This window comes from Marinobacter similis (genome assembly GCF_000830985.1).
GTDB classification, from domain to species: domain Bacteria; phylum Pseudomonadota; class Gammaproteobacteria; order Pseudomonadales; family Oleiphilaceae; genus Marinobacter; species Marinobacter similis.
Genome location: NZ_CP007151.1, coordinates 2,986,350 through 3,044,020 on the forward strand (window position 1 = coordinate 2,986,350; position 57,671 = coordinate 3,044,020).

At 57.8% G+C, this 57,671-nt stretch carries 41 protein-coding genes, 4 tRNA genes and 14 pseudogenes (2 of these 59 cut by a window edge); 19 read left to right on the plus strand and 40 right to left on the minus strand.

Going from position 1 to position 57,671, the window contains the following annotated elements:
• Positions 1-432 carry the final stretch of a sigma-54-dependent Fis family transcriptional regulator gene (locus AU14_RS13860; protein ID WP_041341730.1) on the plus strand. The gene continues 1,500 nt to the left of window position 1, outside the view, so the window shows 432 of its 1,932 coding nt (coding positions 1,501-1,932); its start codon lies off the left edge, out of view; its stop codon occupies positions 430-432.
• Between the two features lies 1 nt (position 433).
• On the opposite strand, the gene glpK is transcribed toward AU14_RS13860, so the two are convergent.
• The gene (gene glpK / locus AU14_RS13865; protein ID WP_041341733.1) at positions 434-1,906 is read right to left on the minus strand and encodes a glycerol kinase GlpK; all 1,473 of its coding nucleotides are present in this window, start codon (positions 1,904-1,906) and stop codon (positions 434-436) included.
• Positions 1,907-2,142: 236 nt separating this feature from the next.
• Between glpK and AU14_RS13870 the strand changes: the two genes are divergently transcribed.
• Together AU14_RS13870 and glpD are read left to right on the plus strand one after the other, a co-directional pair.
• Positions 2,143-2,901: a DeoR/GlpR family transcriptional regulator gene (locus tag AU14_RS13870; RefSeq protein ID WP_041341736.1), complete on the plus strand. Its 759-nt coding sequence runs from the start codon at positions 2,143-2,145 to the stop codon at positions 2,899-2,901.
• Positions 2,902-3,099: 198 nt separating this feature from the next.
• Positions 3,100-4,628 (plus strand): annotated as a pseudogene (glpD, locus tag AU14_RS13875) (glycerol-3-phosphate dehydrogenase).
• Between the two features lie 61 nt (positions 4,629-4,689).
• On the opposite strand, the gene AU14_RS13880 reads toward glpD, so the two are convergent.
• On the minus strand, positions 4,690-5,295 hold the full coding sequence (locus AU14_RS13880) for a uracil-DNA glycosylase family protein (RefSeq protein ID WP_236744087.1): 606 nt from the start codon (positions 5,293-5,295) through the stop codon (positions 4,690-4,692).
• Positions 5,296-5,369: 74 nt separating this feature from the next.
• Here AU14_RS13880 and AU14_RS13885 point away from each other — a divergent pair, with 74 nt between their 5' ends.
• Complete coding sequence (locus AU14_RS13885; RefSeq protein WP_236744088.1) at positions 5,370-6,122, plus strand: nitroreductase family protein; 753 nt, start codon at positions 5,370-5,372, stop codon at positions 6,120-6,122.
• Positions 6,123-6,164: 42 nt separating this feature from the next.
• Here the strand turns inward: AU14_RS13885 and AU14_RS13890 are convergent, their stop codons facing one another.
• On the minus strand, positions 6,165-7,130 hold the full coding sequence (locus AU14_RS13890; RefSeq protein ID WP_041341739.1) for a glucokinase: 966 nt from the start codon (positions 7,128-7,130) through the stop codon (positions 6,165-6,167).
• A pseudogene (gene edd / locus AU14_RS13895) lies at positions 7,127-8,945 on the minus strand (phosphogluconate dehydratase). The gene AU14_RS13890 and the pseudogene edd overlap by 4 nt, the downstream one beginning before the upstream one ends.
• A gap of 167 nt (positions 8,946-9,112) precedes the next feature.
• Between edd and gap the strand changes: the two are divergent.
• Together gap and pyk are read left to right on the plus strand one after the other, a co-directional pair.
• Complete coding sequence (gap, locus tag AU14_RS13900) at positions 9,113-10,117, plus strand: type I glyceraldehyde-3-phosphate dehydrogenase (RefSeq protein ID WP_041341741.1); 1,005 nt, start codon at positions 9,113-9,115, stop codon at positions 10,115-10,117.
• Positions 10,118-10,185: 68 nt separating this feature from the next.
• Positions 10,186-11,631: pseudogene (gene pyk / locus AU14_RS13905) on the plus strand (pyruvate kinase).
• 119 nt (positions 11,632-11,750) lie between these two features.
• Here pyk and AU14_RS13910 read toward each other — a convergent pair.
• The 3 genes and pseudogenes from AU14_RS13910 to zwf all read right to left on the minus strand — a co-directional run bounded on the left by AU14_RS13910 (position 11,751) and on the right by zwf (position 14,613).
• Complete coding sequence (locus tag AU14_RS13910) at positions 11,751-12,398, minus strand: bifunctional 4-hydroxy-2-oxoglutarate aldolase/2-dehydro-3-deoxy-phosphogluconate aldolase (protein WP_041341744.1); 648 nt, start codon at positions 12,396-12,398, stop codon at positions 11,751-11,753.
• Positions 12,399-12,432: 34 nt separating this feature from the next.
• Positions 12,433-13,152: a 6-phosphogluconolactonase gene (gene pgl, locus AU14_RS13915; protein ID WP_041341746.1), complete on the minus strand. Its 720-nt coding sequence runs from the start codon at positions 13,150-13,152 to the stop codon at positions 12,433-12,435.
• Positions 13,139-14,613: pseudogene (zwf, locus tag AU14_RS13920) on the minus strand (glucose-6-phosphate dehydrogenase). Before zwf ends, pgl begins: the two are co-directional and overlap by 14 nt.
• A 226-nt stretch (positions 14,614-14,839) precedes the next feature.
• Here zwf and AU14_RS13925 point away from each other — a divergent pair.
• The 5 genes from AU14_RS13925 to AU14_RS19890 all read left to right on the plus strand — a co-directional run bounded on the left by AU14_RS13925 (position 14,840) and on the right by AU14_RS19890 (position 20,683).
• Positions 14,840-15,712: a MurR/RpiR family transcriptional regulator gene (locus tag AU14_RS13925; RefSeq protein ID WP_041341749.1), complete on the plus strand. Its 873-nt coding sequence runs from the start codon at positions 14,840-14,842 to the stop codon at positions 15,710-15,712.
• Positions 15,713-15,992: 280 nt separating this feature from the next.
• Entirely contained in the window at positions 15,993-17,318 is a 1,326-nt protein-coding gene (lamB, locus tag AU14_RS13930; RefSeq protein WP_236744089.1) for a maltoporin LamB, read from the plus strand.
• Between the two features lie 226 nt (positions 17,319-17,544).
• Positions 17,545-18,075: a pullulanase-associated domain-containing protein gene (locus AU14_RS19880; RefSeq protein WP_201773477.1), complete on the plus strand. Its 531-nt coding sequence runs from the start codon at positions 17,545-17,547 to the stop codon at positions 18,073-18,075.
• Complete coding sequence (locus AU14_RS19885) at positions 18,033-19,427, plus strand: hypothetical protein (RefSeq protein WP_201773478.1); 1,395 nt, start codon at positions 18,033-18,035, stop codon at positions 19,425-19,427. Before AU14_RS19880 ends, AU14_RS19885 begins: the two co-directional genes overlap by 43 nt.
• Before the next feature lie 11 nt (positions 19,428-19,438).
• A complete protein-coding gene (locus tag AU14_RS19890; RefSeq protein WP_201773479.1) occupies positions 19,439-20,683 on the plus strand; it encodes an alpha-1,6-glucosidase domain-containing protein in 1,245 nt (414 codons plus the stop codon).
• A gap of 124 nt (positions 20,684-20,807) precedes the next feature.
• Here AU14_RS19890 and AU14_RS21885 read toward each other — a convergent pair whose 3' ends face one another.
• The 11 genes and pseudogenes from AU14_RS21885 to AU14_RS13985 all read right to left on the minus strand — a co-directional run bounded on the left by AU14_RS21885 (position 20,808) and on the right by AU14_RS13985 (position 30,252).
• Positions 20,808-21,572 carry a peptidyl-prolyl isomerase family protein gene (locus AU14_RS21885; RefSeq protein WP_236744090.1) on the minus strand — a complete coding sequence of 255 codons (765 nt, stop codon included), beginning with the start codon at positions 21,570-21,572 and terminating at the stop codon, positions 20,808-20,810.
• A gap of 80 nt (positions 21,573-21,652) precedes the next feature.
• Entirely contained in the window at positions 21,653-22,660 is a 1,008-nt protein-coding gene (locus AU14_RS21890; protein WP_236744091.1) for a SurA N-terminal domain-containing protein, read from the minus strand.
• A gap of 154 nt (positions 22,661-22,814) precedes the next feature.
• Positions 22,815-23,087 (minus strand): HU family DNA-binding protein, encoded by a 273-nt coding sequence (locus tag AU14_RS13945; protein ID WP_041344017.1) that lies wholly within the window; start codon positions 23,085-23,087, stop codon positions 22,815-22,817.
• 238 nt (positions 23,088-23,325) lie between these two features.
• Positions 23,326-25,743, minus strand: a complete 2,418-nt coding sequence (gene lon / locus AU14_RS13950; RefSeq protein WP_041341754.1) for an endopeptidase La — start codon at positions 25,741-25,743, stop codon at positions 23,326-23,328.
• A 166-nt stretch (positions 25,744-25,909) separates the two neighbouring features.
• A pseudogene (gene clpX / locus AU14_RS13955) lies at positions 25,910-27,192 on the minus strand (ATP-dependent Clp protease ATP-binding subunit ClpX).
• Between the two features lie 76 nt (positions 27,193-27,268).
• Positions 27,269-27,904 carry an ATP-dependent Clp endopeptidase proteolytic subunit ClpP gene (clpP, locus tag AU14_RS13960; protein WP_041341765.1) on the minus strand — a complete coding sequence of 212 codons (636 nt, stop codon included), beginning with the start codon at positions 27,902-27,904 and terminating at the stop codon, positions 27,269-27,271.
• Between the two features lie 175 nt (positions 27,905-28,079).
• A pseudogene (gene tig, locus AU14_RS13965) lies at positions 28,080-29,383 on the minus strand (trigger factor).
• Positions 29,384-29,691: 308 nt separating this feature from the next.
• Positions 29,692-29,776, minus strand: a tRNA-Leu gene (locus tag AU14_RS13970).
• 129 nt (positions 29,777-29,905) lie between these two features.
• Positions 29,906-29,981 (minus strand) — tRNA-His (locus AU14_RS13975).
• 85 nt (positions 29,982-30,066) lie between these two features.
• Positions 30,067-30,143 (minus strand) — tRNA-Arg (locus tag AU14_RS13980).
• Positions 30,144-30,175: 32 nt separating this feature from the next.
• Positions 30,176-30,252, minus strand: a tRNA-Pro gene (locus tag AU14_RS13985).
• Between the two features lie 231 nt (positions 30,253-30,483).
• On the opposite strand from AU14_RS13985, the pseudogene folD reads away from it, so the two are divergent.
• Positions 30,484-31,340, plus strand: a pseudogene (gene folD / locus AU14_RS13990) (bifunctional methylenetetrahydrofolate dehydrogenase/methenyltetrahydrofolate cyclohydrolase FolD).
• A 92-nt stretch (positions 31,341-31,432) separates the two neighbouring features.
• On the opposite strand, the pseudogene AU14_RS13995 reads toward folD, so the two are convergent.
• The 3 pseudogenes from AU14_RS13995 to AU14_RS14005 all read right to left on the minus strand — a co-directional run bounded on the left by AU14_RS13995 (position 31,433) and on the right by AU14_RS14005 (position 36,819).
• Positions 31,433-33,612, minus strand: a pseudogene (locus AU14_RS13995) (malate synthase G).
• A 144-nt stretch (positions 33,613-33,756) separates the two neighbouring features.
• Positions 33,757-35,144: pseudogene (gene cysS, locus AU14_RS14000) on the minus strand (cysteine--tRNA ligase).
• Positions 35,141-36,819: pseudogene (locus AU14_RS14005) on the minus strand (glutamine--tRNA ligase/YqeY domain fusion protein). The pseudogenes cysS and AU14_RS14005 overlap by 4 nt, the downstream one beginning before the upstream one ends.
• A gap of 136 nt (positions 36,820-36,955) precedes the next feature.
• Between AU14_RS14005 and AU14_RS14010 the strand changes: the two are divergent.
• Both AU14_RS14010 and lpxH read left to right on the plus strand, forming a co-directional pair.
• Complete coding sequence (locus AU14_RS14010; RefSeq protein WP_041341768.1) at positions 36,956-37,465, plus strand: peptidylprolyl isomerase; 510 nt, start codon at positions 36,956-36,958, stop codon at positions 37,463-37,465.
• Entirely contained in the window at positions 37,462-38,187 is a 726-nt protein-coding gene (lpxH, locus tag AU14_RS14015; RefSeq protein WP_041341770.1) for a UDP-2,3-diacylglucosamine diphosphatase, read from the plus strand. Before AU14_RS14010 ends, lpxH begins: the two co-directional genes overlap by 4 nt.
• A 49-nt stretch (positions 38,188-38,236) precedes the next feature.
• Here lpxH and AU14_RS14020 read toward each other — a convergent pair whose 3' ends face one another.
• The 6 genes and pseudogenes from AU14_RS14020 to AU14_RS14040 form a co-directional block, all read right to left on the minus strand.
• Complete coding sequence (locus tag AU14_RS14020; protein ID WP_094191294.1) at positions 38,237-38,947, minus strand: amino acid ABC transporter ATP-binding protein; 711 nt, start codon at positions 38,945-38,947, stop codon at positions 38,237-38,239.
• 98 nt (positions 38,948-39,045) lie between these two features.
• A complete protein-coding gene (locus AU14_RS14025) occupies positions 39,046-40,131 on the minus strand; it encodes an amino acid ABC transporter permease (RefSeq protein ID WP_041341773.1) in 1,086 nt (361 codons plus the stop codon).
• A pseudogene (locus AU14_RS14030) lies at positions 40,131-41,316 on the minus strand (amino acid ABC transporter permease). Before AU14_RS14030 ends, AU14_RS14025 begins: the two are co-directional and overlap by 1 nt.
• An 89-nt stretch (positions 41,317-41,405) precedes the next feature.
• A complete protein-coding gene (locus tag AU14_RS14035; RefSeq protein WP_041341776.1) occupies positions 41,406-42,431 on the minus strand; it encodes an amino acid ABC transporter substrate-binding protein in 1,026 nt (341 codons plus the stop codon).
• A gap of 263 nt (positions 42,432-42,694) precedes the next feature.
• On the minus strand, positions 42,695-42,964 hold the full coding sequence (locus AU14_RS23480) for a hypothetical protein (RefSeq protein WP_330217908.1): 270 nt from the start codon (positions 42,962-42,964) through the stop codon (positions 42,695-42,697).
• Positions 42,964-43,578, minus strand: coding sequence for a hypothetical protein (locus tag AU14_RS14040; protein ID WP_330217909.1), 615 nt, complete (start codon positions 43,576-43,578; stop codon positions 42,964-42,966). The genes AU14_RS23480 and AU14_RS14040 overlap by 1 nt, the downstream gene beginning before the upstream one ends.
• A gap of 197 nt (positions 43,579-43,775) precedes the next feature.
• Between AU14_RS14040 and AU14_RS21895 the strand changes: the two genes are divergently transcribed.
• From AU14_RS21895 to AU14_RS22940, 3 genes and pseudogenes are all read left to right on the plus strand, one after another.
• Positions 43,776-44,195, plus strand: coding sequence for a 2-dehydropantoate 2-reductase N-terminal domain-containing protein (locus tag AU14_RS21895; RefSeq protein WP_236744092.1), 420 nt, complete (start codon positions 43,776-43,778; stop codon positions 44,193-44,195).
• Positions 44,196-44,350: 155 nt separating this feature from the next.
• A pseudogene (locus tag AU14_RS21900) lies at positions 44,351-44,691 on the plus strand (ketopantoate reductase C-terminal domain-containing protein); the annotation flags it as partial.
• Positions 44,692-44,700: 9 nt separating this feature from the next.
• Complete coding sequence (locus tag AU14_RS22940) at positions 44,701-44,826, plus strand: hypothetical protein (protein ID WP_269079155.1); 126 nt, start codon at positions 44,701-44,703, stop codon at positions 44,824-44,826.
• 26 nt (positions 44,827-44,852) lie between these two features.
• Here AU14_RS22940 and AU14_RS21905 read toward each other — a convergent pair whose 3' ends face one another.
• From AU14_RS21905 to AU14_RS14060, 3 genes are all read right to left on the minus strand, one after another.
• A complete protein-coding gene (locus AU14_RS21905) occupies positions 44,853-45,809 on the minus strand; it encodes a PQQ-dependent sugar dehydrogenase (RefSeq protein ID WP_236744093.1) in 957 nt (318 codons plus the stop codon).
• Complete coding sequence (locus tag AU14_RS21910) at positions 45,806-46,432, minus strand: PQQ-dependent sugar dehydrogenase (protein WP_236744094.1); 627 nt, start codon at positions 46,430-46,432, stop codon at positions 45,806-45,808. The genes AU14_RS21905 and AU14_RS21910 overlap by 4 nt, the downstream gene beginning before the upstream one ends.
• A gap of 129 nt (positions 46,433-46,561) precedes the next feature.
• Positions 46,562-47,332 (minus strand): ferredoxin--NADP reductase, encoded by a 771-nt coding sequence (locus AU14_RS14060; RefSeq protein ID WP_041341778.1) that lies wholly within the window; start codon positions 47,330-47,332, stop codon positions 46,562-46,564.
• 140 nt (positions 47,333-47,472) lie between these two features.
• Here AU14_RS14060 and AU14_RS14065 point away from each other — a divergent pair, with 140 nt between their 5' ends.
• Positions 47,473-48,354, plus strand: coding sequence for a LysR family transcriptional regulator (locus AU14_RS14065; protein WP_041341780.1), 882 nt, complete (start codon positions 47,473-47,475; stop codon positions 48,352-48,354).
• A 1-nt stretch (position 48,355) separates the two neighbouring features.
• Here AU14_RS14065 and miaE read toward each other — a convergent pair.
• Positions 48,356-48,960: pseudogene (gene miaE / locus AU14_RS14070) on the minus strand (tRNA isopentenyl-2-thiomethyl-A-37 hydroxylase MiaE).
• A gap of 196 nt (positions 48,961-49,156) precedes the next feature.
• On the opposite strand from miaE, the pseudogene acnB reads away from it, so the two are divergent.
• Positions 49,157-51,750, plus strand: a pseudogene (gene acnB / locus AU14_RS14075) (bifunctional aconitate hydratase 2/2-methylisocitrate dehydratase).
• Between the two features lie 74 nt (positions 51,751-51,824).
• Here acnB and AU14_RS22945 read toward each other — a convergent pair.
• From AU14_RS22945 to putP, 9 genes are all read right to left on the minus strand, one after another.
• Positions 51,825-52,109, minus strand: a complete 285-nt coding sequence (locus tag AU14_RS22945) for a zinc-binding dehydrogenase (RefSeq protein WP_269079055.1) — start codon at positions 52,107-52,109, stop codon at positions 51,825-51,827.
• Positions 52,106-52,249, minus strand: coding sequence for a zinc-binding dehydrogenase (locus AU14_RS22950; RefSeq protein WP_269079056.1), 144 nt, complete (start codon positions 52,247-52,249; stop codon positions 52,106-52,108). Before AU14_RS22950 ends, AU14_RS22945 begins: the two co-directional genes overlap by 4 nt.
• Positions 52,239-52,646, minus strand: a complete 408-nt coding sequence (locus AU14_RS21920) for an alcohol dehydrogenase catalytic domain-containing protein (RefSeq protein WP_236744095.1) — start codon at positions 52,644-52,646, stop codon at positions 52,239-52,241. Before AU14_RS21920 ends, AU14_RS22950 begins: the two co-directional genes overlap by 11 nt.
• A 14-nt stretch (positions 52,647-52,660) precedes the next feature.
• The gene (locus AU14_RS21925) at positions 52,661-52,813 is read right to left on the minus strand and encodes a hypothetical protein (RefSeq protein WP_236744096.1); all 153 of its coding nucleotides are present in this window, start codon (positions 52,811-52,813) and stop codon (positions 52,661-52,663) included.
• A gap of 111 nt (positions 52,814-52,924) precedes the next feature.
• Positions 52,925-53,584, minus strand: coding sequence for a sulfite exporter TauE/SafE family protein (locus AU14_RS14085; RefSeq protein ID WP_236744097.1), 660 nt, complete (start codon positions 53,582-53,584; stop codon positions 52,925-52,927).
• 81 nt (positions 53,585-53,665) lie between these two features.
• Entirely contained in the window at positions 53,666-54,313 is a 648-nt protein-coding gene (locus AU14_RS22955) for a hypothetical protein (RefSeq protein WP_269079057.1), read from the minus strand.
• Positions 54,261-55,742: a TRAP transporter permease gene (locus AU14_RS22960; RefSeq protein WP_269079058.1), complete on the minus strand. Its 1,482-nt coding sequence runs from the start codon at positions 55,740-55,742 to the stop codon at positions 54,261-54,263. Before AU14_RS22960 ends, AU14_RS22955 begins: the two co-directional genes overlap by 53 nt.
• Positions 55,743-55,744: 2 nt before the next feature.
• A complete protein-coding gene (locus tag AU14_RS14095; RefSeq protein WP_041341783.1) occupies positions 55,745-56,752 on the minus strand; it encodes a TAXI family TRAP transporter solute-binding subunit in 1,008 nt (335 codons plus the stop codon).
• 238 nt (positions 56,753-56,990) lie between these two features.
• Positions 56,991-57,671: the 3' end of a sodium/proline symporter PutP gene (putP, locus tag AU14_RS14100; RefSeq protein ID WP_407942859.1), read on the minus strand. 810 nt of this gene lie beyond the right edge of the window; 681 of the gene's 1,491 nt are visible here — the last part of the coding sequence; its start codon lies off the right edge, out of view — the gene reads right to left on this strand; it ends in the stop codon at positions 56,991-56,993.

Consider the following 57,671-nt stretch of genomic DNA (forward strand, 5'->3'; position numbering starts at 1 on the left):
ATTCAGGATATTTACCGCCAGCACCGGGACCCGGGCCAGCGCGAAGAATTGCCCCCTCAGGTGCTGTCAGCGCTGGAAAACCATCCCTGGCCGGGCAACATTCGTCAGTTAGTCAATGTGCTGCGCGTTGCCATCGCTATTGCCGATGGCGAAGAAGTGGATATCTGGCACCTGCCGGAGGATTTCCTGGCTGAATACGACGCGGCCTCACCCACCCGGCAGAACCGGCCCGACCATGTAGCCCCGGCCAGCCAGAATGGCTCGAACCAAGAGCGAGATCAGGAGCAGGAGCAGGAGCCTAGCCCCGACCCACTCACCCAAACCCTGCAGGTCTACCGGGAGTGCACGGGCAACGTGTCGGAGACCGCACGACAGCTGTCCATCAGCCGCAACACCCTTTACAAGAGATTGCGCGAACTGGGGATCCGCTGACTCAGAGCCGGCCGATGGCCTCGGCCCAACCCTGGTACAGTCGATCCCGGTGTTCCTTGGTCATCACCGGTTCAAAACGACGATCGCAGCGCCATAGCCCGGTCAATTCCTCCAGCGAGCCATAAACTCCAGCCTTGAGCCCCGCCAGGTAGGCAGCCCCCAACGCGGTTGTTTCAACCACCGATGGCCGGTCAACCCGAGCGCCCAGAATGTTGGCAAGAAACTGCAGCACCCAGTTGTTGGCCACCATGCCACCGTCGACCCGCAGGTTAATGGGACGGATGCCATCGTGCTCCATCGCCTTCTGCAGATCCTTGGTCTGATAGCACACGGATTGCAGTCCCGCGGTAACAATTTCCTTGATTCCGGTGTCGCGGGTGAGACCGAAGATCGCACCCCGCGCATTCGGGTCCCAGTATGGAGCGCCCAGGCCGGTAAACGCGGGAACCAGGTAAACGCCATGATCCAGTGGGGTCTGCTCGGCCAGCGGTTCGGTTTCACCAGCATCCCCGATCAATTTGAGGCCATCTCGAAGCCACTGAATCGCAGCGCCGGCCACGAAGATGCTGCCCTCCAGGGCGTAAGTTGGCTTGCCATTGAGCCGGTACGCCACCGTGCTCAGCAGGCGGTGCTCTGATGCCAGCGCCTTGTCACCGGTGTTCAGCATCAGAAAGCAACCGGTGCCGTAGGTGCTCTTGGCCATACCGACATCAAAGCAAGTCTGGCCAAAGAGCGCGGCCTGCTGATCCCCGGCGATCCCCAGCACCGCTGAACCATTGAGGGCCCCGCCCTCGCTGATCTCACCAAAGTCGTCGGAAGAATCCATCACCTCCGGCAGCAGGGAGGCTGGAATTCCGAACAGGGCCAAGAGCTCGTCGTCCCAGCATTGCCGATGGATATCGAACAGCAGGGTACGGCTGGCATTCGTCGCATCGGTACGGTGGGATTGCCCGCCGGTCAGTCGCCAGAGCAGAAAACTGTCGATGGTGCCAAAGGCCAGCTCGCCCCGCTCAGCCCGCTCCCGGACACCGTCTACATTGTCCAGAATCCAGCGAATCTTGGTTGCAGAAAAATAAGGATCGATCAGCAAGCCGGTTTTTCCGGCAACCAGCGACTCCAGCCCTTCCTGCTTCAGGGATTCGCAGTAGGCCGCGGTTCGGCGATCCTGCCAGACAATGGCGTTATAGACCGGCTCTCCGGTTTGCCGGTCCCAAACAACCGTGGTTTCGCGTTGGTTGGTAATGCCGACCGCCACCACCTGATCTTCGACACCACAGGCCTCGGACATAACCTGATCGCAAGTGGCTCTGACCGATGTCCAGATCGCTTCCGGATCATGCTCAACCCAGCCGCTAGCAGGAAACTGCTGGGGAAACTCTTGCTGCCGGGTGGCGTGGATCGTGCCATCAAGACCAAACAGGATAGCGCGAGAACTGGTGGTGCCCTGATCGATGGAGAGAAGGTATTGGGTCATTGGCTGCTCGTGGTCCGGGTTCTATTTATTAGGTTTTGTCTTGTGACGTTCTATTTTTTTCGAATTTTTACCTTTTTGAACATAAATGCCAAGAGGTTCGACCTGCTGGATTCGGCCGAATCGAGACAACCTATTAAAAAGGCTGCACAAACTGGCCTTAAGAACTAAACTTCGAGAATGTTTTCAGACGCTCACTATTTCGCATCAGAACAAAAGATCTCGCGGAGGTAATTGGCATGGCACAGCGGCGCCGGCAGGATTTGATCATGGAGCTGATCCAACAGAACGGGTTCGTCACTACCGAGCAACTCGTTGATCAATTCAACGTGACGCCCCAGACCATCCGCCGGGACTTGAATGAGCTTGCCGAACAGAACAAGTTGCGCCGTCATCACGGCGGTGCCGGTATCGACTCCAGTACCACTAATACCGCGTACCAGGCTCGAAAGATCATGGACCTCGAGGCTAAAGAACGCATCGCGGCCGCCATGGTCAAGATGATCCCGGACAACTCCTCCATGTTCATCAATATCGGCACCACGACCGAAACCATAGCCAAGGCCCTGCTGGAGCGGAAAAACCTACAGATAGTCACCAACAACCTGCACGTTGCCTCTATCCTCGCCGCGAAAGAGGATTTTCACGTGATCATCGCCGGTGGTGAAGTTCGTAATCGCGACGGTGGCATCGTGGGCGAGGCCACCCGGGACTTCATCAACCAGTTCAAGATGGATTTCGGCATTATTGGCATCAGCGGTATCCACAGCGACGGTTCACTGCTAGATTTCGATTACCGCGAAGTGCGCGTAGCCCAGGCCATCATCGCCAACTCCAATCAGGTTTTGCTGGCGGCCGACCACACCAAATTTGGCCGCAACGCCATGGTGCGTCTGGGCAACATCACCCAGGCCGACCATGTATTCACTGATAAGCAGCCACCCGCCGAAATCAGCCAGTCCCTGGCTGAACACAACGTTGAACTGCACATCGTTTAGAGCGCGCTACTCGCCCGAATAACGCTCAGAATCAACCTGAGCGAGCGCCCAAATTTTTTCGTTTTTTTTCTCTATTTTCCTTTACGAATATGTTCCGCTTTCGCATAATGATCGTATTGTTATTTTTGGTCGAAAAGTGTGCAGAAAAACCGATTTTTCTGGATCGGACTTTTTGGCTCAGGCAGGAGATGGGCAGCAATGGCTAACGAGCACGAACACTATGACGTTGTCGTCGTCGGCGGCGGAGTCAACGGCACCGGTATCGCAATGGACGCAGCGGGCCGGGGCCTGAAAGTACTGCTGTGTGAAATGAACGATCTTGCATCGGCAACCTCCTCCAGCAGCAGCAAGCTGATTCACGGCGGCCTGCGCTATCTGGAGCACTACGAATTCCGCCTGGTGCGGGAAGCGCTTGCCGAACGCGAGTCATTGCTGCGCAACTCGCCCCACATCATGTGGCCCATGCGCTTTCGGCTGCCCCACCGCCCTCACCTGCGTCCAGCCTGGATGATTCGTACCGGTCTGTTCCTGTATGACCACCTGGCCAAACGAGAACTGCTGCCGGGCTCGCGATCGATCAAGTTCGACAGCTCTGACCCGCTCAAGCCGGAAATCACCAAGGGCTTTGAATACTCGGATGGCTGGGTGGATGATGCTCGACTGGTTATCCTGACCGCCAAAAAGGCCGAACAGTCCGGCGCCCGCATCCTGACCCGCACCAAGTGCGTGAAAGCTGAACGGGGCTCAGACAACTGGAAGGTGACACTCCGGAACACGGCGGCAAACTCAGATGAAACCGTCACCGCGAAGATGATCGTCAACGCCTCCGGCCCCTGGGTCAGCAGCTTGTTTGGCGAGACCCTGTCGATGCCGGCACCCAAGATGATTCGCATGGTGAAAGGCAGTCACATTGTCATTCCCAGAATGAACAAGGGCACCGAGGCCTACATCCTCCAGAACGAAGATGAGCGCATCGTTTTTGTGATCCCCTATGAGGACGAATTCTCTCTGGTCGGCACCACGGATGTGGATTATGAGGGCGACCCCAAGAAGGCCAAGATTTCTCCGGAGGAGACCGAGTACCTGCTCGACATCGTCAACTCCCACTTCAAGCGTCAGCTGACCGCCGAGGATGTGGTCTGGTCGTACTCTGGCGTGCGCCCTTTGATGGACGACGAGCAGGAGAATGCCCAGAAGGCTTCCCGGGACTACTCATTTGAGGTCAGTGCCGAGAACGGCAAGGCGCCCCTGATTTCGGTGTTCGGTGGCAAGATCACCACCTACCGGAAACTGGCAGAAGCAGCCACCGACAAGCTGTGCCAGTTCTTCCCGAATGCCAGCGGGCGCTGGACCAAGACCGCGCCCCTGCCGGGCGGTGATTTCGTTAACCACGACAGTCTGGAAATCAAAATGACTGCCGATTTCCCGTGGTTGGATAAGGCCGTGATCAGCCGGTATGTCCGCACCTACGGCACCAGCTCCTACGAAATCCTGAAAGGACGCAGCAGCATGGCAGACCTGGGTGTGCACTTTGCCGGCACGCTTTATCAGGCCGAAGTGGAGTACCTGGTGGCTGAGGAATGGCCCATACCTCCGAGGATATCCTCTGGCGGCGAACCAAGCAGGGGCTGTATGCGAACGAGGAAAATGTTCGGGCGCTGGATCAGTTCCTGATGGAGCACGCCACCGGCGACAACGGCAGCGGCCCGGTGCATCAACACGCCTGAGCCTCAATCGAACACATCGCTCCGGCCGGATGAACCTCCGCCCGGAGCTTTTTTGTGGCTGTTACTCCCTTAGCAACTGGGCCACTCTCTGTTGCACGGCCGGTATCACGTCCTGCTCGAACCAGGGGTTTCGGCGCAGCCACAGGTTGTTACGAGGACTGGGGTGCGGCATGGGAACCACGGCCGGCCAGTGGTCCTGCCAGTGACGAACCTGCTCAGTAACTGAGCGGGACTTCCCCCCAAGATGCCAGGCCTGAGCGTACTGACCAATGACCAGGGTCAGACCAATGTTCGGCAACCGCCTGAGAAGCTCCGAACGCCAGGCTGGCGCGCATTCCGGCCGTGGCGGTAAATCGCCGGATTTGCCGGTGCCCGGATAGCAGAAGCCCATGGGTAGAATCGCCAGTTTCTGTTCGTCGTAAAACGTATCCCGGGTCACCCCCATCCACTCCCGCAGCCGGTCACCACTGGGATCGTTGAACGGCAAGCCCGTTTCATGGACACGCCGCCCGGGCGCCTGCCCCACTACCAAGATGCGTGACGACTCGGACAGCTGAATCACCGGCCTTGGGCCCAGGGGCAGGAACTCGGCACACAAGGTACACGCCCGCACTCGCGCCACTAACTCTGCAAAAGATAACTCGCTCAACTCCGCAGGCTTTTGCAAAGCAACCTCCTGATCATTGCGTACGAACGGATTTCGCCTGACTATAGGCTCTTCAGTGTATAGGAGAAAACCCGATGACCTCCAAGGCCAGCGCCCTGCCAGACATCGATGTTGAGGAATTTCGAAAGGTGGTCCGCAGCCGACGCTCTATCCGCCGCTTCAAGCCTGACCCGATCCCGAGGGATGTCCTGAGTGAATGCCTGGAACTGGCAACCTTGGCGCCAAACTCCAGCAATTTGCAGCCGTGGGAATTTTTCGTTGTGGAATCGGCAGACCTGAGGGCCAAGCTGGCAACGGCCTGCCTGGGGCAGAACGCAGCCAAAACCGCACCTGCGCTGATTGCCATCGTCGCCCGCCCCGACACCTGGCGCAAACACGCGCGCCAGGCCCTGGACGAATGGCCGGAAGCGTCACTGCCGCCCATTGTCGAGAAGTACTACCGCACCGTTGCACCCATTCATTACAACCAGGGCCCGCTGGGTGTCTTTGGCCTGACCAAGAAAGCCGCCGGAATGGCACTGGGCATGCTCCGCCCAGTTCCCCGCGGCCCATCCTCGACCAGTGATATGAAAGTCTGGGCAACCAAATCGACCGCGCTGGCCGCGCAGAACCTGATGCTGGCCCTGCGTGCCCACGGCTACGATTCCTGTCCGATGGAAGGCTTTGACGAGTGCCGAGTGAAGTCGCTACTGAAGATTCACCGGAAAGGCCTGGTCACCATGTACTGGCGGCGGGTAAACGCGCCGACAACGGCATTTATAACCGCCAGTACCGGTTCGACCAGGACCAACTGGTGCATTACCTGTGATAGCCCGCACCCTTTATAAGAGCCAGTAAAGACCCAGTTAAGAGCCAGCGCCGATCACCGGTTACACCTCGGGGTTGGCCAGCGCCTCGGCGGCACCCAGCAAACCGGTGTAGGGCTCGGTCACGACAAACACCGGCGTGTACTCCAACAGGGGTCTCATCCGGCCTTTGTCCTCAAAGCCTTTCTGGAACGGGCTTTCCAGAAAGAAGTCGAGGAAACGGGGCAAAATGCCGCCGCACAGGTAAACGCCGCCCGTGCCCCCGACCGTCAGTACGCCGTTCCCCGCAACTCGCCCCAGGATTTCACAGAAGTGACGTAGGGTGTGCCGGGCCAGGGAATCGACCTGTTCCAGGGCCGCCGCGGTGATCTTTTCCGGGGCATCGAGTGGCGCGGCCACGCCCTGAATCTCAGCGTGGGCCTGATAGAGATTCAGCAACCCCTGACCACAGAGAATTCGCTCGACCGACACCCGCCCGAACCGGGCTTTCAGAATCCGCAGGATGGCCATCTCGGTGTCATCCGTGGGGGCAAAATCCACATGCCCGCCCTCGGTCATCAGGGGCACCCAACCGTGCTGCAAAGGCACCAGTCCGGAGACGCCCAGCCCGGTACCTGGCCCGATCACGAGTCGGGCACGGCGGGAATCACCCGGCCCGCCACACACCCGCACCAGGTGCTCTTCCGGCACATGGGGTACTCCCAGCGCCATGGCGGTAAAGTCATTGATAACCTTGAACGCCCGCCAGCCAAATTGCGCCCGAACCTCTTCGGTATCAAAGCGCCAATGGTTGTTGGTCATCCGGATCTGGGTGTCTCGCACCGGTGAGGCAACTGCAAAGCAAGCCTCACTCACTTCGCTCACCCCGACCCTGGCCAGGTAGTCCGTCACTGCGCTGTCGATGTTGTCGTAGTCACCGCAGCGAAGCACCTCAATAGCCTGCGGGCGAACGTCGCCCTGCTTCACCAGGGCGAAGCGGGCGTTGGTGCCGCCGATGTCTCCGACCAGTGAATACTGTGTGTCTGTCATGCCTCGTGATTCCAGAAAAAGCTAGCACCTTGCTCCGGGTTGCTGGCTGCACGACGCATCCAGCCAAACATCTCCCGGCCGTAGCGTGATGATACGCACTCAGGTCTGCTTTGAAAGACTCACGTTTGGCCAATTCCTCGTCATCAATGTCGATGCGCAGTGAACCCGCCTTGGCATCAACACAGATCCGGTCGCCCGACTTGACCCGCGCCAGCGGGCCTCCGTCAAGAGCTTCCGGATAGACATGAATGGCGGCCGGCACTTTGCCGGAGGCACCGGACATACGACCATCGGTGACCAGCGCCACCTTGAAACCCCGGTCCTGCAGCACACCCAGATACGGTGTGAGCTTGTGCAGCTCCGGCATGCCATTGGCCTTCGGGCCCTGGAACCGCACCACAACCACACAGTCCTTATCGAGATCACCGGCATCAAAAGCTGCCTTCAGCTCGTTCTGATCGTTGAACACCACCGCCGGCGCTTCCACGATCTGATGCTCATCGGCCACTGCGGAAACCTTGATCACACCGCGACCCAGGTTGCCATCCAGGACCGCATGCCACCGTCGGGCGCAAAGGGCTCAGAGGCTGTGCTCAGAACATCCGGACGCAGGCTCTTTTCCGGGGCCGGCTTCCAGACCAGCTTGTCGTTGTCCAGTTCCGGGCCCTGGGTATAACGCTCCAGGCCATGCCCCATGACTGTCTCGACATCATTGTGCAGGTAGCCTGCGTTGAGCAGTTCACGGATCAGGAACGGGGTACCGCCAGCCTCGTGGAAGGCATTCACATCTTCCTGGCCGTTCGGGTAGATACGGGTCATGGACGGCACCACGGAAGACAGCTCGGCGTAGTCGTTCCAGTCAATGATGATGCCGGCTGCCCGGGCAATGGCAATCCAGTGAATGGTGTGGTTGGTCGAACCGCCGGTCACCAGCAACGCAACCAGGGCATTCACGATGCTCTTCTCGTCCACCATGTCGCCCAGACCAAGCTCACCGCCGTGGGGCTTCGACAATTTGATCACCTGCTCCGTTGCCGCCTGAGTGAGACGGTCCCGCAGTGGCGTATTCGGATTCACAAAGGCCGAACCCGGCAGATGCAGGCCCATCACCTCAACCAGCAACTGGTTGCTGTTGGCGGTGCCATAGAAGGTGCAGGTACCCGGGCTGTGGTAGGACTTGCTCTCTGCTTCCAGCAGTTCGTCCTTGCCGATCTTGCCCTCGGCATAGAGCTGACGGATGCGCTGCTTTTCCTTGTTCGGCAGCCCTGAGGGCATCGGCCCGGCAGGCACCAGAATGGTTGGCAGATAGCCGAAACTCAGGGAACCAATCAACAGCCCCGGCACGATCTTGTCGCAGATACCCAGCAACACCGTGGCATCAAACATGTTGTGGCTCATGGCTACCGCCGTACTCATGGCGATGGTGTCGCGGGAGAACAGGCTCAGCTCCATACCTGGCTGACCCTGGGTAACGCCGTCGCACATGGCGGGGGTACCGCCGGCAAACTGCGCCACCGAGCCCATGTTGTGGGCCGCCGAGCGGATCATGTCCGGGAACTTTTCATAAGGTTGGTGGGCCGAAAGCATATCGTTGTATGCCGATACGATCGCCACGTTGGCCTTGTTCATGAACTTCAGGGTGTCTTTGTCACCCTGGCTGCAGGCGGCAAAGCCGTGAGCAAGGTTGCCACAGGAGAGACTGCTCCGATGGGGAGATTGCGCCTTCAGCTGGTTCATTCGGTCGAGGTAGTCCTGCCGGGTGGCACGACTGCGTTCAATGATTCGTTGGGTAACTTTTTCAACGGTTGGATGCATGGTGGGCTCCATCGGTCGCATAGAAGACACATTCAGTTGGACGTAATTTTACGTTCTTTTTTGACATATTTCACCCGGATATCGTTCAAACTTTCTTTTTTTGTTGTTATATTTACTACATTACACTCAACAAACGAACAAAAAACACCCAAATTAGGAGTCGGACGATGACTATTCGCATCGCAATTAACGGTTTTGGCCGCATCGGTCGCAACATTCTCCGTGCACTTTATGAAAATGACTACCGCAAGCAAGTCCAGGTTGTCGCCATCAATGATCTGGGTGACGCCGAGACCAACGCCCACCTTCTTAAATACGATAGCGTCCACGGCCGCTTTAATGGCGTGGTGGGACACGACGCAGAATCACTGACCGTTAATGGCGACCGCATTGCCATTACCGCCCTCCGCAATCCGGAAGAGCTGCCCTGGAGCGACCTGCACGTGGACGTGGTATTCGAGTGCACGGGCCTGTTTACCAAACGCGACGAGGCTGCGGCGCACCTGAAGGCCGGCGCCCGCAAAGTCATCATCTCAGCGCCCTCACCCGACGCTGATGCCATGGTGGTTTATGGTGTCAATCACCATACCCTGACCGCCGAGCATGAAGTCATCTCCAACGCCTCCTGCACCACTAACTGCCTGGCGCCTGTTGTTGAAGCCCTGCACAAGAGCGTCGGCATCGAAAGCGGCCTGATGACCACCATCCACTCCTACACCAACGACCAGAAGCTCAGCGACGTTTACCACACTGACCTGTATCGGGCTCGCTCTGCGACCCAGTCGATGATTCCCACCAAAACCGGCGCTGCCGCCGCCATTGGCAAGGTGATTCCCGAACTGGATGGCAAACTCGATGGTCTGGCCGTTCGGGTGCCCACCATCAATGTGTCACTGGTAGACTTCGGCTTTATCGCCGGTCGCGACACCACGGTCGAAGAAATCAACACGGCTGTGCAAGCCGCTGCTGAAAAAAATCCGGTTCTGGGCTTCAACACCGAGAAGCTGGTCAGTGTAGACTTCAACCACAATGCACTCTCCAGCGTATTCGATGCCAATCACACACGCGTGCTCGGCCGTCATGTAAAAGTCATGGCCTGGTACGACAATGAGTGGGGCTTCTCGAACCGCATGCTCGACAACGCAATTGCCCTGATCAAGGCCGGCCAGTAATCCTGGCCGCCTTGCTCAGTTCCGCTACCTTTAAAGAGACGCACCCGATTAACCATAGGACACCAACCATGCTCAGGCGCACCAAAATTGTCGCCACACTCGGTCCCGCGACCGACTCTCCCGAAGCCCTCGCCGCCATTATCGGCGCCGGCGTCGATGTTACCCGACTGAACTTTTCACACGGCAGTGCTGAAGACCACATTCAGCGTGCGCGCCAGGTACGCGAAGCGGCTGCCGCACAGGGCCGGTTTGTTGCCCTACTAGCTGACCTGCAAGGCCCGAAACTGCGGATTGCCCGTTTCGCCAATCACAAGGTCACCCTGACAGCCGGCCAGAGCTTTGTCCTCGATGCCAACATGGACAAGGAAGCCGGTACCGAAACCCACGTCGGCATCGATTACGAGCAACTGATCGAAGACGTGAATCCAGGCGACATTCTGGTTCTGGACGACGGCCGCATCGAGATGGAAGTGCAGTCTGTGGACGACCACAGCATCACCTCCACGGTCCTGATTGGCGGCCCCCTCTCCAACAACAAGGGCCTGAACAAGCGCGGCGGCGGCCTGTCGGCGGATGCCCTGACCGAGAAAGACAAGCAGGATATCGTGACCGCAGCCCGGCTGAACGCGACTATGTTGCGGTGTCTTTCGTGCGCACTGCCGAAGACATGCACACGGCTCGCCGACTGCTCAAGGAAGCAGGCTCTGACGCCGGCCTGGTTGCCAAGATCGAACGAGCTGAACTTGCCCACGACGTGGAAGCCCTGGACGCCGTTATTGAAGCCTCCGATGCCGTCATGGTCGCCCGCGGCGATCTCGCCGTTGAAATCGGCGACGCGGAACTGGTCGGCGTGCAGAAGCACATCATCCAGCGGGCACGGGTACTGAACCGTGCGGTCATTACCGCCACCCAGATGATGGAATCGATGATCACCAGCGATGCCAACACGCGCCGAGGTGTCCGATGTCGCAAACGCGGTCATGGACTACACCGATGCCGTGATGCTGTCAGCTGAAACAGCAGTCGGTGATTATCCGAAGGAAGCCGTTGAGGCGATGGTTCGCATCTGCCTGGGCGCTGAGAAGCACCCGTCAATGCACCAGTCGAAGCACCGGATTCACGAGAGCATGGAGCGCGTCGACGAGGCTATTGCGCTGTCGTCAATGTACGCGGCCAACCACCTGGAAGGTGTCGCTGCCATCATCTGCATGACCGAAACCGGCGCTACGCCGCGACTGATGTCTCGCATCAAGTCCAGCCTGCCGATTTTTGCCTTCTCCCGTCATCATTCAACTCAGCACCGGGTAGTCATGTTCCGGGGCGTCCAGACCATACCGTTCGACTCTGCCAAGATTCCGAACGAGCAAACCAATGCCCTGGCCGTGTCAGAACTGGTTAATCGTGAGGTTGTTAGCGAGGGGGATCTGGTGGTGATTACCAAGGGCGACTACGTTAATGCCCAGGGTGGCACCAACACCATGAAGATCGTAAAGGTAGGTTCGGACATCCGCTAATACGGCGATCGATACCCTGCATTCACTCTTCGAACAGCACACTTCGAAGAGTGAATAAACCTTGCGGCCAGCGTTTTTACTGGCACTGGTCGCAAGGGCACTCTTTAAAAGGTTGAGAGTTATAAGTCCGCAAGACTGTCCCGAGCAATCTGGGTGATCTGCGCCCAATCTTTGGCAGCGACCACATCTGCTGGTGTCAGCCAGGAACCACCCACCGCCTTTACATTCTTCAGCGCCAGATAGTCTTTCGCCGTATCGCGACGAATGCCGCCCGTCGGGCAGAAGGTCACATCGCTGAAGGGTCCACTGAACGCTTTCAACGCCGGCACACCGCCAGACACCTCAGCCGGGAAGAATTTAAACTCGCGGTAGCCCAGGGCATACCCCATCATCAGTTCTGACACGGTTGAAATACCCGGCAGCAACGGAGCTTCCGAGGTTACGCCAAACTCAAGAATGGCTTCGGTCACACCGGGGGTAATGACAAACTGCGCTCCTGCCGCCTCGACCTGGCGATACTCGGCCACACTGGTGACCGTACCGGCGCCAACCCAGGCGTCAGGAATGGCTTCGCGCACGGCTTTGATGGCATTAACACCGTGTTCAGTCCTGAGGGTGATCTCAAGCACGTTGATGCCACCGTCAACCAGCGCCTGACACAGCGGCACAGCATCTTCGAGTTCATTGATCGCGATAACCGGCACCAGGGGCGAGGCCGCCAACACGGCCTGAACGCGCTCGCGCTGGAATTCAGAAAGTTGGGTCATGGGTTTTTACTCCAATAAATCGTGAAAAGCAGACTCAGGGACTCCAGAACACATTGAGTCCAGGCTGAAGAAAAGCGCGCACCGGCATTGCCATCACGTCGCTCGGATTGGCCAAAGCCTGCTCCAGAGTCTCAAGCTTGTCCTGGCCCTTCAGGTGCAGCGCGGTGAACCGCGCATCCTTCAGTGCCGGCCAGGTCAGTGTGATTCGTTGCTGGGATTGGGACGGCGGCGTGGCCGCAGCCACCCGGTTCGGGCAGTCGGCACTGATCGCCTCAGCCAGCTCCGGTGCGTCCGGGAACAGGGACGCGGTATGGCCGTCATTCCCCATACCAAGGATCAGTACATCCAGGGGCAGCGCCAGATCTGCCAATTCCGCTTTCACCGCCGCCAGCCCCTCAAGCGGGGTCGCGCCCTGCTGCTTGAGCGACAGGTAGTTGGCGGCCGCAGCCTTGCCTTGCAACAGATGCGCCTTCACCAGCTGGGTATTGCTGGCGGGATCGTCCTCGGCTACCCAGCGCTCATCCGCCAACAGGATATCAACCCGCTGCCAGTCGAGCGCCTTTTCAGACAAGGCCTTGAAAAATGGCAGCGGTGTCGAACCACCCGAAACCACCAGGCTGGCTCGCGGAGCCTGCGCCAGCCTGGTTTCAAGAACCTCGGCCACAGCATCGGCCAGCGCCACGGCAACCTGCTCCGGCGTTTCCCCGAAGCGCGGAAGCATACCCTCAGGCAACTGAATATCAGGCGTCTTCATACCAGCTCCTTCCGTCACGAGTGATCATGGCGATGGACGCCACCGGCCCCCAGGTACCGGCGGCATAGCGCTTGGGAGGAGCACCACTGTCGCGCCAGTTCCGGATAACCTGATCAACCCAGCGCCAGGCGTGTTCAACCTCGTCCCGGCGAACAAACAGGTACTGATTGCCTTTCATCACCTCCCACAGCAGACGCTCGTAGGCATCTGGAATCCGGTCAGTGTCAAAGGTCTCCGAGAAGGTCAGTTCCAGCGGGCCCTGGCGCAATCGCATGCCCTTATCAAGGCCCTGGTCCTTGGTCAGGATCTTCAGCGACATGCCCTCATCCGGCTGCAACCGGATAATCAGCTTGTTGTTGGCCAGGTGTTTCTGATCCGGATCAAAGATGTAGTGCGGCGCAGGTTTGAAATGAATGATGATCTGGGAAAGCTTCTCCGGCAGCCGTTTTCCGGTGCGGATGTAAAACGGCACACCGGACCAGCGCCAGTTGTCGATCTCAGCCTTCAGCGCCACAAAGGTCTCGGTATCGCTGCCTTTGTTGGCCCCCTCTTCCTCAAGGTAACCGGGCACGGGCTTGCCATTGCTGGTACCTGCTGTGTACTGGCCACGAACCACGTGGCTTTCCATCATGTCCGGTGTCACCCGCTTCAGCGCCTTGAGCACCTTCACCTTCTCATCACGAATGCTGTCCGCAGACAGGTCCGAAGGAGGATCCATGGCGATAAGGCACAGCAGCTGGAGCAAGTGATTCTGAATCATGTCCCGGATCTGGCCGGCCTGATCGAAATAGCCCCACCGACCCTCAATGCCGACACTCTCGGCAACGCTGATTTCAACGTGGGAAATGTGGTTCTGGTCCCACTGGGACGCGAACAGGTTGTTGGCAAATCGCAGGGCGATCAGGTTCTGTACCGTTTCCTTACCCAGGTAGTGATCGATGCGGAACAACTGGTTTTCATTGAACACCTCGCCCAGCTCATCGTTGATCACCTTGGAGGACTCAAGATCGTGACCAATAGGCTTTTCTACCACTACCCTGGTGTTTTCGTTGCAGCAATTTGCCGCCCGCATGTTACGGGCAATTACACCGTACATGGACGGCGGCGTTGCCATGTAAACGATCAACTCGTTATGGGCATCGTCTCGCCAATCGTTGAGAACGCTGAAGCCTCGGGATTGCTGAAATCGAGAATCTGGTAGTCGACCCGCTGCAAAAACTTGTCGGCAACATTGGCATCAAACTCTTCCGGTTTGACGTGTTGCTTCAGTTTTTCGAGCAGTTGCTGCCGAACACTGTCGGTGTCCGCTTCCGTGCGCGCAATGGCGAGAATGCGGCTACCCTCAGCAAGCAGCTTGGCCCTCTCCAGTTGGTAAAGTGCAGGAAACAGCTTGCGTTGAGCGAGATCGCCCAGTGCGCCAAACAGCATAAGGTCACAACGGGTATTGCTTTTATTGGCCATTGGATCCTTCTCTCCGGTGGGTAAGGCGATCACAACGCCAGTCGGCTCGCCTTTGGATTTCGTCGTTGGATGTAGTAATTTTATGCAAATAATGACATCAGGGATCGGGTTTTCCAAGGAAAAAATGCACTAAATGACATTTTTACTACCCAAAAGTAGGGAGAAACGCGGTATAATCAGCGCCGTCGAAAAACAACGAACGCCAAAGAGTCAGGGAGTACTTTTAATGGCCGCGAATCAGGCGCACCGCGATGAAAATCTGCTTACCGACATTCAGTCCCGGCTGGACAGTCTCAACAAATCCGAGCGCAAAGTAGCAGAAGCCATTCTTCGCGATCCCAGCGCTGCCACCCGCTACAGCATAGCTGCGCTTGCCAGGGCCGCAAATGTCAGCGAACCCACGGTTAACCGGTTCTGTCGCGGCTTTTCTGCCACCGGTTTCCCGGACTTCAAGATTCGGCTGGCGCAGAGCATTGCAACGGGCACCCCCTATGTCGGCCAGAACGTCGAGGCTAACGATACGGTCTCGGAGTTTGCCGACAAGATCATGCTCAGCACCATTGCCAGTCTCGACAAGGCCCGTCAGGCTCTGGACCCAAATGCCCTGGCATCTGCCATCGACTACCTGATCCAGGCCAAGCAGATCAATTTCTTTGGTATGGGCGGCTCTGCTTCAGTGGCTCTCGATGCCCAGCACAAGTTCTTCCGCTTCAATATCCCGGTGATGTCCTACGATGACGCACTGATGCAGCGCATGGTGGCAGCCGGTGCCAATGTGGGCGATGTGATCGTGCTCATCTCCTACACCGGACGCACCCGGGAAACGGTGGATATTGCCCAGGTGGCCCGCGACAACGGCGCAATCGTGATTGGCATCACCAACCCCGACTCGCCCCTGGCCGCAGTCTGCAGCGTGGTGGTGGGGGTGACCGCCCCCGAGGACACCGAGGTTTACATGCCGATGTCTTCCCGAATCATCCATCTGACCGTGATTGATATCCTGGCGACCGGAGTGACCCTGAAACGGGGCGCTGATTTTCTTGGCCACCTGAAGAAGATCAAAGAAAGTCTCAAGCCGACGCGACTGCCGTCTGAATAACCCCGCCAGCAGGTCCCACGTGTCGATTCAGCCGACAGGCACGTGGGGCTGACAGATCTACGCCCCTCCTCCCCCTCAAAACTACCCCCCCAAATTCTTGGGGGCGGAGGATGTACTAACCCTTACGTTACAACACTATGAAATCCGGTTTCCCAATGTCTGATTGGCAGGAGCTGCAATCTCGGGAACCGGAGGCACGGTCTGGCCACGGCTATTCATAGTCCTAACCTGATCATCCGCTTCCCAGACATTTAACAATGACAAAAAGCATAGGACTCAGATGATGCAGAACAATAAGCGCTTCTCTATGAACAAGCTTCCTCTAGCTGCTGCGGTAACAGCTGCCGTTATGGCCACCCCAGCCATTGCAGTCGATTTCCACGGTTATGCCCGTGCAGGCGCCTCGAGCAACCTGAACAGCGGTGGCGAGCAGACTTGCTTTGGCAGCGGCTCCACTGGCCACTACGTTGGTCGACTGGCCGACGAATGCGACACCTACGCCGAACTCGCCCTCGGCGACGAGCTGTTCAGTCAGGACGGAGCCACTTTCCGCTTCGATTCCATGATTGCTTACAGCGCCAACGAACAGGGTAACGACTACCAGGCCCTGGACGGCGGCAACAACATCAGTGGCGTCGACTTCGCCGGCGAAGAAGTCACTCGTAACAGCTCCAACCCTTACGGCGGTGGCGATCTGGCCCTGCGTCAGCTGTACGTATCCGCCAACAACGTGATCGAGTCCCTGCCGGGTGCCACTCTGTGGGCCGGTAAGCGCTACTACCAGCGTAAAGACATTCACCAGCTCGACCTGTTCTATGTCAGCAACTCCGGCTACGGTGCCGGTGTTGAGAACATCAAGGCCGGCGCTGGCCAGCTGTCGGTTGCCTACACCAATTCCGACAACAGCGAAAATGATGACATCGTTCAGAACAACAAGATCGATGTTCGCTATTCTTTTCCGCTGGCCGGTGGCAACAACCTCGAATTGATCGGCATCTACGCCATGGCGGACCTGACCGACCAGCAAGAAGACGCCGGTTTCGATGATCAGGACGGTTACTTCTTCACAGCTGAGCTGTCTTCAGGCGTGATGGGTGGCTTCAACAAATTTGCCGTTCAGTACGGCGCCGATTCCATGGGCTTCACCAACGCGGAAAACGCCAGTGGCGGCCGCGTGGCTAACAACAACGCTGGCTACTTCGAATCCAGCTGGCGTGTCCTGAACCACGGTGTTATCAAGCTGGGTAGCGGCTGGGACCTGGGCCACTCTGTGGTTTATGAGCGCGCCGAGTCCCACGATGCATCTGCTGACGACGGTGAGCGCCTGAGCATTGTTGCGCGCCCGGTTTACAACTGGACCAATGTTATGAGCACCGCCATCGAGGTGGGTTACAGCGAAACCGACCGCCCCTGGTTTGACGATTCCCAGGATCTCGGCAAGTTCGCCGTCGCCCAACAGTGGCAGGCAGGCCCCGGCTACTGGGCACGCCCGGTTATCCGCGCCTACGCAGCCACCTTCTTCGGTGACGAAGCAGAGGCCGCTCGCGGCGGTGAAGGTGTCGACGGCGACGTTCAGATCGGCGCCCAGATCGAAGCCTGGTGGTAAGTCTCTAATAATCTCTTAGTGTTGTTGGACCTCTTGGGCCGGCGTTATGCCGGCCTTTTTTATGCCTGAACCGCCACACCTACGTAGTTCTACTACCCCCACCCCTATCCCTCTACGCCCTAAAAAAATGCTCGCCGAAGGATGTTCTGGCGTCGGCACCGCGCAACCATGACCTTGGCCCTCCCGGGCTGCTCAAACAACAACAAGGGAAAAAAGGATATTCTCCATGCCTGATCAAAAATTGATGGCAGGTGGCTTTGCACTGACCATGGTGCTTGCGCTCACCGGCTGTAAAAAAGACGACGACGAACAACCCACCGAAGCCTTGCTAGAGCCCGGCGCCAACGAAGCACTTCTTTACTACAAGCGTCCGGACGAGAATTACAGCGGCTGGGGCCTGCATCTTTGGAATAACGAGGCCGCGGGCTGCGATGGCCTGGACGAAAATGTGCCCACTGACTGGAACGCCCCTCGTCCTCCAGACGGCATCAGCGACACCTATGGCGCCTACTACTTCATACCCATGCGCGAAGCCGGCAACTGCCTGAACTTCATCGTGCATAAGGGCGACGAAAAAGACATTGGTGGCACGGATCACCGCTGGCACTTCGACGATCTTGGCAACCGCATCTTTACCCTTAGTGGCAAGCAGGAGCTTTCCCAGATCCCGATCGAAGCAGACAAAATTACAATTGCAGGTGCACAGGCGCATTGGTGGATGAGACCACCCTGGTCTTTAAAGGCACCGAAGCACTGAACCGGATGGAACTCAGGTACGACAGCAAAGCCCGGATCAAAATAGACGACCGGCGCGAGGACTTGACCGGCGGCCAGGTGATTGAGCTGCAAGCGACCACTCTGACCGAGTCCCTGAAGGACAAGTTTCCGCACCTGAGCGACTGGCCCGCCTACGAGGTAATCGCGGATAACGCCACCATCCGGAAAGCTCTGACCGGGCAATTAGTAGCAGCGGCCTATACCGATAGCGACAAACTTCTGATCGCCACCCAGGTTCAAATCCCAGGCGCACTCGATGCGCTTTACGCCTACGAGGGCGAGCTGGGTGCGGCGGTTAATGGCAGCGATGTGGATTTCGCCGTCTGGGCACCCACCGCCCAGGATGTCCGCTTGCACCTGTTCGACAACGCCGGTCAGTTGCTTGATAGCCACTCGATGACCAGTGCCGGCACCGATGGCGTATGGCGTCATACCGGCTCCAGCAGCGAGCTGCTCGGGCAATACTATCAGTACGAAGTGACCGTCTATCACCCGCGGACGAGCGCCATTGAGACCACGATGGTGTCAGACCCCTACGCCCTGAGCTTGTCGGCCAACGGTCAGTATGCCCAGATCGTTGACCTGACCGATCCGGGCCTGGCTCCAACCGGCTGGAGCAGCACCAACCCACCAGCCCTCGCTGCTCCCGAAGACGTGGTGGTTTATGAGACCCACATCCGTGACTTCAGCGCCACCGATGAAACCGTCGCCACCGAATTCCGCGGCAAATATAAGGCATTCAGCCAACCCGCCGATGGTTCGATCGACAGTGTCGCCCACCTCAAGGCCATGGCCGATGCTGGCGTAAGCCACCTGCACCTGCTGCCGGCATTCGACATCGCCACCGTCAACGAGAATCCCGCGCGGATTGTCGACATCGAAGACGACTTCTCCCGCCTGTGCGAGCTGTCGGAACAGGCAGCCAACGACTATGCCGCTCACTGCGGCAGCGGCAACAGCATTCGCGCGGTGCTCGAATCCTTCGATCCGAAAACCGGCGACGCCCAGGCTCTGTATAACACCCTGCGCGGCCTGGACAGCTTTAACTGGGGTTACGATCCGGTGCACTACACGGTGCCCGAGGGCAGCTACGCAACCGATGCCAACGGCAGCCAGCGCATTGTGGAGTTTCGTGAGATGGTCCAATCCGCCACCGACCTGGGCCTGAACGTGGTAATGGACGTGGTGTATAACCACACCAACTCCTCTGGCCTGGCAGACAACTCGGTGCTGGACAAGCTGGTGCCTGGTTATTACCACCGCCAGAACCCGGAAACCGGCCAGGTCGAAAATTCCACCTGCTGCGAGAACACGGCGTCAGAGCACGCATGATGGAAAAGCTGATGATCGACTCTCTGGTGACCTGGGCGGAGCATTACAAGATCTCCGGCTTCCGGTTCGACCTCATGGGCCATCACATGCTGACCAACATGACCGAGGCCCTGGCCGCAGTTCAGGCGGTAGATCCGGACACCTATTTCTATGGTGAGGGCTGGAACTTTGGTGAAGTCGCCAATAACGCCCGCGGCGAGAACGCCATCCAGGCCAACATGGCCGGCACCGGCATCGGTTCCTTTAACGACCGTCTGCGGGATGCCGTGCGCGGCGGTGGCCCGTTCGACAGCGAGGACGGCATCCGTGCCAACCAGGGCTTCAGTAATGGTTTGTTCACCAACCCCAACAACCTCTCCTCCGGCGCCCAGTCCGAAAAGGATGCGCTCCTGCAACGCAGTGACTGGATTCGCGTGGGCATTGCCGGCAGCCTCGCCGACTATCGCTTTATTGCTTTTGATGGCATTGAGAAAACCGGTGGCGAGATCGACTACAACGGCCAGAATGCTGGTTATACCGCTGACCCTCAGGAAATCATCAACTACGTGTCCAAGCACGACAACCAGACCCTCTGGGACAACAACCAGTACAAGGCGCCCTACGCGGCAACGGTGATGGAGCGTGCCCAGATGCAGGTGGTTGGCCTGTCCATTCCGATCCTGAGCCAGGGCATTCCTTTCCTGCACATGGGATCAGAGCTATTGCGCTCCAAGTCCATGGAGCGTGACAGCTACGATTCCGGCGACTGGTTCAACGAAGTGGACTTCAGCTATCAGGCCTCGGCCTGGAACCGTGGCCTGCCAAGACAGGACAAGGACGGCGCCAACTGGCCGCTGATTCTCCGGGTAATCGAAGGGGCCGGCAGCAATGCCAACCCAAACCCGGGTTCCATCGCCTACACCAATGACCAGGTCCAGGAACTGTTGACGGCTCGTGCAAACAGCCCGCTGTTCCGCCTGCAAACCGCCGAGGACGTTCAGCAACGCCTGCAGTTTCTCAATACCGGCCCGGCCCAGACTCCCGGTTTGATCGCCTACCGCCTGCTCGACGACGGCAGTAATGGCCTGAGTGATCTGGACGCTGGCAATGACGAACTGGTGGTGCTGATCAATGGCAGCAACAGCACCCAGACCCTGAGCACCTCGTATACCGGCAGCTATACCGTCGCGGCGGATACCTCACCGAGCAACGGCGCCGGTGCCAGCAATGGCGAATTTACCGTGCCTGCGTTGTCAGTGGCGGTATTTTCAAAATGAGCATCTCAGGATCTAGCATCCCGAAAGTGCTCATCAAAAATGCACGGCAATAAAAAGCCCGGGATTTAACCCGGGCTTTTTTTGGACTGCGGAACGCTCGATTAAGAGCGCTCTGCCGACTCGCTTAAGGCCGTTCCACTTCCGCACGATTGCGCAAGAACTGCTGGTAGGCACCGTATTCACGCTGTCCTTCAAGAGACGCCAGGAATTCTTCCAGCTGGCCAAACTCTTCAGAAGTTTCATCCACGGCGCCCTCGTTTACGCCATCGAGCGCTACCACGGCGGCACTGCTGCCACTGACCGACTGGCCATAGCTGGTCTCACCTTCGGCAGGACGGGACAGCGAGAATACTGTCCGCATGACGGCCGCTCCGGCCTCCTGATCATTGCGGGGTTTTGCTTCGTAGCTCGCCCACTCCTCTGCACCCAGCTCCGACAGCGACTTGCCTGCTTCAAGGCCGGCAATGATCTCGTCAGCGCGCTCACTCAGGGCGGCGCGAGTTTCCTGGGCCTTCAGAGAAGCGCGCACGTCCGCGGCCACCTCTTCCAACGCCAGCTGCTGGGCTTCACGGTATTCGCGCACACGAGCCACCACCGATACGTTGTCGCCCACGTCGATCAGCTCGGTGTTATAGCCGTCTTCAACCACATCGGCAGAGAACAGCTGGCGCACCAGGCCTTCGTGATCAAAGGGCGCGGTTCCGCCATTGCGGGTAATACCTTTGGCTTCGCGCACCTCCAGGCCAAGTTCCTCGGCCGGGCCGGCAAGATCATCGGCGGCGTAAGCGGAGTCCGCCAGCTTGGTCCGAATCTCGGCAAAGCGCTCTTCGGCACGCTCGCGGGCCAGTTCGCTGCGAAGCTGGCCTTCAATCTCAGACAGTGCAGGCACGTCCGAACGGCGTACGTCGTCCAGCTTGATCAGGTGTAAGCCGAAACTGGTCTCGACCGGCTCGGATACCTCACCCTCTTTCAGGCAAACAGAGCCTCTTCAAACGCTTCGTTGTAGACGCCACGGCCGGCATAACCAAGATCACCGCCCTCTTCGGCAGAAACGGTATCGATTGAATATTCCTTAGCCAGATCCGCGAACGGAGTTCCGTCGGCCAGCTTTTGCTGCAGAGTTGCCATGGTCTGATCAGCGTCTTCGCCATCCTCAATCAGAATGTGCGCAGCACGGCGCTCTTCCCGGGCCAGATCATCAGCACGCGCTTCATAGTACGCCTGAAGCTCGTCTTCGCTGATTTCAATGGATTCTGCCAGCGCACCCAGGGACAGGGTGATATAAGCCGCATCGACCTGCTCAGGCTGTTTAAAGGCGCTGCTGTTCTCGTCGTAGAACGCCTGCACTTCGTCTTCGGTGATTTCCACCTGATCGGCGACGGCGCTCTCAGGCACGGTCACGACACGGAAGTCCCGGGTCTGGTTCTGAATACGCAGCAACTGGCTGACGTTTTCGTTCGCCGCCACACCGCTTTGCACAATGCCGGCGCGGATCTGGTTGACCACATATTGCTTACGCATTGCTTCGCGGAATTCCGCCACGCCCATGCCCAAGTTGCGAACGGTGGAGACAAAGCGGTCACGGTTAAACTGGCCTTCAACCTGGAACTGGGGCATCTGGGTGATCAGCGCGTCGATGTCGGCATCGGTCAGGGCCAGGCCCTGGCTGTCAGCATCCTGGATAAGTACCCGCTGCTGGATCAGAGACTCCAGAACGTCTTTACGGATCTGGTCTTCGTTCAGCAGCGACGGATCCGGGTTTTCCATGCGCGACAGCCGACGCTGACTTTCCATCTGGACCAGACGGAGAAACTCGCGCTCTGTGATGTCTTCACCGTTTACCGTTGCCACTTCCGGCTCACCGGAGAAGCCGCCAATAATGGCGTCCATTCCCCAGATGGATAGGGACACGATCAGCAAACCGATAATAATTTTGGCAATGGTGCCTTGGGCGTTTTCCCGAATATCTTGAAGCATGTTTCTCCCGAATCCCTGTTCAAGGTCGTGCAGTTTTCAGCGTTTGGCGATAAGCGTAGGGGCACTGAACGTAAAAAGGCGCACCCTATCCGGAATGCGCCTTGAATTCTTGCTGGGCAGCTCCCTGCGACAGGAGCTGCCAGAGAAAGAACCGTTACTTAACGGCGTCTTTCAGGGCCTTGCCTGCTTTGAACCCAGGCACTTTAGAGGCCGGAATCTTAATCTCGGCACCAGTCTGCGGGTTACGACCGGTACGAGCAGCACGCTCTTTTACAGAGAAAGTACCAAAACCGATCAGAGTTACCTGATCACCCTTCTTCAGGGCACCGGTGATGGAGTTGGTCATTGCGTCCAGAGCACGGCCAGCCGCTGCTTTGGAAATATCTGAGGATTCTGCAATTGCATCAATAAGTTCGGACTTGTTCACACTAAACCCCTTCGATTTCAGGTTGAAGATGTTATAGGTTGGATTGTTTTTTCTCGGACGCTCTCGACTATCGCATAGGCGGTCGGAGAATTCCATTCTTCACTTTTCTTATTCCTTGCGGTTGTTAACCGGTGCTTGGAATAGGCACTTGATGCGCGGGAGCCCTTGGTATTGGCTGCTTCACGGCGAAACAGTTATACCAACGGGCTCTCTGGCATGTCAACAACTCATCAAGGCTTTAATGTGTATTTATGCGCTCTGCGGCGTCGCCGTCTTCGTCACGGGGCTTGCTTGAACCCGCTTCTGAGGACTCGTCTGCGGTGCGCGGCTCCGGCGGATATGCCAGTGCAATGTCCAACACCTCGTCGATCCATTTGACCGGATGAATCTCCAGCGACTCTTTGATGTTGTCCGGTATCTCCTTGAGATCTCGAACATTTTCATCAGGTATCAAGACCGTCTTGATACCGCCGCGATGGGCCGCCAGGAGCTTTTCCTTGAGTCCGCCAATGGGCAGAACCCGGCCCCGCAGGGTGATCTCACCAGTCATTGCGACATCCGCACGGACCGGAATTTTGGTCAGTGAAGAAACCAGCGCAGTGCACATGCCAATACCGGCACTTGGACCGTCTTTTGGCGTTGCGCCCTCAGGAACGTGGACGTGCAGATCGTGTTTCTCATGGAAATCATCGGCAATTCCAAGCCCGGGCGCGCGACTGCGAACGACAGTCAGAGCCGTTTGAATGGACTCCTGCATGACATCGCCCAGGGAACCGGTCTTAACCACCCGACCCTTACCCGGTGTCAGTGCACACTCGATGGTCAGCAATTCGCCACCCACCTGGGTCCACGCCAGGCCGGTAACCTGGCCGATCTGGTTTTTCTCTTCCGCCAGACCGTACTTGAACTTCTTCACACCGGAGTAGTCCTCCAGCATGTCCGGCTGCAGCGTCACAGAAGCCTTGTCGTTGGCTTCAACGTGCTCACGCACCACCTTACGGCAGATCTTGGCGATCTCGCGTTCCAGGCCCCGTACGCCCGCCTCACGGGTGTAATAACGAATCAGGTCCCGAAGGGTTTCCTCTGGAATCACCAGTTCGTCCTTGCGCAGGCCGTTGGCCTTGATCTGCTTGGGCAGCAGGTAACGCAACGCGATATTGACCTTCTCGTCCTCGGTGTAACCCGGGATACGAATAATCTCCATCCGGTCCAGCAGAGCCGGCGGAATATCCATGGAGTTCGAGGTGCACACGAACATCACGTCGGACAGGTCGTAGTCGACCTCCAGGTAATGGTCGTTGAAGGTGTGGTTCTGCTCCGGATCCAGCACTTCCAGCAACGCTGACGCCGGATCACCACGATGGTCCATACCCATCTTGTCGATTTCATCGAACAGGAACAGCGGGTTCTTTACCCCTACCTTCGACAGCTTCTGCAGGAGCTTGCCCGGCAATGCGCCAATGTAGGTTTTACGATGGCCGCGGATCTCTGCTTCGTCGCGCACACCACCGAGCGCCATCCGCGTGTACTTGCGGTTGGTAGCCCGGGCGATGGACTGACCCAGCGAGGTCTTACCGACACCAGGGGGGCCTACCAGGCACAATACCGGTCCCTTCACCTTCTTGACCCGGCTCTGTACCGCCAGGTACTCAAGAATGCGCTTCTTGACCTCGTCCAGGCCGTAGTGATCCCGGTCCAGAATCTCGCGCGCTTTTTCGATGTCGTGGCGCACCCGGCTGCGCTTCTTCCAGGGAATGGCCAGCATCCAGTCAATGTAGCCACGAACGACGGTGGCCTCAGCTGACATCGGCGACATCATCTTGAGCTTGTTCAGCTCCGCTTCGGTCTTCTTGCGAGCTTCCTCGGGCAAACCGGCTTCTTCAAGCTTCTGCTCCAGCTCTTCAAAATCGTTGTTGCCCTCACCGAGCTGGCCCATTTCTTTCTGAATGGCCTTCATCTGCTCGTTCAGGTAGTACTCGCGCTGGCTACGCTCCATCTGTTTCTTGACGCGACCACGAATGCGCTTCTCGACTTCGATCAAGTCGATTTCACCGTCCAGCTTGCCCAGCAGCAGGTCGACCCGCTTGCGCACATCCAGGGCTTCCAGCAGCTCCTGCTTCTCCGGGATGCGCATTTCCAGATGCGCGGCCATGGTGTCGGCCAAGCGCTCCAGATCCTCGATGCCGGTGAGCGCATTGGATACTTCTGAAGGCACTTTCTTGGACAGTTTTACGTACTTTTCAAACTCGTCCATCAGGGTCTTGATAAGCACGTCCTGTTCGCGCTCAGGCAGCCCTTCTTCTTCCATCAAGGTCGCGCCACCGGACAGGTATTCGCCTTCGGTGATGTCGCTGATGGTGGCCCGGGCGTTACCTTCGACCAGAACCTTTACGGTGCCGTCTGGCAACCGGAGCATCTGCAGGACCGTTGCCAGCGTCCCCATATCAAACACATCGGCGGGGCCCGGCTCGTCGGTTGAGGCGTCGCGCTGGGCAACCAGGAGGATTTCCTTACTGCCTTCCATCGCGGCTTCGAGGGCCTGGATGGATTTTTCACGGCCCACAAACAGCGGGACCACCATGTGCGGGAACACCACCACATCACGCAACGGCAGCAACGGGTAGTCTTGCACAGTATTTTCGGGTATCCGGGTCATAGGGAATCCTCTGACGGTGTTTCTTTGAGCATATCACCCTTCATTGGGGCGCCCGTAAAAAATGCAATCTCTTTACCATACGAAACAGACCGGGAAAACGGGGAAACAAAACGCAAAAAGGGGCGTTTCCGCCCCTTTTTGTTTTAACTCCCCGCCAAACGCCGGATCAATCTTCCGGCACTGCCTTGGCGTGGTCGTTGCTCGCGTAAATCTTGAAGGGTTCGGAATCCCCGTCGATTACGCTTTCGTCAATAACCACCTTGGCAACGTCATGCTCAGAAGGAATCTGATACATGGTATCCAGCAGCGTGGCTCCATGATTGAGCGCAAACCACGGGCGCCGGTCTTACGCTCCATAGCCTTGCGTGCAACCGCCCGCAGGGCGTCTTCACGGAAGTCTAGCTCGACTCCTTCCATATCAAACAGCTTCTGGTACTGCTTGGTGAGCGCGTTCTTCGGCTCGGTCAAGATCTGCACCAGCGCGGGCTCGTCCAGCTCGGTCAGTGTTGCCACCACAGGCAGACGACCAACAAACTCTGGAATCAGGCCAAACTTCACCAGATCCTCGGTTTCAACATCCTTGATGATGTCGCCGGTGCTCTTGGTGTCTTCCTGGCTGACCACAGAAGCCGAGAAGCCAATGGAACTGCGCTCTGAGCGCTCCTGGATCACCTTATCGAGACCTGCAAAAGCGCCACCACAGATAAACAGGATATTGCCAGTGTCCACCTGCAGGAATTCCTGCTGCGGATGCTTGCGCCCGCCCTGAGGCGGAACCGAGGCTACGGTGCCCTCGATGAGTTTCAGCAGCGCCTGCTGAACACCTTCGCCTGAGACGTCCCGGGTGATTGACGGGTTATCCGACTTCCGGGAAATCTTGTCGATCTCATCGATGTAGACAATACCGCGCTGGGCCTTGTCGACATCGTAATCACACTTCTGCAGCAGTTTCTGGATGATGTTTTCAACATCCTCGCCCACATAACCTGCTTCGGTCAGCGTGGTCGCATCGGCAATAGTGAACGGAACGTTCAGCATCCTAGCCAGGGTCTCGGCCAACAGGGTCTTACCACTACCGGTCGGGCCGATAAGCAGAATGTTGCTCTTACCAAGCTCAACATCCGCCTTGCCTTCACCGTAACGCAGGCGCTTGTAGTGGTTGTAAACCGCCACCGAAAGCACAACCTTCGCTCGATCCTGACCGATGACGTATTCGTTCAGCGTGTCTCGTATCTCTGCGGGTGTCGGGAGCCGGTCGCTAGCCTCTTCCTGGGAATTCTCCTGAATTTCCTCACGAATGATGTCATTGCACAGGTCGACACACTCGTCGCAGATGAACACCGAGGGCCCTGCAATGAGTTTGCGGACTTCATGCTGGCTCTTTCCGCAAAACGAGCAGTAGAGCAACTTGCCGTTATCGTCGCCTCTGCCGTTTCTTTCATCTGCCATTGAAATACCTCTGATCTTGGTTAGCCGGCGTTACTGGCTACTACGCCGGCCAAGAATGATGCGATTACTTCCAGTATTATTTATTCGGGACGCGCTTATCAAGTATAGAATCAATCAGCCCATACTCTTTCGCCTGCGCCGGATCCATGAAATTGTCACGGTCCGTGTCCTTGGCGATGGTGTCCAGATCCTGGCCGGTGTGGTGCGCCAGGATTGAGTTCAGGGTGTGACGGATCTTGAGAATTTCACGAGTGTGAATCTCAATATCGGTCGCCTGACCCTGGTAACCACCCAGCGGCTGGTGAATCATCACCCGCGAATTCGGCAGGCAGGCACGCTTGCCTTCCGCGCCACCGGCCAGCAAGAACGCACCCATGCTGGCAGCCTGGCCAACACACAGGGTCGCCACGTCCGGCTTGATGAACTGCATGGTGTCGTAGATCGACATACCTGCAGTCACTGAGCCGCCAGGGCTATTGATGTACAGGTGAATATCCTTGTCCGGATTCTCGGACTCCAGGAACAGCAGCTGGGCGACGATCAGGTTGGCCATGTGATCTTCAACCGGGCCTACCAGGAAGATCACCCGCTCTTTGAGCAGACGGGAATAGATATCGAAGGAGCGCTCGCCCCTCGCGGTCTGTTCAATAACGATCGGCACCAGGCCGGAATTGGTTACCATTGCGGGACCGTCAATTGGTTTCTGCGTCATGTGCGCCTGAACTCCTTATGGACAATGGGACGTGGACTCGCGCCACGGTGTTCATCACAGGTGTTATTGCACTGCTTACTTTGCCAGCAGCCGCCCCAGATGAAAACAGCCGGACAAGCCGGCTGTTTTCTGGGGTCGACCAACAGGGCCGGAACCAGCTCCGACCCTGACCGGATCAGCGCTGCTGCTGTCCAGCCTGAACGGCCTCTTCGTACTTAACCTTCTTCTCTTTAACCTTGGCCTGTTCCAGCACCAGGTCAACGACAGCATCTTCGAGCACAGAAGATTCGATCTGCGACTTCTGCTCCGGGTTGCTGTTGAAGTGAGCAACAACTTCCTCAGGCTGTTCATACGTAGACGCGATCTCTTGGATCTTTTCGTCTACCTTGCCTGGTCCGCCTTCAGGTCATTCTTCTTGACCACTTCCTGGAACAACAGGCCAGTCTTGACGCGACGCTCAGCCTGCTCCTGGAAAATTTCCTTCGGCAGCTGCTGGAAATCTACCTGGCCGCCGAAACGCTGTACTGCGTCCTGACGCAGGCGATCGATTTCCTGGTCAACCAGGGCAGTCGGCACGTCCAGCTCGGTGCTTTCCAGCAGGCCATCAACAACGTCATTCTTGACCTTGTTGGAAACCGCCTGCTTCAGCTCCCGCTCCATGTTCTTCTTCACTTCCTCACGGAACGCGGCTTCGTCTTCAGCTTCGATGCCAAACTTCTTGAAGAACTCGGTATCCAGTTCGGGCAGCTGCGGCTCTTCAACCTTGTGGATCTTGATCTCGAACTTGGCCGGCTTACCCGCCAGCTCTTCGTTGTGGTAATCCTCGGGGAAGGTTACTTCGATTTCCATGTCCTCGCCGGCTTTACCACCCTGGATGGCTTTCTCGAAGCCCGGGATCATCTGGCCAGAACCCAGGGTCAGTCGGTGGCCTTCAGCGGCACCGCCCTCGAACTCTTCACCGTCGATGGTGCCTTTGAAATCAATGGTCAGCACGTCCTTGTTCTTGGACTTGCGCTTGACTTCCTTCATGGTGGCCTGCTGACGACGCAGGTTATCGATCATGTTGTCGATATCCTTGTCAGCGATGTCGGAGGTCAGCTTCTCAACAGAGATCTTGCTCAGGTCACCCAGTTCGATTTCCGGCAGCACTTCGAAGATGGCAACAAACTCAAGGTCCTTGCCTTCTTCCATGGTCTTTGGCTCAAACTTCGGCCAGCCCGCAGGATTAATGTCCTGCTCCTGCAATGCCTTGACGTACTGGTCGCGCATCACCTCGCCCACGATTTCCTGGCGGACGCTGTCACCGAAACGACGCTTAACCACCTTCATGGGCACCTTGCCCGGGCGGAAACCATTCAGGCGTACGGTACGCGCAGTTTCCTGCAGGCGCTTCTGAACCGCCTGGTCAATTTCCTGGGCGGGCACACCAATCGTCATGCGACGTTCGATGTTGGAGGTCGTTTCAACAGACACTTGCATGGAAGATCCTCAAATTACAGGTTCAGTATGTGAATGAAATCAAACTCGAAAACCGGCTTTCAGGCTTATTCTGAAAACAGGCCGAAAATTAAAAGGCGATAGTTTATCACGGTTTGCCCCGGGGAGAGAATCACCCGTTATGGCCCCACGGAGTTCGTGAGCGGACCGCGCTCGCGTTAGTTAGAGAAAGTGGGGATAAAAACTGAAAAAGAAAGGGGGCGCCGATGGATTGTTACAGATACGGGCACCAGGAAAGGAATTACCCATAAAAAAAGCCTCTTGGATTGTCTCCAAGAGGCTTTTAAAGTTGGTGCGGGTGGAGGGACTTGAACCCCCACTCCTCTCGGAACCAGAACCTAAATCTGGCGCGTCTACCAGTTCCGCCACACCCGCATAACTTTTAAAACTGTGTGGGCCTAGCGCTTTCGCAGCTTGAGCAACTCATTTCTCGCTTCGAAGCGCACCCGTGCCAGCATCAGCTGCCATGGCGACTCTCGTCAAAGCGGGAAAAAACAAGAAAAGTGGGGTGGACGAAGGGGTTCGAACCCTCGACCGCAGGAGTCACAATCCTGAGCTCTACCAACTGAGCTACGTCCACCACAATCAGGACATACCTTTCGGTAATCACAATACTCAACTTTGCTGCTTTGGCGACTACGGTGCGGACCAAGCCGACGCCTAAATGGCGCGCCCGGCAGGACTCGAACCTGCGACCACCCGCTTAGAAGGCGGGTGCTCTATCCAGCTGAGCTACGGGCGCTTAACCGTTCGCCCACCTGAATATCAGAAAAGTGGTCGGGGTAGAGAGATTCGAACTCCCGACATCCTGCTCCCAAAGCAGGCGCGCTACCAGACTGCGCTATACCCCGTCTGAACTGAACAACAAGTGCCTCAGCAAAGTTGGCGCGCATATTACCGGCGCCGGACGGTGCCGTCAACACGGATTTCCAAATTTACCAAAAGATCAGGCTTTAATAAGACCTTACGCCCCCTGGAAAGTTCCAGGAAACGCCGCCAACGCCCCGCCAATTGGAGTTCTGACGGAAGCATGAGACAATGCTCGGCCTTCATTTCTCAACGCCCAAGCGACAAGACAAAACATGAGCGCCAAACTGATTAACGGAAAAGAAATCGCCGCCGGTGTCAGGCAGCAGGTTGCCGCCGGTGTAGAAGCTCGAACACAGCAGGGGCTTCGCGCACCCGGTCTGGCCGTGGTACTGGTCGGCGAAGATCCCGCCTCCCACGTCTATGTAGGCAACAAGCGCAAAGCCTGCGATCAGGCCGGCATCCTCTCGCTGTCCTATGATCTGCCGGCAGACACCTCTCAGGAAGCCCTGGAAGCTCTCATCGATGAGCTGAATGAAAACCCGACCGTCGATGGCATTCTGGTGCAACTACCACTACCGGAGCACCTCGATGCGACCCGATCCTGGTCAAGATCCGCCCGGATAAAGATGTGGACGGCTTCCACCCGTACAACATCGGCCGTTTAATGCAGCGTAAGCCGACGCTCAGGCCCTGTACGCCCGCAGGCATCATCACCCTACTAGACAGCATTAACACCCCGTACAAGGGCCAGCACGCGGTCATCGTGGGCGCCTCCAACATTGTCGGCCGCCCCATGAGCATGGAACTGCTCCTGAAAGGCGCAACCACCACCGTCTGCCATCGTTTTACACCCAACCTCGAAAAATTCGTTGGTGAGGCAGACATCCTGATCGCGGCGGCGGGCAAACCCAACCTGATCAACGGGGAATGGGTAAAACCCGGCGCAACGGTCATCGACGTGGGCATTAACCGCATGGACGACGGGAAATTGCGCGGCGATGTCGACTTTAACGCGGCGGCTGAGCGGGCGGCCTACATCACGCCGGTGCCGGGCGGTGTTGGGCCAATGACCATCGCCACCCTGCTCCAGAACACCCTGTACGCCGCTGACGTACTGCACAAGGACTGAGCGCCCAAACGCTGGGACTCACGCGCTGCACCGTCACAAGCAGCCATAAAAAAACCCCGCACCAGGCGGGGTTTTTTATGCTTACTCAGCGCTTACGCACCGTATTTGGCTTTCGCCTTCAGTCGGTATGCGTGCAGGAGCGGCTCGGTGTAGCCATTCGGCTGCTCGCGACCCTTGAGGACCAGATCCATCGCTGCCTGGAAGGCAACACTGTCGTCAAAGTTCGGCGCCATGGCGCGATAGGAGGCATCACCGGCGTTCTGCTTATCAACTACAGCGGCCATGCGCTTCATGGTTTCGTCGATCTGCGCCTCGGTGCACACACCGTGGTACAGCCAGTTGGTCAGCAGCTGTGAGGAAATCCGCAGCGTGGCGCGGTCTTCCATCAGCCCGACGTTGTTGATGTCTGGCACCTTGGAGCAACCAACACCCTGCTCAACCCAACGCACAACGTAACCCAGAATGCCCTGCGCATTGTTATCCAGCTCCTGCTGAATTTCCTCGGCAGACAGCGCACTCGGATCAGCCATAACCGGTACGGTCAGGATGTCATCGATGCTCGCACGGGCGCGGCTTTCGATGTCTTTCTGAACGTCGCTCACACTGACTTGGTGGTAATGGCTTGCGTGCAGCGTGGCCGCAGTCGGTGACGGAACCCAGGCGGTGTTTGCACCGGCTTTCGGATGACCGATCTTGGCTTCGAGCATGCCGGCCATCAGATCCGGCATGGCCCACATGCCTTTACCGATCTGCGCGACACCACGGAAACCGGTTTCGAGACCGATGTCCACGTTCCACTGCTCGTAAGCATTGATCCAGGACGCCTGCTTCATCTCGCCTTTGCGAATGAACGGCCCCAGCTCCATGGAGGTGTGCATTTCGTCACCGGTGCGGTCCAGGAAGCCAGTGTTGATGAATACCGCACGCTCTTTGGCCGCGTGGATACAGGCTTTCAGGTTAACGGTGGTGCGACGCTCCTCGTCCATGATGCCTACCTTCAGGGTGAACTGAGGCAGACCCAGGGCATCTTCTACCCGGCCGAAGAATTCGTTGGTGAACGCCACTTCCTCCGGACCGTGCATCTTGGGCTTAACGATGTACATGGAGCCCTTGGTGCTGTTCTGGAGGCTACCGCCACCCTTCAGGTCGTGGATCGCGATCAGCGAAGTGATCAGACCATCCATCAGGCCTTCCGGCACTTCCTGGCCATCGCTCAGCAGCACGGCCGGGTTGGTCATCAGGTGACCAACGTTACGGATGAACATCAGGCTGCGGCCCTTCAGGCTCAGCTCGCCACCGGCAGGCGCGGTGTAGGTGCGGTCAGGATTCATCTTCCGGGTCAGCTGCTTGCCGCCCTTCTCGAAGGTTTCCTGCAGATCGCCCTTCATCAGACCAAGCCAGTTACGATAAGCCAGGGCCTTGTCGTCGGCATCAACGGCGGCAACCGAATCTTCACAGTCCATGATGGTGGTCAGGGCTGACTCCATCAGCACGTCCTTGACGTGGGCGCCGTCGTCCTTGCCAATCGGGTGGCTGGCATCGATCTGGATCTCGAAGTGCATGCCGTTCTTGACCAGCAGCACACCGGTGGGTGCATCAGCAGCGCCGGTGTAACCGACAAAGCCAGACTCGTCTTTCAGACCTGTGGACTCGCCGTTCTGCAACTTGACGACCAGCTTGCCGCCCTCCACTGAGTATTTGGCAGCGTCCTTATGGCTCCCGGATGCCAGCGGAGCGGAGCTGTCCAGCAGCTTGCGGGCCCATTCGATAACCTTGGCACCACGCACAGGGTTGTAGCCAGCACCCTTGTCCGCACCACCTTCTTCAGAGATGCGTCGGTACCGTACAGCGCGTCGTACAAGCTACCCCAACGGGCGTTGGCGGCGTTCAGCGCGAAACGGGCGTTCATGATCGGCACGACCAACTGCGGGCCCGCCATGGTGGCGACTTCCGGATCAACATTTGAGGTGGAGATCTTGAAATCCGCCGGCTCTTCGACCAGGTAGCCAATCTCCTTCAGGAAAGACTTGTACTCGGCCATGTCCAGCTTCTGACCTTTGTGGTCACGGTTCCAGCTGTCCATTTTTTCCTGAATCGCATCACGCTTGACCAGCAGCTCGCGGTTACGCGGGGCTAGTTCGTTCACGATTTTGTCGAAGGCGGCCCAGAATTTATCTGCGTCGACACCGGTTCCCGGGATCGCTTCGTTGTTTACGAAATCATACAGATTCTTCGCGACCTGAATGCCGCCGACTTGTACGCGTTCTGTCATCGTTGTCTGCCTCAGTGGGTTACGTTTCCCGACTCCCCCTTCGTTGAGGGGGCATTCTAATTTGAGCGCCGCATTGTACGGGAAAATACGTATCAGGTCATTCCCACTTCTACAATGCGGCTTTTGTTATCGCTTTCTGAAAACTCAGCCCCGCCGCCAGGTTGTGCCTTCGCGGGAATCGTCCAGGATGATCCCTTTGTCCGCCAACTCATCGCGGAGGCGATCGGCTTCGGCAAAATCCCGTGCTTTGCGGGCGTCGTTGCGAGCCTGGATCATTTGTTCAATATCCTCGGCACTGAGCTCGCCGCCGGTGTCGGCCTGGAAAAATGCCTCCGGATCCTGCTGCAGCAGCCCGAGAATCGAACCCAGACGAACCAGAACCGCAGCACTTTGCTTGGCCTCCTGATCACGCCCGTCACGACGATGCTGGTTGATGTCATTGGCCACGGCATGCAGCACCGCAATGGCACCGGCCGTGTTGAAATCGTCGTCCATCACTTCCATGAAACGGCGATCATGCTCGGTTTCACCCACGTCCGCCGCCTTTGCCGGCACGATACCGCGCAGCGAATTGTAAAGCTTGGTCAGGGTGCGACCGGCTTCTGCCAGGTTATCCTCGGAATAATCGACCTGGCTGCGGTAATGACTGGAAACCAGGAAATACCGGACCACTTCCGCAGGATAGCTTTCGAGAATTTCGCGAATGGTGAAAAAGTTGCCCAGGGACTTGGACATCTTTTCCTTGTTGACCCTAATTGCACCCGCGTGCATCCAGGCCCGGGCAAATTCGTGGCCGGTGGCGCATTCGGATTGGGCGATTTCATTCTCGTGGTGGGGGAACAACAGATCCGGACCACCGCCATGAATATCGAAGGTGTCACCCAGGCATTCAGTCGACATCGCCGAACACTCAATATGCCAGCCAGGGCGACCATCGCCCCAGGGTGACGGCCAGCTGACCTCACCCTCGCCTGCAGCTTTCCAGAGTGCAAAATCCGCTGGGCTGCGCTTGGCTTCCTGGACATCGATGCGGGCACCGGCAACCAGGTCCTCAAGCTTCTTTTTGCTCAACTTACCGTAGTCGGCAAACGAGTCGACAGCGAAATAGACGTCGCCGTTATCGGCGGCGTAGGCGTGGCCACTGGCGATGAGCTTATGGATCATCGCCACGATCTCATTGATATAGCCGGTTGCCCTCGGCTCTTCCGTAGGCGACAGGACGCCCAACCGGGCCTCATCCTCGTGCATGGCGCGGATCATGCGGTCAGTCAGGTCGGTGAAGCTTCGCCGTTCTCCTCTGCCCGCCGGAGGATCTTGTCGTCAATGTCGGTGATGTTACGCACGTAGTTCACGTCGTAACCCCGATGCCTGAGATATCGGGTGATGACATCGAAGGCCACCAGCACCCGGGCATGGCCAAGGTGGCAGTAGTCGTAAACGGTCATGCCGCAGACGTACATCCGCACCTTGCCAGGCTCAATAGGCTTAAACTCTTCCTTGCGCTGCGAGAGCGTGTTGTAAATGCGGATCACTTGCCCCCCTTACTCCAGGAATCACGAAGCGTAACGGTTCGATTGAAAACGGGCCGGCCGGCATTCTGCGACAAAAGCTCGTCGAAGAAGAAATAGCCCTCGCGCTCGAACTGGTACGGCAGATCGGTTCGCGGCTTCACCAGGCCCTTCTCCACCCGCGCACCATGCAACACAACCAGGGATTCCGGGTTCAGGTGGTCGGTGAAATCGCCCTCCTTGTCACTGTCCGGGGACTCGTGATTGAACAGGCGATCGTACTGGTTAATGTCGGCCTCCACGCTATCCGTCGCGGACACCCAGTGCACCACGCCATTGGCTTATAGCCTTCCGGGTTCACGCCCAGAGTGTTCGGATCGTATTCGCATTTAAGCTCGACGATCTCGCCACTGTCGTCACGAATGATCTCGCGGCAGGTCATCACATAACCACCACGCAGCCGCACAGCCTGATCCGGGGCAAGGCGCTTCCATTTGCGCGGCGGCTCTTCGGCGAAGTCCTCGCGATCGATGAACAGGGTCTGGCTCCAGGTAACCTCGCGCTCCCCCATCTCCGGATTCTGGGGATGCACCGGCAGCACCAGCGTTTCGGTCTGGTCGGCAGGATAGTTGGTCAGGGTAATTTTGAGCGGACGCATCACACACATGGCGCGGGGTGCGCGGGTGTTCAGGTCTTCCCTGATGGCGTGCTCCAGCATACCGACATCCACGGTACCGCCAGCCTTGTTGACCCCCACCATGTCGCAGAAGGTGCGGATCGATTCCGGTGTGTAACCACGGCGACGCATACCGGAAATAGTCGGCATCCGCGGGTCGTTCCAGCCTTCCACAAAATTCTCATCCACCAGACGCTTCAGTTTGCGCTTGCTGGTGATGGTGTAGTTCAGGTTCAGGCGGGCAAATTCGATCTGCCGCGGATGGCAAGGGCCGGAAATGTTGTCCAGCACCCAATCGTAGAGCGGACGGTGATCCTCGAATTCCAGGGTGCACAGGGAGTGGGTGATGTTTTCAAGCGCATCCGAGATTGGATGGGTGAAATCATACATCGGGTAGATGCACCACTTGTTGCCGGTCTGGTGATGGTCGGCGTAACGGACGCGGTAGAGAATCGGATCGCGCAGATTAATGTTGGGAGACGCCATGTCGATCTTCGCCCGCAACACCAATTCGCCGTTCTGGTATTTGCCATCGCGCATGTCGCGGAACAGCTGGAGATTTTCCTCCACCGGACGGTCCCGGTACGGACTGTTCTTGCCCGGCTCCTTCAGGCTGCCACGGTACTCTGCCATCTGATCAGCCGAGAGCGCACAGACATAGGCCTTGCCATTCTCGATCAACTCCTCGGCAAAAGCGTACAGCGCGTCAAAGTAGTCCGATGCGTGACGAACCTCACCCGCCCATTGGTAACCAAGCCAGGACACGTCCGCCTTGATGGCGTCGATGTACTCCTGGTTTTCCTTTTCCGGGTTGGTGTCGTCAAATCGCAGATTACATTCGCCGCCGAAGGTCTCCGCAATGCCGAAGTTCAGGCAAATGGATTTGGCGTGACCAATGTGCAAGTAGCCATTCGGCTCCGGCGGAAAGCGGGTTACCACCTTGCCAGTGTGCTCGCCCTTGGCGATGGCGTCTTCGATCAGGCTCTGAATAAAATTGTGGGCTTTCTTCGATTCGGCGCTCATACGTTCTCTGTGAAAAGGGGTGGATCAGAAACCGCCTATTATACTCATAAATCTGCGCCGGACTCATGCATAGCGCGAAACTCTTGCGTACAATACGCGCTTTAGCCCGACCAATTCTTTCGAACAGGAACGCCTGATGATTCTGCTGCAAACCAACCTCGGTGACATCAAACTCGAGCTGGACCACGACAAGGCACCCGAGACCGCCAAAAACTTCGAACAGTACGTCCGTGACGGTTTTTACGACGGCCTGGTTTTCCACCGAGTGATCAGCAACTTCATGATTCAGGGTGGTGGCTTCGAGCCCGGCATGACGCCACGCAAAACCCGCGACCCTATTCAGAACGAAGCGGATAACGGCCTGAGCAACATGCAAGGCACAGTCGCTATGGCCCGCACCATGGACCCACACTCCGCCACCGCCCAGTTCTTCATCAATGTCGAAAACAACGGCTTTCTCGATCACAGCGCCAAGAACGCCGAAGGCTGGGGCTACTGCGTGTTCGGCAAGGTGGTTGAGGGCATGGAAACCGTCAACCTGATTCGTGCCGTTCGCACCACCATCAAGGCTGGCCACCAGGACGTCCCGGCAGAAGACGTCGTCATTATCTCGGCCAAGGTGGTTGAGGAGGGAGGTGCAGCGTGACCACGCTGTTTATCTCGGATCTCCACCTGGAGGAATCCCGGCCGGACATTACTGAGGCGTTCCTCGGCTTTCTGAAGGAAAAGGCCCACGGAGTAGAACAGCTCTACATTCTGGGTGATTTCTTTGAAGCCTGGATCGGCGATGACGAGCGCACACCGCTGCAGGAACAGATTGCCGCAGCGCTTCGCGCAGTCAGTGAAAGCGGTACCGAAATCTTCCTGATGCACGGCAACCGCGACTTCCTGATTGGCCACGACTTCTGTGACCGGGCGGGGGCAACGTTGCTGGATGATCCCACAGTCGTTGATCTGTACGGCACCCCTACCCTGCTGATGCACGGGGACAGCCTGTGTACCGCCGATGTGGAGTACCAGAAGTTCCGCACCAACATGCGCAACCCGCAATGGCAGCAGATGATCCTGCAGCGCCCGCTGGCTGATCGTCAGCAGATGGCTCGACAACTGCGGGAAATCAGCATGGCCAAGAACCAGGGCAAGGCGGAAACCATCATGGACGTCACGCCGGAAGAAGTGGTCAAAGACATGGAGGCGCACGGCGTGCAGCGCCTGATCCACGGCCACACGCACCGGCCTGCCGAGCATCATCTGCAGGCCAATGGTCAACCGGCCAAACGCATAGTGCTGGGTGACTGGGACACCCACGTTTGGTGGCTGGACGTCCAGCCCGGCCAGGAGCCGGTGCTGAATAAACAACCGCTGTAACGAAAAAGGCCGGGCAAATGCCCGGCCTTTTTGTTTCTGGCGCTGGTTTTTAGTGCGCCAGGATCTGCTTGAGGAACTGCTGTGTGCGCGGCTCCTGCGGGTTGCTGAAGAAGTCGTGAGGCGGCGCCTCCTCGACAATCTCCCCGCCATCCATAAAAATCACCCGGTCCGCCACGGTCTTGGCAAATCCCATCTCGTGAGTAACGCAGAGCATGGTCATGCCGCTACCAGCCAGCTCGATCATGACATCCAGCACTTCCTTGATCATCTCGGGATCCAGTGCCGACGTCGGCTCGTCGAACAGCATGATTTTCGGCTTCATGCACAGCGCCCGGGCAATGGCTACCCGCTGCTGCTGACCGCCAGAAAGCTGCCCCGGGAACTTATGGGCCTGATCCGGAATTTTTACCCGCTCAAGGTATTCCATGGCTGAGGCTTCAGCTTCTTTCCGTGGAATCTTGCGGACCCAGATTGGCGACAGGCAGCAGTTCTCCAGCACCGTCAGATGCGGGAACAGGTTAAAGTGCTGGAACACCATGCCGACTTCCCGACGCACGGTATCGATGTGCCGAATATCGTCCGTCAGCTCAACATTATCAACAATGATTTTGCCCTGCTGGTGTTCTTCCAGGCGGTTGATGCATCGAATGAACGTCGATTTACCGGAACCGGACGGGCCACAGATAACAATCCGCTCGCCCTGCTTAACCGTGAGGTTCAGGTCCTTGAGCACGTGAAAATCGCCGTACCATTTGTGCATCCCTTCAACCCGGATGATGCCCGGATTCTTCTCCGTCTCGCCCTGAGCGGAGGACTTTACTTCAGAAGTTTGGGTTTGTTCTGTCATTGGATTACCCATCAGGTTTTGTGACCGGTGTCGAGTTTGCGTTCGAGGTTCTGGCTGTAACGGGAAATGCCGAAACAGAATATCCAGAAACAGAAGGCCACGAAGACATAGCCCTCCACGGCGACGTTCTGCCAGGCAGGATCTGTCACAGTTGACTGAACGGTGCCGAGAACATCGAACAGACCGATGATCAGGACCAGCGTGGTGTCTTTGAACAGTGAAATAAAGGTATTCACGATGCCGGGTATCACCAGCTTCAAGGCTTGCGGCAACACCACCAGCCCCATCTTGCGCCAGTATCCCAGACCAAGTGCGTCGGCTGCCTCATACTGCCCTCTCGGGATGGCCTGCAAGCCACCGCGAATAACCTCAGCCATGTAGGCAGACTGCCAAAGCGTGATACCAATCAGCGCCCGCATCAGCTTCTCGAAGTTCATCCCTTCAGGCAGGAACAGCGGCAGCATGACCGACGCCATAAACAGCACGGTAATCAGCGGCACCGCTCGCCAGACTTCGATGAAGACGATACTGATACCGCGAATGATCGGCATCTCGGATCGACGCCCAAGGGCCAGCAGAATACCAATAGGCAATGACGCCAGAATCCCGATGTAGGCCAGGATCAAGGTCAACATCAAACCGCCCCACTTGGTGCTTTCGACGGCCTCAAGACCAAAGGTGCCACCCGGGATCAGAAAGTAGCCAATCAAAGGCAAGCCAGTCATGCCGAAGATGCCAAACCATTTACGGGCGGGGAAGCGCTCGATGAACTGGGGCACGAAGGCCACAGCCAGCAGCAGGAACATCAGGTCCACACGCCACTGCAGTTCGTCCGGGTAGAACCCATAAATGAAGAAGTTCAGACGCTGGTCGATGAACAACCAGCAGGCACCTGCACCGGTGCAGTCACTGGCATCAGCACCCTGGAAGTTGGCATCAAACAGAGCCCAATTCAGGATCGGTCCAACGCTGGTCACAACCAGGTAGCCGACAACAACAGTGAGCAATGCGTTGTACCAGGTAGAGAACAGATGCTCGCGCATCCATTTCACCGGCGTGAGGGCCTTTTTAGGTGGTTTCATGGTGGACTCAGTCATCATCGCTCCTTAATCGCCACGGCCCGGTTGTAGATGTTCATGAACAATGAGATCGACAGACTGATGGTCAGATAAACCGCCATGGTAATGGCGACCACCTCAACCGCTTGCCCTGTCTGATTCAGCGTTGTGCCCATGAACACGGCCACCAGGTCGGGGTAACCAATGGCGGTCGCGAGCGAGGAGTTCTTTGCAAGGTTAAGATACTGACTGGTCAACGGCGGATGATGACCCGCATGGCCTGGGGAATTACAACCAGACGCAGGGTCAGCCCGTTCGGCAATCCGAGCGCCTTGGACGCCTCAGTCTGTCCCTTGCTGACCGACAGGATACCGGACCGTACAATCTCCGCGATGAAACTGGCCGTGTACAGTGAGAGTGCCAGCCACAGTGCGGCAAGTTCTGGAATAATGGTAATGCCACCGCCGAAGTTGAAACCTTTCAGCGCCGGTACATCCCACTCCAGCGGACTACCCGCCACGAAGTAGGCCAACAATGGCACCAGCACCAGAATGGCAACACCGACTTTGAAGGTCGGGAAAATCTGGCCAGTCGCCAGTTGCCTTCTCTTAGCCCAGATGCGAATGCCCACCACAGCAGCAATCGCTGCCAGGACAGCCCCCCAGACCAACCCGAACCCGTCCTGGGTCAATGGCTCTGGAACGTACAGGCCACGATTGTTGAGGAACATGGTGCCGCCCAATTCGATACTCTGCCGCGGCGACGGCAAGGCACCCAGGACCGCGAAATACCAGAAGAATATCTGTAGCAGCAAAGGAATGTTTCGGATCACTTCGATGTAGAAGAGCGAGACTTTGGCTACCAGCCAGTTGCTGGAGAGACGCGCCACACCGATGATGAAGCCAAGCAACGTTGCCGCAATAATACCCATGGCTGAGACGAGCAAGGTGTTGGTCAGACCAACCCAGAAAGTCCGTCCGTAAGACATGGTGGCATCGTACGGCACCAGGCTCATGATGATGCCGAAACCGGCGGTTTCCTCAAGGAACCCGAAACCGGTGCTAATACCCCTGCTCTCCATATTGGAAAGCGTATTTTCTACCAGAGTCCAGCCAGCCCAGAAGACCGCAGCAATAGCGACAACCTGGAAGAATAAGGAACGTACCCGGGGGTCATACCAGGCTTTGGCCCCGCAGGCTTTGAATCAATTGTTTGTTTTTTCATGTAGATTCCCGGAAAGCTTCCCTGCAGTTTACTTCGTCAGAGATAACAGCGGGTGCTCAACCTAGAGCACCCGCTGCGGCTTTCAGGTCTTATCGAACCGGCGGCGCATACATGATGCCGCCTTCAGTCCAGAGCGCGTTGATGCCGCGGTCGAGACCGAGTGGAGTGTCCGGACCCACGTTGCGGTCGTACATCTCGCCGTAGTTACCGACCATCTTCACAACCTTGTGGCCGAAATCAGCCGGCAGGCCGAGCTTGGCACCCATGTCACCGTCAGTACCCAGCAGGCGCTGAACATTCGGGTTGTCGGACTTCAGCATGTCGTCAGCATTGGCGCTGGTAACACCGAGCTCTTCAGCGTTGATCTGCACAGACAACACCCACTTCACGATGTTGAACCACTGATCGTCGCCCTGACGAACCACCGGGCCCAGAGGCTCTTTTGAGATGGTGTTAGGCAGGATCTTGGCGGAACTCGGATCCGCCAGCTTGGAGCGCAAGGCCGCCAGCTGGGAACGGTCGGAAGTCAGAACGTCACAGCGACCGGCAGAGAAACCCTGAACGGTCTGCTCAGAGGTATCGAATACGATCGGCTTGAATTCCATGCCCTTGGCGCGGAAATAGTCAGACAGGTTCAGCTCGGTGGTGGTACCTGACTGGATACACACAGTGGCGCCGTCCAGCTGAGTGGCGTCATCAACACCAATGTCCTTGTTGATCAGGAAGCCCTGGCCGTCGTAGTAGTTCACACCGGCAAAGTTCAGGCCCAGTGACGCGTCACGGGTGAGGGTCCAGGTGGTGTTACGGGAAAGCATGTCGATTTCACCAGACTGCAAGGCGGTGAAGCGCTCTTTCGCAGTCAGCGGTGTGAATTCAACGGCCTTGGGATCGCCAAAAATGGCGGCCGCAACGGCGCGACAAGTATCGACATCGATACCGGTCCAGTTACCCTTTTCATCAGGCTGGGAGAACCCAGGCAGACCACTGGTAACGCCACACTGAAGGTGCCCCTTCTCCTTCACATTTTCCAGCGTCGTTGCAGCCATCGCACTGCTGGCTGCAAACGCGCCAGATGCCAGTGCCATTCCCAGGACAATCGATTTCGTCTTATTCATTATCGGATCTCCGAACTTCGGTTGGTTGCTTCGCGATGGGATTCAGCAATATGTGAGCCATGCAAGCTATGTTATTGATATATTGTATTTATTTTCATTCTTTCCAGCCTCATCTTCCCAGCCGGTCGATGAGAGCGACCAAGGTGGAACCATCTTGGTGCACCAACTCTAATAGGTCGCCCTATTCCGAGGCAAGATTTAAGGGCCGTACCCCTATAAAGTAGAACAAAGTTCGAGAAATCAACTAGTTTTTAGAAAAAAATTTATGCCGGTGACTTCATTTGGGCAGGCTCGCGATAGGTTTCCAACCGCTTCAGCCAGCCGCTCAGCCAGCGTTCCTTTTCGATAGGATTCTCGGCATTTTCGGCCCGACGGGTTAACACCCTCGCCGCAGCCTCGCGAAAATTCATCAGCGCTGGTCGCTCAGCGGTTTGCGACTCCATCTCCAGCAGCACCTGCAGCAGGCCCCAGCCCTGCCCGTTGTAGCGCTCCATGGGAGAAATACCTTCGCCCTTGAAATTGACATAATCCATCAAGCATAGATTCCGCCCGGTGTGGCCGCCAGCGCCTTGAGTCTTTTGCGCACCAATGGTTGCTCGGATTCCGGCGCGGCTGAGACCACTTTCTGAAGGGATTCCCTGGCGCGGCGCACAATGAACTCGGCCTGCAACCCCTGGGAGCCAGCGAGGAATGCCTGCAACTCGGCGATCTCAACCGAGTCCTCCGCTTCCAGGAACGCCTTGCGGTCCGGCCAGGGCGCGTCCATCGGGTCGAGTTTCCGCAGCCATTCCGGTATGGCCACCTGACGCTGGGTCATGTACTGAATCAGGGCCGGAAAACTCTCAACGAACCGGCCTTCGACGCCTTCCGGATACCAGATGAAGTGACCGATACCCAGGGACGGGAAATCTTCACCCTCGTTCCAATGCACCAGGCATTCCAGCTTGCCGGCACACTCATTCCGAAAAATCTGGGCCCCCACCCATTCCATCTGCCCCGGCTCCAGGGTTATGGAGAGATCCGGCTCATCGGTCTCCCCTACTGCTTCCTCCTGCATGCCTCCGGTTTCGACCGACGGATTGTCCGGACCATCGCAGGCAGCCAGAAACAGCACACCGACCATCAGTATCCATACGCTTTTACTCATAATTTCCTTAACACCTCGATCTCTGACTGATCGGATGATTGCCATCTGCATCCCGATCCTGATTGCTTCGACTCATTATGGAACAGAGCCGATTCTGTCGTGGTAAAAACCGCCTTACGAAATGGAAATAAACCACATTGACTTCTAATGGACGGCCAGACAGTCTTCGCACTGACCTAATAAAAAACGGAATTCCAATGCCCAACACCCACTCCCCTGATTCGTCCAGCGGTTCGCCTCGCATAGTGATTTTCGGTGCCGGCAGTGTCGGTTGCTATGTGGGTGGGCGGCTGCTGTCCGGGGGCGCCAACGTGGTCATGGTAGGCCGTCCGCGGCTACGTCAGGTCTTTGATGACCACCCACTGATATTGACTGACTATGAGGGATTTTCGTTCGAGACGCGGCTCACGCCCGAGCAGTTCACCGACGACGCCTCGGTGGCGGCAGTGGCTGATCTGGTGCTGATCACCGTGAAGTCTGCAGCCACCGCCGAAGCCGCAGATACCCTTGCCAGGGTTTTGCCCAAGGGAACGCCGGTGGTGAGTCTGCAGAACGGCATTTCCAATGCCGAGGAATTGCGGGCGCGGCTCCCCACGCCCGGGTTTGCGCCGGCATGATTCCCTTCAACGTGCTGCAGAAGAATGCCGGACATTTCCACCACGGTACCGAAGGTCACCTGATGGCAGCCCGGGACGACAGCCTGCGCCAGTTCCTGCCAGCTTTCGAGCAGTGCGGTTTGCCGCTGGAGTTACGTAACGACATGACCTCGGTGATGTGGTCCAAGCTGCTGCTGAACCTGAACAACCCGATCAACGCGCTTTCCAATGTGCCGTTGCTGGAAGAGCTGTCTGATCGCAATTACCGCCGTTGCCTCGCCATGGCCCAGCGCGAGACGCTGGAGCTGATGAGCCAGGCGGGTATTGAGGCAGCCCAACTTACCCCTGTGCCCATGCACCTGGTGCCATCGGTGATGGGACTGCCAAATTGGCTGTTCACCCGGCTGGCGAAACGGATGCTGGAGATTGATCCCATCGCCCGCTCGTCCATGTGGGAAGATCTGGAGCCGGCCGTGCCACAGAAGTGGACTGGATCAATGGCGAAGTTGTTCGTCTTGCCGAGTCCATGAACCAGTCAGCGCCGGTCAACCAACGCCTGACCAAACTGGTACACGATTGCGAAGACACCCGACGACGTTGGGCCGGTGACGAACTGCTGGAAGAATTGCAGGCTGCCCGCGCTTCGCGATGACAACTAATGCGAAAGGCGGCCCGCCGTCATGGCTTTGGCGTCACCCGCAACACACGGCCATCGGACTCGTCAGTTAGCAGGTAAAGCGCCCCGTCCGGCCCGGTAACGACATCCCGGATACGGGCCTTCAGGTCCTTGAAGAGCGCTTCCACATCCTCGGCCTTGCCATCGACAAACTCCACCCGGCGGACGCTGCGGTCGGCAAGTGCACCCACGAACAAGTCCCCCTGCCACTCGGGAAACAGCTCACCGCGGTATCGGGTCATGCCGGAGGGGGCGATCGAGGGCGTCCACTGCAGCAGCGGCTGCTCCATATTCGGGTATTCGGTAAACGGGGTTATCCGCGCACCGGTGTAATCGAGCCCATAGCTGATCACCGGCCAGCCATAGTTCTGCCCAGGCCGCAGCACGTTGATTTCATCCCCGCCACGAGGGCCATGCTCGTGACTGATCAATAGCCGCTCGACCGGGTCGTATACCAGCCCCTGCACATTGCGGTGGCCATAGCTGAACACTTCCGGCCGGGCATCAGGCGAATCAATGAACGGATTGTCCTCCGGCGCCACCCCATCGGTACCAATGCGAACAACGCTTCCAAGATGACTGCCAAGGATCTGGGCCTGTTCCCGGAAGTCAAAGCCATCGCCGAGGGTAATGATAAGCGATGCGTCTGGCAGCTGGGCCATGCGACCGCCGTAATGGGCATCTCCTTTTTTGGCCGGCAGGGCTCGGAAAATCTCTTCGACATCCTCCAGCCTGTCCTTGCCCAGCTTTGCCCTGGCCACGCAAAGGTGATTGGCCGATTCCACACCACAGGCGTAACTCAGAAACACCAGGCCGCTCGAAGCGAAATCCTGAGAAATCAGCACCTCGAACAAGCCGGCCTGCCCGGAACTGAACACCTCGGGCAGGCCCGACACGTCTTTGGGTACCAACTCGCCTTCAGCCGTAATCCGGCGCAGCCGGCCGGGGCGCTCAGTCACCAGGCACCGCCGTCCGGCAGGAACGCCAACGACCAGGGATGCTCAAGACCGGCAACCACTTCCTGCACCTGGTAGTCCTGCGACGGTTGCGCCCGCAGCTCGGCAGCCGGCATGCCAAGGCCGATAACCAGCGCCAATGCGGCGACGGAATTGTAGCCGGCGCGCGGCCGCCCTTTCACCGCAGTCAGCCTGGCATAGAGACCGCCGGTGCACGCTGCCGTCACCAACAAGGCAGCCACACCACCGAGGGTTCGGGTTGCCGCAATCAGTGTCGGCGGCGGTGTCAGGGCATCTACCAGGGTGAAGGTGACCCACAGCGCCACAGCGGCGCCAAAAGCATGAAACAGAACGCGATGCCCCAGGCCAAACACTCTCAAAAGCAGCCCAGTGACCAGGGTCGACAGCAAAAAGCTGACGCCGAAGAGCGCAGCATAAAAAGGAGCAAACTGGCGCAAGTCATCCACCGTGGTCGACCACCGAGCCCCAGCACCGATCTCAACACCCAGTTGCTGCAACGCCAACAGGTTAAACTGGGTTTGCACAACCGTCCCGAGCACCACCCCGACCACCAAGGCGATTGCGAAGGCAGCCACACGGCCTTTAAACCCAACTACGTTTGTCACAGCTCTTTCCTTATGTTGCTGACCAGCGCTTACGAAACTATAGCGACCCGGGGGTGCCAAACACCAACGAAAAAACCCCGGGCTTTCGCACCGGGGTTTTGTTCGGCGTTGAGCTAATGCATCAAGCGATTACTGCTCAACGAATGCCCGCTCGATCACGTAGTGACCCATCTCGCCACCGCGTGCTTCCTTGAAGCCCATCTTGTTCAGGATGGCGCAGGTGTCTTTGAGCATGCTCGGGCTGCCACAGATCATGAACCGGTCGTGTTCCGGATCAAAGTCCGCCAGGTTCAGATCCTTGGTGATCTTGCCGCTTTCCATGGCGTCGGTCAGACGGCCTTGGTTGCGGAACGCTTCCCGAGTGACGGTTGGGTAGTATTCCAGCTTGCCCTTTACCATCTCGCCGAAGAACTCGTTCTCCGGCAGCTCCTCGATATCCTTTTGGTAGGCCAGCTCGGATACATAACGAACACCGTGGGTCAGGATCACCTTGTCATAAGCCTCGTAAACCTCCGGATCCTTGATGATGCTCATGAACGGTGCGAGTCCGGTACCGGTACTGATCATCCAAAGATTCTTGCCCGGCAGCAGGTTGTCCATCACCAGGGTGCCCGTAGGCTTCCGGCTCACCAGGATTTCATCGCCCACCTCAATCTTCTGCAGACGTGAGGTCAGCGGGCCATCCTGAACCTTGATCGAGAAGAATTCGAGCTCTTCTTCGTAGTTGGCACTGGCAATACTGTAGGCACGCATCAGCGGCTTACCATCGGTTTCCAGACCAATCATCACAAAGTGACCGTTCTTGAAGCGAAACCCGGGGTCGCGGCTGGTCTTGAAGCTGAACAGGGTATCGTTCCAGTGGTGTACGCTGGTCACTGTTTCTTTAATCAGGTTGCTCATTTAAACCTCGTCCTGTTCATTCGCCTGTATGCGAACTATTCGAAATTGGATTGAAATAAGTTTACCCCAGGACTAACCTATCGGGAAAATGGGATATCCTCATAACCTTATTCGAGTAAATCGATTTAGAGCGCGCCAACATGAAATACAGCTTCCGACAGCTTGAAGTTTTCCTCGCCGCGGCCAACTTCCAGAACATCACCCGGGCTGCCGAATCCCTGGCCATGTCCCAGTCCGCTGCCAGCAGCGCGCTGAAAGAACTCGAAAACCAGTTTGATATCCAGCTCTTCGATCGGGTCGGGAAACGCCTGCAACTGAATGAACTGGGGCGCTTGTATCGCCCGAAGGTAGAAGCCGTGCTCGCTCAGGCCAAGGAGCTGGAACAGGCCTTCAGTAAACATACGGAAGTGGGCGCGCTGAAAGTCGGCGCCACGCTCACCATCGGTAACTATCTGGCCGTGGGCGTGATGGCCCAATACATGAATACCCCTACCCACCCCAGAGTTTCACTGGAAGTGGCCAACACCAGCACCATTGCCCGTCGGGTCAAGGATTTTGAACTGGATATCGGCCTGATCGAAGGTGAACTCCATGCCACCGAACTGGAGGTGCTGCCCTGGCGCGGCGATGAACTGGTCGTGTTCTGCTCGCCAGACCACCCCCTGGCCAGCAAAACGTCTCTCACCGATGACGATCTGCGCGAAGCCACCTGGATCATGCGCGAACAGGGCTCCGGCACCCGGCAAAGCTTCGAACGGGGCATGCACGGCCTGTTGTCAGATCTCAACGTGTTGTTGGAACTTGAGCACACCGAAGCCATCAAGCGGGCGGTGGAAACCAATCTCGGTATTGGCTGTTTATCCGAAGTGGTGCTCGAAGACGCCTTCCGCCGAGGCAGCCTGGTGCCCCTGAAAGTGCCGGAGCACCGGCAGTTTGACCGGCAGTTCTACTTCATTCTGCACAAGCAGAAGTACCGCAGTGCCGGCATAGATGCCTGGATGGAGCTGTGCCGTCAGCTCTAAGTTACTGGACCGGGCCGCTGTGGAAGCGGAATTCGGTGTCCGGCTCGGTGATCAGCCATGCTCGATGTCGAGAAACGCCCTTACCCGGTCATCCACCGGGCCACCATTGGCCTGCTCCGCCAGTTTCAGATAATCCTGGTAATGCCGGGCTTCAGATTTCAGCAGGCTGTTGTAGAAATCCGCCAGCTTGTCATCCAGATGCGGCGCCAGTGTGGCAAAACGCTCACAGGAGCGGGCCTCAATGATCGCGCCAACCACCAGCACATCAACCAGACGACCGGGATCTTCCGCCCGCACCTCCTGCCGTAACCCCGCGGCATAGCGGGCCGGAGTGAGGTGGTCGTAGGTCACGCCGCGCTTTTTCATGATCGCCAGAACCTGCTCGAAATGCCGGAGCTCTTCCCGGGCCAGGCGCGACATCTTATTCAGCAGGTCGGTGTTGTCGACGTAGCGATACATCAGGCTCAGCGCGGTGGAGGCGGCCTTTTTTTCACAATGGGCATGGTCTATCAGCATCAGGTCCTGATTGGCCAGGGCATTGTCGATCCATTGCTGCGGCGTGCGGCATGGCAGGAAGTCGTGAATCTCTTGCAGGGCTTCGTTCATGTCAGCGTTCAGGGTCTGAAAAATGAGACGCGGGAGTATAGCGTACTTAACAGACCACTCCGACCACTGTCCATCTTAACTTTATAAGGGGTTTCCTATAGAATGCCGCACCAGTTTAAGGCCTTTCCGCCATAAAACTCCCGCCAGGCTGAAAAGGGCTGGGCGCGGGACATTCCAACTGATGAGGGTCCATATCGTGTTAGAAGCATACCGTGAACACGTTGCTGAACGTGAAGCTCTGGGTATTCCTCCCAAGCCCCTGAATGCCGAGCAAACAGCCGCTCTGGTTGAGCTGCTGAAAAACCCGCCGGCCGGTGAAGAAGAAACTCTCGTTTATCTTCTGGAAAACCGCATCCCGCCGGGCGTAGACGAAGCCGCCTACGTTAAGGCCGCGTTCCTGACCGCCATCGTTAAAGATGAAGCTGCCTCCCCGCTGCTGAGCAAGCAAAAAGCGGTTGAGCTGTTGGGCATGATGCAGGGTGGCTACAACATCGCCACTCTGGTTGATCTGCTGGACGACGCCGAGCTGGCCGAACTGGCGGGCGAAAAGCTCAAGCGCACCCTGCTGATGTTCGATGCCTTCAACGACGTGAAGGAAAAGATGGACGCCGGCAACGCCGTCGCCAAGGCTGTGGTTGAATCCTGGGCCAACGCCGAGTGGTTCACCAACAAGAAGAAGGTTCCGGAAAGCACCAAGATGGTGGTTTTCAAGGTTACCGGCGAAACCAACACCGACGACCTGTCACCGGCTCCCGATGCCTGGTCCCGTCCGGACATCCCGCTGCACGCCCGCGCTGCTTATAAAATGGAGCGTGATGGCCTGAAGCCGGAAGAGCCCGGCGTTACTGGCCCGATGAGCCAGATTGACGAAATCAAAGCCAAGGGCCTGCCCGTTGCCTTCGTTGGCGACGTCGTTGGTACCGGCTCCTCACGTAAGTCTGCCACCAACTCCGTACTGTGGTTCTTCGGCGACGACGTTCCAGGTGTACCGAACAAGCGCGCCGGCGGCGTGTGCATCGGTAACAAGGTTGCTCCGATCTTCTTCAACACCATGGAAGACGCTGGCGCCCTGGTATTTGAAGCACCGGTTGACGACCTGAACATGGGCGATGTCATCGAAATTCGTCCGTACGAAGGCAAGATCCTGAACGAAGCGGGTGAAACCATCTCCGAGTTCGGCTTCAAGTCCGACGTGATCCTGGACGAAGTTCAGGCCGGCGGCCGTATTCCGCTGATCATCGGCCGTGGCCTGACCGCCAAAGCCCGTGCAGCACTTGGCCTGGGCGCCACTGACATCTTCCGTCTGCCGAGCGATCCGGAAGCTGGCACCAAGGGCTTCACCCTGGGCCAGAAGATGGTCGGCAAGGCCTGTGGCCTGGAAGAAGGCAAAGGCGTTCGTCCTGGCACTTACTGCGAGCCGCACATGACCACCGTGGGTTCACAGGACACCACCGGTCCGATGACCCGTGACGAGCTGAAAGATCTGGCGTGTCTGGGCTTCCAGGCTGACCTGGTTATGCAGTCGTTCTGCCACACCGCGGCCTACCCGAAGCCGGTAGACGTGGAAATGCAGCACACCATGCCGGACTTCATCCAGACCCGTGGCGGTGTTGCCCTGCGTCCGGGTGACGGCATCATCCACTCCTGGTTGAACCGCATGCTGCTGCCGGACACCGTTGGTACCGGTGGTGACTCCCACACCCGCTTCCCGATGGGCATCTCCTTCCCGGCCGGTTCTGGCCTGGTAGCCTTCGCGGCCGCCACTGGCGTTATGCCGCTGGACATGCCGGAATCCGTACTGGTGCGCTTCAAGGGCGAAATGCAGCCTGGTATCACCCTGCGCGACCTGGTTCATGCCATTCCCCTGTATGGCATCAAGCAAGGCATGCTGACCGTTGAGAAGAAAGGCAAAATCAACGAATTCTCTGGTCGCATCCTGGAAATCGAAGGCCTTGAACACCTGACCGTTGAGCAGGCGTTCGAGCTGTCTGACGCGTCCGCTGAGCGCTCCGCCGCTGGTTGTACCATCAACCTGTCGGAAGAGTCCGTTGCCGAGTACCTGCGCTCCAACATCACCATGCTGCGCTGGATGATTGCTGAAGGTTACGGCGATCCGCGTACCCTGGAGCGTCGCGCCCAACAGATGGAAGAGTGGATTGCCGATCCGAAGTTGATGCGTGCCGACAAAGACGCCGAGTACTCTCACGTCGTCGAAATCGATCTGGCCGACATCAAAGAGCCGATCGTGTGCTGCCCGAACGACCCGGACGATGCCAAGTTCCTGTCCGAAGTCGCTGGCGACAAGGTCGACGAAGTCTTCATCGGTTCCTGCATGACCAACATCGGTCACTTCCGTGCCGCTGGCAAACTGCTTGAGCAGCACAAAGGCGCCCTGACCACCCGTCTGTGGATGTCTCCGCCGACCAAGATGGACCAGGCGCAGCTGATGGAAGAAGGCTACTTCAACACCTACGGCACCGCCGGTGTTCGCACCGAGATGCCGGGTTGCTCCCTGTGCATGGGTAACCAGGCTCGTGTAGCAGCCAAGTCCACCGTGCTGTCTACCTCCACCCGTAACTTCCCGAACCGTCTCGGTGATGGTGCCAACGTGTACCTGACCTCAGCGGAACTGGCAGCGGTTGGTGCGGTTCTGGGCAAACTCCCCTCCCCGCAGGAGTACATGGAGTACGCCAAGACCTGAACAGCATGTCGAAAGAGATCTACAAGTATCTCAACTTCGACCAGATGGAGACCTACACCAAGAAGGCTGCCGAAGCGAACATCGCCTAAGCATCATGCCTTTACGGTAAGCTCCACGAAAAACGCCAGCCCCCGGGCTGGCGTTTTTTTATGCCTGAAAGAACTTACCGCTCGAGCAGGATCTTACCGACAGCCTCACCCGATTCGATACGACGATGGGCGTCGCCGATCTGGGTAAACTTGAAGCGCTGGGTATCCAGCAGCGGCTTGACCTTACCCTGCTCCAGCAGATCGCACAGTGCTTTCAAAAGCCGCGGCTGGTCATCCATGCCAATGCCGTGCAGCAGCGAGATAGAGCGGAAGATCACGTGCAAAGTCAGGCTCTTGGCGTGCATCTGACTCAGGTCATGGGTGGAGCGGGTGTTGATCGAGCACAGGCGCCCGTTCACCGCCGTGGCTCAATAGACCGGTCCACGTTGCCACCACCCACGGTATCGAACACCAGGCTGAAGCCCTTACCACCGGTCAGGCGCTGCTTGTAGTCCTCTACCGACTCATCCTTGTAGAAAATAATGTCATCAGCACCCAAAGCACGGGCCTGCTCGGCTTTCGCTTCGGAAGAGACCGTGGTCGCCACCCGGGCGCAGGTACTTGGCAATCTGAATCGCCACATGGCCCACGCCACCGGTGCCAGCGTGGATCAGCACGTGCTCACCCGACTGCAATCCGGCCCGGTCTACCAAGGCACTCCAGGCGGTCAAAAACACCAGCGGCAAGGCCGCACACTCGGCCAGCGGCAGGCTCATCCCGGGCGTGCGCTTACCCAGCAGACGGACATCGGCAATCATGTAATCGGCCAGTGCACCTTGCCAACCCTTAACACCACCAGCACAGCCAAACACTTCGTCGCCCTCGGCAAAGCCAGTCACTCCGGGGCCAACCTTGTCGACCACACCCGAGACATCACCATTCAGAATCGCGGGCATCGCCGGCCCGGTTTTCACCAGCCTGAACGGATCTTGGTTTCCAGCGGGTTGACACTGGAGGCCACCACCCTGATGCGAACCTGGCCCTCGGCCGGCTCCGGTGTGTCCACCTCACGTTCGACAAATACCTCAGGGCCGCCGAACTCTTCAATTACCATCGCTTTCATCGTTATTAGCCTCGTTATTCGATTATCAGTACAAAATCAGTCGAACCAGAATGGCCGCCACCATGACCAGGGTGATTGCCTTCACCCAACGCGCGCCCTGCTTGCTCATATTTACATGGGTGGCGATGAAGCACCGGTGACATTGCCAAGCGCCAGCGTAAGGCCCACAGCCCAGCGCACCTGATCATTTATCGCGAAGACCACCAGCGCCGCAAAGGTGAATGGCAGGACAATCGAAACCTTGAGCACGTTCACCTGCCGGAGATCAATCTTGAGCATGTGGTACAGCACCACAATAAACAGCACCCCCACACCCACCTGGATAAATCCGCCGTACATGCCAACGAAGAACATTGCCAGATAAATGGCCGGGCTCAGCCGGTCCACCGTCAGCGGGCGGGTATCAAGATTCGGTTGCGGCAACAGCATGAACACCGAGGCACCGATCATGGCCGAAACCAGAACCACCTCGAACACGGCATCGGGCACCCAGGTGGCCACCCAGGCTCCCAGCAACGAGCCAAGAACCGCAGGCACGGCCAGGCGCAGGCTCACCATGAGGTTGCCGTGGCCCATACGGTGGAAACTGCCCACCGCGGTAATACTCTGCAAGGTGATCGCCACCCGGTTGGTGCCGTTAGCTACCTGAGGTGGCAAGCCAAGGAACATCAACAACGGCAAGGTCAGCATGGAGCCACCGGCCGACAGCACGTTGATGAAGCCAGCAATGCCACCCAGCGCCAACAGCGCCAGGATTTCCAACAGTGTCATAGGCCGGCGTCCGTCATGCCGCCGCCGGCATGGACATCCGTCGGCCCTGGCGACTGCTCCATACAAAGGCAATGATGAAGATCACCAGCCTGTCACGTCCAACGCAATCTGGCCATGGGGCCAGAGCATGAGCACACCAATCGGGAACATCAGCAAGCGCACCAGCGGATTGAGCGGATGCTCCAGATACCCCTCAAGCCCCGCCACGATGGCGTAAATACCAAACAAGGCAAAGCAGAACACCTGCAGCATCTGGTCAAAGTCGCCAGTGATCAGCGGTGAGTAAGCAAACAGCAGCGGAACGATGTACAGCCCCTTGGCAAGCTTCCAGGCAGTGAAACCGGTCCGCATTTGGGGCGTGCCCGCGATGGCGGCCGCAGCGAACGCCGTCAGGCATACCGGTGGTGTGACGTTGGAATCCTGGGACAGCCAGAAGATCACCATGTGCGCCGCCACCAGTGCCATCGACAGGGTTGCCGGCGACAACGCCTGCTCCAGCAGCTGCGAACTGAAGGTATCCGGCACCGACGCCAGTAACTGCTGGGCGGTCGCCTGATCCATCGGCGCGTTCAGCAGGTCCATCTTGTCCGGCGCCACCAGCATGAAGATGGATTTGGCCTGTTCCGGCAGATTGCCGCTCATCACCAGGTCCAACAGCTGGCTCTGGGCGATCAGGTTATAGATGGCCGGTGCCGACAGTGTCGCCAGTACGATATAGGCCGCTGTCACCGGCAACCCCATGCCCAGAATCAGGACGCCAGCGCCACCAGAACGATGGTGATAAGCAGCTGCCGCCGGCCCAGTCGGTAATCATGATCGAGAAGGTATTACCGATGCCGGTGGTCGACACCACCATCACAATCAGTCCCACGGTGATCAGCAGAATCGCAGTGGTAGTGATGTTGCGGGCACCCATCACGAGAGCCTCCAGGATGTCCCTGGGGCCCATTGGATGTTTCGATAGCCAGGACGCAACGATCACCGACAGAATGGCAATACCGGCCGCGTAGGTCGGTGTAAAGCCATAGACCAGCGCTGCCACCAGAACCACCAGTGGCAACAGGAAATGCCAGCCATCTTTGAGCACGTCCTTCAGGGTGGGTGCTTCATCGTCTTCCAGTTTGACGGCATGGCTGCGCTTGGCCTCGATACGGACAAACATCGCTACCGACAGGAAATACAGCAGCGCCGGCAGTGCCGCCACGGAGATGATGGTGAGGTAGGACACCTGGGTGTATGAGGCCATGATGAAAGCCCCTGCCCCCATCACCGGTGGCATCAGCTGACCACCGGTAGAGGCGGCAGCCTCAACACCCGCGGCAAATCGAGCCGGAAAACCCGCCTTGCGCATCAGTGGAATGGTGATGACGCCGGTGGACACGGTGTTGGCAACACTGGAGCCCGAGACAGAACCCATCAGGCCGGAGGAGAACACTGCCACGAAACCCGGGCCGCCGACAAAGCGGCCAGCGGCGCATCGCGCCAGCTCGATGATGAAGTCACCAGCGCCGGATTTCACCAGGAAGGCCCCGAACAGGATAAACATGAACACGTAGGTCCAGGAGATCCGGGCAATGGAGCCGAGCATGCCCTGACCACCAATGTAAGAACGGAACAGGACGGTTTCCCAGGTCAGGCCCGGGAAGTTGAAGATACCGTCCACGTACTGCCCCCACCAGGCGACGTAGGTCAACGCCAGGATGCACAGCACCGGGATAAACCAGCCCACGGTGCGGCGCGCAAATTCGAGAATCAGCACGACTGCGGCGATGGAGAATATCCAGTCGCCGGTGCTGAAGTTGACACCCCGATCATAGAGCGCGTTTTCAAACAGCATCAGGTAGAAAGCGCAGGCCAGCGCAGCCAGCCCGAGCAACACATCAACGCCCAGCACGGCTCGCTGGCCGGCCACGGAGCGCGCCCTGAGCATGGGAGTGGTCAGGGCACAAATCAACCCGAAAAGGCCAAAGTGCAAGGCTGATGTCCACAGCTCGGAGAGCGTGGACACGGTGTTGAAGTACAGGTGGATCAGCGACGTGACGATGGCCAAACCAAAAATCACCGGTCCGAGGAGCCGGTGATCAAGGCGTTCGCTGGCGTCGCTGGCGCTTTCGTCGCGAACCTCGATGTGAGGTTCGCTGGTTGTTTGCTCTGCCACGTTTACTCCGCGATCAGTCGCTCAGGAATATCCAGCCCCTGCTCGCGGTAGAAACGCGCAGCGCCCGGGTGCAGTGGCATGGGCAGGCCTGCAATAGCCTTTTCCAGTGCCATGGCCTTGGTGGCCGGGTGGATGTTGTTCAGGAACGGCAGGTTGGCGTAGATCGTCTTGGTGATCTGGTAGACGTCCTCTTCAGAGACATCGGCACGGGCCGCCATGATATTTGGCTGGGCAATCGTGTTGATGTCCTTGTCCTGATTCGGATAAGTGCCAGCCGGAATGGTGTACGGGGTCCACAGCTCAAAATCACTGTTTACCTGAGCCAACTGCTCGGCCGTGAAGTCCAGGGTGGTAATGTCGTCGCCCAGATTGGCGTAGGCTCGGGTCACCGCGGAAGCAGGTACACCAGCGGGAATGTTCATGCCGTCAATGTTGCCGTTCTGCATGGCATCTGCACTGGGGCCGTAGCCCAGGTAAGCGATGTCCACCTGCTCCAGATCGATGCCAACCTTGCCCAGGATGAAACGACCTGAACCTTCAGTACCGGAGTTGCGGGCACCAATGGAGAAGCTCTCATCGTACAGGTTGGTCATGTCAGAAATGGTGCCGGTGTCGACCACGCTGTTGCGCACTACGAAGTGCTCAACGTTCTGCCACAGCATGGAGACCGAGCGCAGGTTTTTGTAAGGCTTGGGGACCGGGCCGGTGCCATTCCAGGCGTAGGCGCCGTAAAGGCCCTGAAGAATGCCGAACTGGATCTGACCTTCGTCCATCAGCTTGAGGTTCTCACCGGAGCCGGCAGAACTGATGGCGGAAACCGAGATGTTGGTTTGCGGCTCGAGCTTCACCTTGATCAGCGTGGAGATCGCTACGCCGACCGGGTAATAGGTGCCACCGGTAGTGGCCGTACCCATCACGTAATTGCCTTCGGCCTGCACGCTGGCTGACAGCGAGACGGCGGCTGCGGCAACCACACCCATAGCGGATTTACACAGACGATTCCTGTTCATATGTCTTTATCCTCAGATGCTTATAGTTATTGCGGGACGCTTCCTAACAACTTATCACGGTAGCGCTTTGACGAAACGACTGCCAGCGGCACAGCCCCTGCCTTCGACCTATGTATTAGAGCGCGCCTGGGTGTGGCCAGGCCGCAGGCAAAAAAAAGCCCCCGTCATTACCGACGAGGGCTTTTGCGCTTACCAGTCTGGCCCCTGCTGTTTATAAGCCTGGGACCAGATCCACCAGTTACGGCAGGTTGTGGTAACGCGCCTTGATGGCCTTATCGAAGCCGGCCAGGATTTCCGCGTGCGGCTTATCACCGAACTTGGAAACCAGAACAATGGCAATGGTCGCCAGGATGAAGCCCGGGATAATCTCGTACAGGTCCAGCAGGCCGCCGGACATGTTGCCCCAGATCACCACGGTGGCACCACCAACAACGATACCGGCAATAGCACCGTTGCGGGTCATGTTACGCCAGAACAGCGACAGGATCAGAGCCGGACCAAAGGCCGCACCGAAACCAGCCCAGGCATAGGAGACCAGCTCAAGTACCTTGCTGTCCGGGTTCAGGCCGAGAATACAGGCTACGATGGCGATACCAACAACGGCAAAGCGACCGACCCAAACCAGCTCCTCCTGGGAGGCTTCCTTGCGGAACAGCGCCTTGTAGAAGTCTTCTGCCAATGCTGATGAGGACACCAGCAGCTGGGAATCGGCGGTACTCATGATAGCGGCCAGGATGGCTGCAAGCAGAACACCAGCGATAACCGGGTGGAACAACGCATCAACCAGCAGCATGAAGGCACGCTCGCCGTCGTCCAGCGGAGTCTCGAAATAGCCAATGGCTGCGAAACCACACAGCAGTGCACCCAACAGACCCAGACCACTCCAGATCACCGCGATGCGGCGGGCGGCCGGAACGTC

Bases quoted from the DNA above. Each gene is read 5' to 3' on its own strand.
- glpK (WP_041341733.1), bottom strand. From the start codon at position 1,906: ATGACCCAATACCTTCTCTCCATCGATCAGGGCACCACCAGTTCTCGC.
- AU14_RS13870 (WP_041341736.1), top strand. From the start codon at position 2,143: ATGGCACAGCGGCGCCGGCAGGATTTGATCATGGAGCTGATCCAACAG.
- AU14_RS13885 (WP_236744088.1), top strand. From the start codon at position 5,370: ATGACCTCCAAGGCCAGCGCCCTGCCAGACATCGATGTTGAGGAATTT.
- AU14_RS13890 (WP_041341739.1), bottom strand. From the start codon at position 7,130: ATGACAGACACACAGTATTCACTGGTCGGAGACATCGGCGGCACCAAC.
- gap (WP_041341741.1), top strand. From the start codon at position 9,113: ATGACTATTCGCATCGCAATTAACGGTTTTGGCCGCATCGGTCGCAAC.
- AU14_RS13910 (WP_041341744.1), bottom strand. From the start codon at position 12,398: ATGACCCAACTTTCTGAATTCCAGCGCGAGCGCGTTCAGGCCGTGTTG.
- pgl (WP_041341746.1), bottom strand. From the start codon at position 13,152: ATGAAGACGCCTGATATTCAGTTGCCTGAGGGTATGCTTCCGCGCTTC.
- AU14_RS13925 (WP_041341749.1), top strand. From the start codon at position 14,840: ATGGCCGCGAATCAGGCGCACCGCGATGAAAATCTGCTTACCGACATT.
- lamB (WP_236744089.1), top strand. From the start codon at position 15,993: ATGATGCAGAACAATAAGCGCTTCTCTATGAACAAGCTTCCTCTAGCT.
- AU14_RS19880 (WP_201773477.1), top strand. From the start codon at position 17,545: ATGCCTGATCAAAAATTGATGGCAGGTGGCTTTGCACTGACCATGGTG.
- AU14_RS19890 (WP_201773479.1), top strand. From the start codon at position 19,439: ATGATCGACTCTCTGGTGACCTGGGCGGAGCATTACAAGATCTCCGGC.
- AU14_RS21890 (WP_236744091.1), bottom strand. From the start codon at position 22,660: ATGCTTCAAGATATTCGGGAAAACGCCCAAGGCACCATTGCCAAAATT.
- lon (WP_041341754.1), bottom strand. From the start codon at position 25,743: ATGACCCGGATACCCGAAAATACTGTGCAAGACTACCCGTTGCTGCCG.
- clpP (WP_041341765.1), bottom strand. From the start codon at position 27,904: ATGACGCAGAAACCAATTGACGGTCCCGCAATGGTAACCAATTCCGGC.
- AU14_RS14010 (WP_041341768.1), top strand. From the start codon at position 36,956: ATGATTCTGCTGCAAACCAACCTCGGTGACATCAAACTCGAGCTGGAC.
- AU14_RS14020 (WP_094191294.1), bottom strand. From the start codon at position 38,947: ATGCACAAATGGTACGGCGATTTTCACGTGCTCAAGGACCTGAACCTC.
- AU14_RS14025 (WP_041341773.1), bottom strand. From the start codon at position 40,131: ATGACTGAGTCCACCATGAAACCACCTAAAAAGGCCCTCACGCCGGTG.
- AU14_RS14035 (WP_041341776.1), bottom strand. From the start codon at position 42,431: ATGAATAAGACGAAATCGATTGTCCTGGGAATGGCACTGGCATCTGGC.
- AU14_RS23480 (WP_330217908.1), bottom strand. From the start codon at position 42,964: ATGGATTATGTCAATTTCAAGGGCGAAGGTATTTCTCCCATGGAGCGC.
- AU14_RS14040 (WP_330217909.1), bottom strand. From the start codon at position 43,578: ATGAGTAAAAGCGTATGGATACTGATGGTCGGTGTGCTGTTTCTGGCT.
- AU14_RS21895 (WP_236744092.1), top strand. From the start codon at position 43,776: ATGCCCAACACCCACTCCCCTGATTCGTCCAGCGGTTCGCCTCGCATA.
- AU14_RS22940 (WP_269079155.1), top strand. From the start codon at position 44,701: ATGAACCAGTCAGCGCCGGTCAACCAACGCCTGACCAAACTGGTACAC.
- AU14_RS14060 (WP_041341778.1), bottom strand. From the start codon at position 47,332: ATGAGCAACCTGATTAAAGAAACAGTGACCAGCGTACACCACTGGAAC.
- AU14_RS14065 (WP_041341780.1), top strand. From the start codon at position 47,473: ATGAAATACAGCTTCCGACAGCTTGAAGTTTTCCTCGCCGCGGCCAAC.
- AU14_RS21920 (WP_236744095.1), bottom strand. From the start codon at position 52,646: ATGCCCGCGATTCTGAATGGTGATGTCTCGGGTGTGGTCGACAAGGTT.
- AU14_RS21925 (WP_236744096.1), bottom strand. From the start codon at position 52,813: ATGAAAGCGATGGTAATTGAAGAGTTCGGCGGCCCTGAGGTATTTGTC.
- AU14_RS14085 (WP_236744097.1), bottom strand. From the start codon at position 53,584: ATGACACTGTTGGAAATCCTGGCGCTGTTGGCGCTGGGTGGCATTGCT.
- AU14_RS14095 (WP_041341783.1), bottom strand. From the start codon at position 56,752: ATGAACAGGAATCGTCTGTGTAAATCCGCTATGGGTGTGGTTGCCGCA.